Here is a 57671-nt window from a genome sequence, read left to right on the forward strand (position 1 = left end):
TTGATGTCTCAACGGATTTATTCCCTTGACAATGTGTGCTTTTCTTTCTTCCGATAAATTTTCTGGACACTTAGTCACAACAATGATATCAGCACGGTCAGCACCTTGTCTTGGCTCTCTCAAGTTTCCGGTAGGCAATAGGATATCTTTGGTATAAAGATCATCAAAAGCTGTCAATAAAATATTAAACCCAGCTTTGACCTTTCGATGTTGGTAAGCATCATCAAGCAAAATAATTTCAGGCGGATTTGATAAAGCCGTTAACTGACTGATGCCGTGAACTCTATTGGCATCAACACTAACAATGATATCCTCAAATTTTTGGTAAAACTGAAACGGTTCGTCACCAATAGAACTTGCAGATGCGTTCTCATCGGCAATTACAAATCCCTCTGTTTGCCTTTTATAGCCTCTACTGAGTGTAGCCAGATGATGCTCTGATTTCAATAATCGAATTAAATATTCAATCATTGGTGACTTCCCAGTGCCTCCAACACTCAAATTTCCGACACAGATTACAGGAAAATCATAAGATGTGGATTTTTTAACACCCCAATCATAGAGTTTATTCCGAAACCAGGTAACCAAATAGTAAATGGGAACAATTGGGAAAAGAAGATATCTTAATAATTTCATCATAAATACAGGTCGTAGGCGTCAGCAGGTCCAATTAGTCTTTAAAAAATCAATTTCGCCATTTAGCGTTCAACGCGTTTAGCTTTAGGCATATTCACAATTCCGCAACCATCTACCAATATATGGCCATCTTCTTTCACCAGTTGCATGGCTAATTTAAATTCATCCCAATCAATTCCTTTAACAATCACATAGCCTGTTGCTGCATTATGTTCATAAAGTTCAAAGCCATTAGCCGGATAATCCTGTGCATCAACCAATGGATCTGCCAGCAATCCAATTTTCGGGTTTTCTTCCCAAGCCAAAATGACGATATTTTCTAATTCTGATTTTAATTTCTCGGAAGCCAAAGGTGAATTTCTCACAAATTCAAGAATCTCAACCTCACCTATACTTTCGATATATGAGTTTATAAAATTGATTGCGGCCTGATAATTTTCTTCATCAGAAGAGGCTTCGCTTTCAAGAGGTTCGTATAAATCAGTGTTGGGAAGTTCCGGCTCTGAAGCCTCTGACGGATTTTTCTTTACGGATTGACAGGAGAAAAAACTTATAACGAACGTGAGAATCAGAAAATGTTTCATAATTACAAAAGGACATGTTTACAACGAAAATATAATATTTTATCTTTGCAAGTAACCTAAAATCTAAAAATAACATGATAATACAAGATGTCATCACCCATCTCGAAGAATTGGCTCCTTTAGCTTATGCTGAAGATTTTGACAATGTTGGTCTGTTGGTAGGAAATAAGAATACGCCGCTTACCGGAGTTCTGGTTACCTTAGATACTTTAGAAAGTATTGTGGATGAAGCCATCGATAGCAACTGTAACTTGATTGTCAGTTTTCACCCCATCATTTTCAAAGGACTAAAAAAGCTGAATGGTTCTAATTATGTTGAGCGTGCCGTCTTAAAAGCCATTAAGAATGACATTGCCATTTTCGCGATCCACACGGCATTGGACAATAGTTTGCAAGGCGTTAATGATATTATCTGTAATACTTTAGGCATCGGAAACAAGAAGATACTATTGCCTCAGCAAGGCACTATCAAAAAGTTGACCACCTTTGTTCCTCAAAAGAACGCCAATACCGTACGTCTTGCCTTATTCAATTCGGGAGCCGGCACCATCGGCAACTATGAAAATTGCAGTTTCAACACAGAAGGTACTGGCACATTTAAAGGCAATGAGGCTTCTGATCCGAAAGTTGGGGAACGCGGAGAATACCGTCAAGAGCAGGAAACTCAAATTTCAGTCACCTTTCAAAAGCATTTAGAACGTCAGATACTCAATGCGCTCTTTGAAAGTCACCCATATGAAGAAGTTGCATTTGAAATTACCACACTCGACAATTACAACCAGCACATTGGCATTGGGATGGTTGGCGACCTTCCAAATGAGATAAATGCTGAAGCATTTTTACAGTTTGTAAAACAGAAAATGAATGTTTCTTGTATAAGACATTCAAATTTAATTAAAGATAAGATAAAGCGCATTGCCGTACTTGGCGGCTCGGGCAGTTTTGCCATTGCCGCGGCAAGATCAGCAAAAGCTGATGTTTTCATTACAGCAGATTTAAAATATCACGACTTTTTTGCCGCCGAAAATCAAATAATTTTAGCAGATATTGGTCATTATGAAAGCGAACAGTTCACAAAAACCTTTTTAGCTAACTATCTCTCAAAAAAAATTACTAATTTTGCAGTCGTTTTATCAAAGATAAACACCAATCCTGTAAAGTATTTATAATTATGGCAAAAAAAGCTGAACTTTCTGTTGAAGACCGATTAAGAGCGTTGTATAATTTACAACTTATTGATTCAAGAGTTGACGAGATCAGAAATATTAGAGGTGAGCTTCCTTTGGAAGTAAGAGATTTAGAAGATGAAGTTGAAGGACTTAATACGAGACTTGAAAAATTAAACGGCGGATTAGCCCTAATTGATGATGACATCAAGTCTAAAAAGAATTTGATTGAGGAGGCTAAAGCTTTGATCAAGAAATATGCTGAGCAACAAAAGAATGTTAGAAATAACAGGGAGTTCAATTCCATCACCAAAGAAATCGAATACCAAGATTTAGAAATTGAATTGGCGGAAAAGCACATTAAAGAGTTCAAGGCACAGATAGAGCAGAAAAAAGAAATTGTAGCTGACACCAAAGAACGTTTAAAAGAGCGTCAGGCGCATTTGAAGCATAAGAAAAGTGAATTGAATGCTATTTTGGCTGAAACGGAAAAAGAAGAATCGGCACTGATTAAAAAATCGGAAGAATACCAAGAAACTATTGATAAACGCCTAGTAAGTGCTTACCAAAGAATTAGAGGAAGTGTGAAAAACGGATTGGCTGTTGTAGCGATTGAAAGAGGTGCTTCAGGAGGTTCTTTCTTTACCATTCCACCACAAGTGCAAGTTGAAATTGCTTCTCGTAAAAAAATAATCACAGACGAGCATAGTGGACGTATTTTGGTTGATGCCGAATTAGCCGAAGAACAGAAAGCAAAAATGGAAAAAATGTTTGCCAAATTAAGCTAAACATAATCTCAGATAGTTATAAAGCCTTTGCAATTTTGTGAAGGCTTTTTTATTTTAACATAACTTTCTTATTTACACATTAAGTTTTAAAACGATCAAACGACTACTCACAAAACAAAACTTATGAAATCTCTTATTTTATCCTTATCCCTTATGGTTTTATTTAGTTGTCAAAATAAGGCCCAAACCAACCCCAAACAGCTGGCTGTTCAAACGGCAGATCCGATTGAGGTCCCCATGAAGGATGGTAAGGCAAAAGCTTACTTTGCCAGTGGCTGTTTCTGGTGTGTCGAAAATATATATGAGCATGTTAAAGGTGTTGAAGAGGTCATCAGTGGCTATTCAGGTGGTCATACCAAAAATCCTACTTACGAATCGAGCAATACAGGTAAAACAGGACATGCTGAAGCTGTAGAGGTTATATATGACCCAAATGTCGTGAGTTTTGCCACTTTAGTAGATGTTTATTTTGGCTCACAGAATCCAACCCAAGTCAATGGTCAAGGTGGTGATAGAGGCTCACAATACCGATCCATCATCTTCTACCAGAATGAAGAGCAGAAAAAGATAATTGAAGAGAAAAAATCGAACTTGGCAAAAAAACTAAATGCAACTATAGCTGCGGAAGTTTATCCTTTTCAAAAATTCTGGATTGCGGAAGACTATCACCAAGATTACGAGAAAAAAAATCCTAATAATCCCTATATCCAAAATGTATCCATCCCACGATATGAACGCTTTAAGGCCAAGTTCCCAGAGTTGATCAAAGATTAAGATTGGATAAATAACAGAAATTTACTTTACCAAACCTTACAGGTTTTTGAAACCTGTGAGGTTTTTTCAATTAATCCTAGTTGCTTTCAACGTAAAAATTAACGGATAAAGTCTGTCTTTAGTCACGTACATTCCTGAATCTATTTCCACCAAGTCTGGCAACACGTTATACGGACTTTCATCATATTCTTTTAAATATTCAATATGCAATCCCGCTTCGGATAATGCAGAAACCACTTCGCCCAAACCATGGTTCCAACCATATTCCTTGCTTATCATTTTTGAATTGGTGTTGGCGTAAGTTCCTTCATATTCTTCATAAATGACTTCCTTCTGCATATAACCATATTTTAAATTTGGTTTGCCTTCCAAATAATCGAACATCCAGACCATAGGATGAAATTCAGCCATAAAAAAAGTGCCTCCCTTTTTTAAACGCTCTGCTATCATTTGGCCCCAGGGTTTTAAATCGGGCAACCAACCTATCACGCCATAACTGGTGAAAACAATATCAAAAGTTTCAGAAACCATTTCAGAAGTATCAAGCACATTGCAACAAACAAATTTAGCGTCCAGACCCAATTCTTCATTCAATTGTTGCGCTAAAGCAATCCCTTCATCACTAATATCAACACCTAAACATTGCGCTCCCATCCTACTCCAGCTCAAGGTGTCCTGTCCAAAATGACATTGCAGATGCAATAGACTTTTACCATTCACATTGCCAAGAGCCTGCAATTCATAAGACATTAAGGATGATTTTCCATTTCTGAAAGCGTCCATATCATACATTTTACTTTCAGCATGAACCTTAACCTTTTTGTTCCATGTCGATTTATTTATTTTAAAATAATCATCATTTTGATCCATAAGTTCCGATTTAGAATCTAAAATTAAAGCTTCTGAAACATTCTTCCGTATCTTTATAAAAAGATTTAAAATGAAAAAAACTCTAATTATTGTCACTGTATTCGTCTGTTTTTTTTCTTGTAAACAAAAAGTAGAAACAAAATCTAACGAAAAAGAATGGTCTACCGCCGAAAAAATAGCGAACGCCAACGGTTTTGAAAACTGGAAAGATGTATCTGAAATACAATTCACGTTCAACGTTGATAGAGATACTACCCATTTTGAGCGTTCTTGGACTTGGCATCCGAAATCAGATGATGTCATGATGGTTTTAGGTAAAGACACTGTAGCCTACAATCGTAAATCTATGGACAGCATCTCTCTAAATGCGGACAAGGCCTTTATCAACGATAAGTATTGGCTTTTGGCACCATTTCAATTGGTATGGGATACTTCTGCAAGCATTTCAGAGAGTTCAGTAGTCGAATCTCCAATCAGCAAAGCACAACTAAATAAAATAACGATTACCTATTCTGATGACGGTGGATATACGCCTGGTGATGCCTATGACCTATTTTTTGACGAGGATTTTATACTTAAAGAATGGGTCTATAGAAAAGGAAATTCTCAAGAGCCTTCCATGATGACCACATGGGAGAATTACGAAGATTTTAACGGTATTAAAATTGCTAAAACCCATAAACGACCAAATGAGGATTGGACACTCCATTTCACCGATATCAAAATTGTGAAATAAAAACCAAGTTTAATAGTGATGTCGTCATCCAAACTATTGCTATAGGACGTATATAAGATATACCGAAAGAGTATTCCGCAGTATGCGTCTATATATATTCAAAGAGCTTCCACTAATTAAAGTTGAAGCTCTTTTTTTTTAGTGAAACTACATTTTCAAAAGTCTTTTCTAAAGCAAATCCTAAACTTATAATTCTTATTTTTGTGTGAAACCCAAAATCAGTTCACCTTGTCAAATTATCAATTAGGATTAGAATACGCTAAGCAACAAGATCAAAATGATGTTTTGGCATCTTATAGAAATCGTTTCCATATTCCGAAAGACAATCAGGGTAAGGAGGTCATTTACATGACTGGAAATTCACTTGGACTCCAACCCAAATCAACAAGAGACTATATCCATCAAGAGTTGGAAGACTGGGCTAATTTAGGCGTTGAAGGTCATACTGATGCCAAACATCCTTGGCTCCATTACCACGAGTTCCTGACAGAGAACATGGCAAAAGTAGTTGGTGCGAAACCCATCGAAGTGGTGGTCATGAATACCTTGACGGCTAACCTTCATTTGATGATGGTCTCCTTCTATAAGCCGACTTCAAAACGCTATAAAATTCTGATTGAGGCCGATGCGTTTCCATCAGATAAATACGCTGTAGAATCGCAATTGCGCCATCATGGATTCGATCCAAAAGATGGTTTGGTGCTTTGGAAAGCTCGAAAAGGTGAAGAATTGGCTAATTATGACGATTTAGAGGCTATTTTGGAAACACAGGGAGATGAAATCGCTTTGGTGATGATTGGCGGTGTCAACTATTATACAGGGCAGTTTTTTGATTTGAAACGCATTACCCAACTTGGACATCGATATGGATGTATGGTCGGGTTTGACTGTGCCCATGGCGCTGGAAATGTCAAATTGGACCTTCACGATTCTGGGGCTGACTTTGCGGTTTGGTGCACCTATAAATATTTGAATTCTGGACCGGGAAGTTTAGGAGGCTGTTTTGTACATGAACGCCATGCACACAATAAAGACCTCAATCGGTTTGCAGGATGGTGGAGCCACAATAAGGAAACACGATTTAAAATGCGCGACGAATTTGACCAACTCCCTGGCGCTGAAGGTTGGCAATTGAGCAACCCTCCAATATTATCAATGGCAGCCATCAGAGCATCACTGGATATGTTTTCAGAAGTAGGCATGGAAAAGTTGACTGAAAAATCAAAACACCTGACAGGCTATTTTGAATTTCTCATCAAACAACTGAATAATAAAGATATCAAAATCATTACACCTTCAAATCCTAAAGAGCGTGGATGTCAACTTTCCATTCAGGTTAAAAATGCCGATAAAACATTGCACCATCAATTAACAGGAGCTGGCGTTATTAGCGATTGGCGTGAACCAGATGTGATTAGATGTGCACCGGTGCCCCTGTATAATTCGTATCAGGACGTTTATGAATTGGTGGAGCGATTGAAGCCCATCCTAACCTCCCCAAAGGGAAAGAAATGATAATTGAAATTTAACGAAACTATATGGTCAGATTAACCTGCAAGGTTTCCATCCCGAAGCTTCAGGACTTGTAGGTTTAATAATAATAATAATAACAAGATTCCCGTCTTCGCGGGAAGTGGCATGAAAAAACAACAAAACATACTTATCATCGGCGCCGGACTATGCGGAAGCTTACTTGCTTTACGCTTGGGACAACGCGGCTATAATGTCTCGCTTTACGAAATGCGTCCAGATATACGTACAGCCAATATTAGCGCAGGACGTTCCATCAATTTAGCACTTTCTGATCGGGGCATTAAAGCTATGAAACTGGCCGGTATTGAAGATAAAGTCCGCGAATTATGCATTCCCATGAATGGTCGAATGTTGCATGACATTGAAGGCAAAATGGTCATGGCGCCTTACAGCGGTCGTGAACATGAGTATATCAATTCCATCTCCAGAGGTCTTTTAAACGGTTTACTGTTGAATGAAGCTGAAAAGCACGACAACGTCAAAATTCATTTTAATAAGAAATGTAAATCGGTCGATTTCGAAAACACAACGGCTTTATTCAAAGATTATAAATCGAATACCGAATTTGTAGAAGATGCCGATGTTATAATCGCTACAGATGGTGCTGGCTCTGCATTGCGCAAGAGTTATTATTTAGGCAAAAAGTTTTTGTTTAGCTTTTCACAGGAATGGTTGTCTCATGGCTATAAAGAATTGAGTTTTCTACCCACTGAAAATGGAGGTTTTAAAACATATAAAAACGCCTTGCATATTTGGGGACGCGATAGTTTTATGCTGATTGCCTTACCAAATTTGGATGGCAGTTTTACGGTGACTCTGTTTTTAAGTTATGAGGATGGCGAATACAATTTTGGCAATTTAACAACTGAAGAAAAAGTTATTGAGTTTTTCCAAAAGTATTTTAAAGACGCTCTGGAATTGATGCCAAATCTTATTGAAGACTTTTTTACCAATCCCACATCACCATTAGGAACCGTAAAGTGTTCCCCATGGCACTACAAAGGAAATACTCTTTTAATGGGCGATGCCGCTCACGCCATTGTGCCATTTTATGGACAAGGGATGAACGCCTCTTTTGAAGATGTTACCGTATTTGACAAGGTTTTGGATGAAGGCCATGAAGATTGGGAAACTATTTTCAAAACGTACGAGAAGCATCGTAAACGAGATACCGATGCCATTGCAGACTTAGCTATCGATAATTTTCATGAAATGAAAGGCCATGTCAACAATGCCATTTTTAGGGAAAAGCGTAATTTGGAAATGGCATTGGAAAAAAATTTCCCAGATAACTACTCCTCAAAATATTCATTGGTTACCTTTAATGAGGACATCAGCTATCATGAAGCCATGTTGAAAGGTCGGGCGCAAGACAAGGCAATTTTGAATATGTTGGCGGACAAGGAACTCGACCTCAACGACGATTTAAAAACGAATTTAGAAAAAGTAAAAGCCGCCACACAAGAAATTTTGGATGAGGATCGGGTGGCGAAGGATTTTAAACATTAGACAGTAACCTGTAAGGTTTTGAAAACCTGTCAGGTTTAAAAAGAAAATACAAATTTATGACTAAAGAGAATAATGAGGTTCCTGCCACCCTGCCTGGCGGTCAGGCGGGCGCAGGAACTGGGGTAAAACCAAGAGGCACTTATCCACTCACCAGACGCGCTGGCGATTTTATATATGTTTCAGGAACCAGTTCCCGTCGTGCCGACAATACCATTGCCGGTGTTGACATTATTGACGATATGGGTACTAAACATTTAAATGCCGAAGTACAGACCCGGGAGGTCATTAAAAACATTGAAAAAAACCTCGCCACAGAAGGTGCTACGCTTAAAGACGTGGTGGATGTGACGTCATTTTTGGTAAATATGAACGATTTTGCTGGCTATAATAAAGCTTACGCAGAATTTTTTGATCAGAAAACCGGACCGACTAGAACCACTGTGGCCGTGCATCAATTACCAAATCCTGATTTGGTAGTAGAGATTAAAGTCGTCGCATACAAAAAACAATAAAACAGAAAACCTGACATCCTGAGAAGTTTCAGGAGTGGAAATATTCCTAAAATATTCGTGATCCCGCTAATTATCGGGACGTGGCAAATAAAACAATATGGGAATCCAGTCTGACTATCTACTCAACAAGATGGTGCAAGATTTTCTAATCGAACCTGACAGGTTTCAAAAAAATTCGTGAATTCGTGGTAAATAAGGAAATACAAGATGAGATTCCTGCCTTCGCAGGAATTAGGAACTACATCAACGGAGCATATATCAATCCAATTCAAGACTATTGGCTAGACAACTATTGTCCAGCCAATGGCGAAGTGTACGGTCAAATCCCAAACTCCACTAAGGAAGATGTGGAAAACGCCTATATCGCTGCAAAGTCTGCATTTCCCATTTGGTCGCAAACTTCTTTGGAAGATCGCAGTAGAATTCTCATTAAAATTTCAGAACTATTAGAAAATAATCTACAACGTTTTGCTGAAGCTGAAAGTAATGACAATGGGAAACCAATTTCTTTAGCAAAACAAGTTGATATTCCAAGAGCAGCAAGTAATTTTCGATTTTTTGGAAATGCCATCACACAATTTGCAAGTGAAAGTCACGAAAGTGTCGGCCAAGATGCCATTAACTTTACCTTACGCCAACCTATTGGTGTGGTGGGCTGTATTTCACCTTGGAACCTTCCACTCTATCTTTTTACTTGGAAAATAGCCCCTGCTATTGCTGCTGGAAACTGTGTGGTTGCCAAACCTAGTGAAATCACACCAATGACGGCTTACTTACTTGGCGAAATCTGCACAGAAGCTGGCTTGCCAAGAGGCGTTCTAAATATCGTTCACGGACTGGGCTCAACCGCAGGACAGGCCATTGTTGAACATCCAGACATCAAAGCCATTAGTTTTACGGGAGGCACTGCAACCGGCGCCCATATTGCAAAAGTAGCAGCACCTCTATTCAAAAAGCTATCTTTGGAATTGGGCGGAAAAAATCCAAACATCATTTTTGCTGATTGTGATTATGACGATATGCTTAAAACAACGGTACGTTCTTCATTTTCCAATCAAGGACAGATTTGTTTGTGTGGGAGCAGGATTTTTGTTGATGCCTCTATTTATGAGAAATTTAAAAAGGATTTTATTGCGAAAGTAAAAACACTTAAAGTTGGACATCCCTCAGAAGCATCGACTAATATTGGTGCTATGGTATCAAAACCGCATCTCGAAAAAGTGTTGGACTTTATCGAGACTGCCAAAACGGAAAACGGTACCATACTGTGTGGTGGCAATAAAGTGGTGGTTAAAAATTACGAACATGGTTATTATCTCGAACCGACAGTCATTGAAGTGGCATCGAACGACTGCCGAGTGAATCAAGAGGAAATTTTCGGCCCTGTAGTGTCTATCATGCCTTTTGAGAGTGAAGATGAAGTTTTAAAAATGGCCAACAACGTAAAATACGGATTGTCAGCAACCCTATGGACCAACAATCTAAAGCGTAGCATGCGAATGAGCAGCCAATTACAAGCTGGAATTATTTGGGTGAACACTTGGATGATGCGTGATTTAAGAACGCCATTTGGAGGCATAAAAGCTTCTGGCGTGGGTCGTGAGGGTGGTTTCGAAGCGCTACGATTTTTTACGGAGGCAAAGAATGTGTGTATAAAATATTAGAAAAGAAAAGAGAGAAGAGAAAATAGAAAATAGATAACCATGTCTTTTTTCTTTATTCTTTATTCTTTATTCTTTATTCTATTATCCAATAAAAATTAACCTTAAAAAGATCCCTGCCTTCGCAGGGTGTATATTATGGATTTAAAACTAAACAACAAATACGCATTAGTTTGCGGTAGTACAGCAGGCATAGGAAAAGCAACGGCAATAGCCTTGGCTTCAGAAGGCACTAAAATCACTTTGGTGGCGAGAAATGAGGATAAGCTGAGGGAGGTAATTAACAAACTTCCTAACTCAAAAAACCACAGTTATATAGTGGCGGATTTCTCAAATCCTGAAGAACTGGAGCATAAGGTTTCTAAGTTTATCAAAAATAATCATGGCTTCCATATATTGGTCAACAATACTGGAGGACCGGCCGCAGGTCCCGTTTTTTCGGCAAAGCTTGACGAATTTGATAAGGCATTTACGCAACATTTAAAATGCAATCATATTTTGGCCCAAACTGTTGTTCCTTTCATGAAGAATGAAGGTTATGGTCGCATTATTAATATCATTTCTACCTCAGTAAAACAACCATTGGATGGGCTTGGGGTTAGCAATACTATCAGAGGTGCCGTTGGCAATTGGAGCAAAACATTAGCCAATGAGCTTGGTCAATATGGCATCACCGTCAACAACGTATTACCCGGTGCTACAGCAACAGATAGACTAAATGATATTATCAAAAATAAATCCGCTAAAACTGGGAACAGTGAAGAGGAGTCTGCTAATGCCATGAAAAGCAATATTCCAGCAAAGCGTTTTGCTAAACCAGAGGAGCTAGCTTATGCGGTGACTTTTTTGGCCAGTGAATGTGCGAGTTACATCAATGGTATCAATCTGCCAGTTGATGGCGGACGGACCAAATCGTTATAAAAAGAACGAATTGAGATAAAAGTACCATGAGCAAGACTTTTCGTTCTGCAGTTTTATACTTAATTTTAAAGCACAATCTCGCGTTAAGGATGGAGGTCCCGATAGCTATCTGGATTGAAGCTCCTTTCTCGATTTACATCGGGAGAGAGCGACTGCCGACAACCTAAACTGTCCCGATAATTATCGGGAGGGAACGCCCAAAAAATCAAATAAAATGAACTTAGTATCTCCCATAAATTTCAAGGAATGGATTGAAGAAAATCGTCATTTATTAAAACCCCCTGTAGGAAATAAAGTGGTTTGGAAAGACGGCGATTTCATCGTGATGGTGGTTGGTGGTCCCAACAATCGGAAAGATTATCACTACAACGAAACCCCTGAGTTTTTCTATCAGGTTGAAGGTGACATCGTCTTGAAAATCATCGATAAAGGCACCCCAAAGGATGTACACATCAAGGAAGGTGATATTTATCTATTACCTCCAAAAGTACCGCATTCGCCGCAACGTGGCGCAAATACCGTCGGCTTGGTCATTGAATATAAACGTCCAGAAGGGATGCGAGATGCCTTACTTTGGTTTTGTGAAAACTGTACCACAAAATTATATGAAGAAGATTTTACGGTTGAAAATATCGAAACTGATATGCCAAAGATTTTCGATAAATATTATAACGATAAAGACAAAAGAAAATGTCCCAATTGCGGTGAATTGATGGAGCCACCCAAAAAAGTACAGATAGATTGATAAGTATCTCCTCTTTGTTAGAAGGAACCCGGTTTCATCCACAATAATTGAGATGAAAACAGGATTTAATTTTCAATTATAAACAACATTAAAAAACCATACCCAATTTGTTGGGAACTAACCATGACAAAACGTAAACTTCGTATCAACGGCCATTCACATCTCCTACCTTATCCGGAGGAAATTCCTCAGTTTATGAAGGATAAAGAAATCTTTTGGGTGGATAAAGATCGGAAATTCATGCTTCAAAAGGATTGGAGCCGACCAGTAACGGATTCGAGTTTCTTTTTGGATGACAAATTGCTGTGGATGGAGCGATTTAAAATTGATCATGCCGTTGTATTAAACCTTTCTCAATTATACGGCAATGGATTGCGTGTAGAAGAAATGAAACAAGCGCTACGTTTTCAAAACGATTTTAATGCCAAAATACAAAGGGAGAACCCGAGTAAATTTACTTGCGGATTTGTTGTCCATCCCGGATTTGTACGTGGTGCCTGTTGGGAAATTGAACGGTGTGTGGAAGAATTGGGCATGCAATTACTGTGCTTACCTACCCATTATATGGATACTATTGGTACCTGGCGCTGTATTTTTGACGAAGAAAATGAGCCTATTTTTGAAATGGCCAATAAATACAATCTAGCCGTTGAAATCCATCCTTATGATGGTGAAAAATTCATCAAATTAGAGAACACCTCTTGGCGATTCCACTTGATATGGATGTTGGCACAATGTGCTGATGCCTATCACTTTTTAACCTTAAATGGCTATCAAGAAAAATATCCGAATATGCGGACCTGTTTTGCCCATGGCGGACAATTGGCACAAATCAATTTAGGACGACGGATCCAAGGTTTTGACGGCCGTCCAGATTTATTTCAAGGAAAAACACATCCGAGAAGAGCTGTCGGTCACAAAAACATTTTCTTTGATACCTTGGTACACGATACTGGAGGTTTGCAATTATTGATCAAAAACCAAGGTTCAAAACAAGTGATAATGGGCTTGGATGACCCTTATCCATTGGGAGAAATGGAAAGCGCGCAACAATCGTCATATCCTGGAAAAATCTTGGATCTGGCCATAAAGCGTGAAATCATTACAGAAGAAGAGCGTGACGCCATTTGGGAAGATAATGTGATCAGGTGGTTGTGCGGTGATGATGAGGATGCAAAGCAAAAATTGGTCAATAGAATATTAGGCTAAGTGGCGGAAGGATGACGCGTTCATTATATCCTTCAAATTTTACAAAAAATCATTCCTGTCACCGCGATGGTTCAATGTATAATCAGATAGTGTTCCAAATAAAGCCAGCCCCTGAGGCAGTTAAACTCATGGAAACACCTACGACATTTAAACATCAAAATCCTGAGGGCATTAAAAATAACACTGGTGGAAATTAAATTGAAATAACAAGTCGATTACAATCGACCAAACAGAAAATCATGCATTTTATATCAGATCAATTAGAGGATTATATCGAAAATCATTCGGAAAACGAACCAGAATTATTACAACGATTGTCCAGGGAAACACACCAAAAAATATTACAACCACGTATGCTCAGCGGCCATTATCAAGGTCGGGTATTGAGTATGATTTCAAAATTAGTGAATCCCAAATACATACTGGAAATTGGCACCTATACAGGGTATTCGGCATTATGTATGGCTGAAGGACTTCAAAAAAATGGAGAACTTCACACGATAGACAGTAATGAAGAATTAGTGGATTTCCAGCGTCGGTATTTCGACGAATCCTTTTTTGGAAATCTAATTCATCAACATTTAGGCAATGCGTTGGACATCATTCCGCAATTAAAAACCAATTTTGACCTTGTTTTTATAGATGCCGATAAAGAAAATTACAGCAATTATTTTCATCTTATTATTGATAAGCTCAATCCCGGCGGGCTTATTCTGTCCGACAATGTCCTCTGGAGCGGAAAAGTACTTGAGTCTTTAAAAAAAGATGACATTGCAACAAAAGCCATTGTGGCTTACAATAAGCTGCTTAAAGATGATGATCGAATTGAAACCATTCTACTTCCTATCCGCGATGGCCTGACCATAAGTAGAAAAAAATGAAAACCAAATTGCACATTTTTAAAGTTGTGGCCGAGCAATTGAGTTTTACAAAAGCTTCGGAACGGCTGTTTATCTCACAACCGGCAGTTTCAAAAACTATAAAAAATTTAGAAGAAGCATATAAAAGCAATTTCTTTATCAGAAGACGAAATTCCATTGAACTCACTGAAGATGGTAAGTCATTTTTAATTTATGTAAATCGAATTCTTAAGATTTATGATGAAATGGACAATCAGTTTTTAAATTTGAAAACGACCTTGCCCGAACAGATTCAATTTGGAGCAAGCACAACTGTCGCAACATACATCATACCGAAAATATTAGCAAAAATTAAAACCCAATATCCTCAGGTCCATTTTGAGATTACGAGTGGCAATTCAGAAGAAATTGAAAGCCTAATTCTCAGTGAACAGCTCAATTTTGGCATTACTGAAGGAAAACACAACAACCAACAACTCCATTTTAAAAAGTTTATCAAAGATGAAATTGTGCTTGTTACGAACGCACAGAACAAATCCATCAAAAATAATACAATTGATAAATCAGCCTTACTCCAGTTGCCGATAGTAGAAAGAGAATTGGGTTCAGGAACCAAGGATGTGATTTATAGTATTTTGAAAGAGAACAACATCTCAAAACTCAATACCATCTTACATCTCAATAGCACGGAAGCTATTAAAAATTATCTCTATCATTCTGACAGCTATGCTTTGTTATCCATCAATGCACTCACCGACGACTTGATGAACAACAAGTTAAAAGTGATTGACATTAAAGATATGAGCATGGAACGTTGGTTTTATTTTGTCTCAAGAACGGGTTACAATTCGAAAGTCATGGAATATTTCGAAAAAACCGTACGATCCAGTTATAACTTTTAGTTATCAAGAACCAAATATTAATTTGCATAATAGTTATACTAAAGAATTAATTTTGTGTCAATAAATTAATGGCATGAAATTCATTTTATCAAAATTACTTTACATACTCCTAATTTTAATTGCCCTTTTGGGGGTTGTCAATAGTCCAGTTGCACTACTTTTAGGTTTTTTATTTACCCTTATTTTCGGTAATCCCTTTTTAAAACAAAGCCAAAAAGCCATTCACCTTTTGTTAAAGATAGCCGTTGTAGGATTGGGATTTGGGATGTTCATTAAAGAGACTTTTGAAACCAGCAAAGAAGGCCTGGGTCTAACCTTTTACTCCATTATTTTGACGGTAAGCATAGGATTGATTTTGACCAAATTATTAAAATTGGATCTAAAGTTGGGACATCTTATAACTTCAGGAACTTCCATCTGCGGCGGGAGTGCCATTGCCGCTATTTCACCCGTCATCAAAGCCGATGGAAAAACAATTAGCTTGGCTTTGGGAATTGTGTTTTTGCTCAACTCCATTGCACTTTTTGTATTTCCTGCAATAGGCCATTGGTTCAACTTAAGCCAAGATCAATTTGGTTTGTGGTGTGCCATTGCCATACATGACACCAGCTCTGTAGTAGGAGCTGCAATGGGCTTTGGTGATGAAGCTTTAAGGATTGCAACCACTGTTAAACTATCCAGAACCCTATGGATCGTTCCCTTGTCAATCTTCTCTATGTTTCTTTTTAAAACCAAAAATGAAAAAATTAAAATCCCCTATTTTATTGGTTTGTTCATTTTAGCTATTGTGATCAACAGTTATGGCGTTCTTCCTATTGCTATTACCGGTGACATCGTATTCATTTCCAAACGTTTATTGGTCGTTACCTTATTTTTGGTAGGATCAACAATTTCAATTAAAGATTTAAAACAGACTGGTGTTAAACCCATTGCGCTCGCGATTTCGCTGTGGATTTTCATTTCAGTTTTCTCCTTAGTTTATATTTGCTCCTAAAAGCCATCTGAAGCAACTAAAAAATCAAGAACCTCGGGAACCTTCCGATCGGAACAGGCGAGCAAGCCCACGAGACATAAATAAGGAATTGTCTTTTTGATCGAGGCGAGCCTCGGGGTATTAAAACCCACTGATGGGAAATAAATCACATATTTCTTAAGTATCGTTTAAAAATACTTGTGTAAAAACAATATTTGTAGTATTATATCGCTTCAAATAAAGCCTCCAAAATACATTTTATGCGATTAAAAACCCTCGTAACAGCGTTCACTCTTTTTTGTTTTACTCACTTATTTTATATCCCCACACTATATGCTCAGGATACAAAGGCATCATTTTCCATTACCGACGAGTTACGCGTAGGTGTTGCCGGTAATGAGCCTTTTGTATTTGCACAAAACTCGTCAACCAAAGGAATCGCCTTAGAAATTTGGGAAGACCTGGCAAATAAAAAATCTTGGGATTATATCTATAAAAGCTATGACACTGTTGAAGACGCCTTATATGATTTAAATAAAGGCAACTTGGATGTCGTGGTGGGCCCAATAAGCATCACCTCGCAACGTCTCGAATACATGAACTTTTCACAACCCTTTTACAATTCGAGTTTGGCAATTGTCTCTCGCGTTGACGATTTAACATTATGGCAAAGAATAAAGCCACTTTTTAGTATGAAATTATTAATTGCCGTTGGTATCTTCTTAATTATTTTAGCCATTGTAGGAACTTTGTTGTGGTTGGCCGAGCGCAAAAGATCGCCTGAACAATTTCCTTCAAAAATTGCTGATGGTATTGGCACAGGTATGTGGCTTGCCATTGTAACCATGAGCACGACTGGCTATGGCGACAAAGCACCTATTACGCTATGGGGACGGATTATTGCAGGAAGTTGGATGATCATTTCGATAATTTTTGCAACCTCAATGGTGGCAGGAATCGCCAGCACCCTCACATTGTCATCGTTGGGCAGCTCAACATTTGCCAATGTGGAACAATTATCGGGGCGAAAGGTGGCAACTATTTCCGCATCACCCTCAGAGGCCTTTCTAAAAGAATACAAAGCTAAAATCACCGGTGTTGACAACATCAATGAAGCCATGTCAAAATTGGTCAATAAAGAGGTAGATGCTGTAGTTTATGACCGTCCACAACTATTATATTATATGAAAAACCACAAGGATGAGGAACTGTTCATCGCCAAAGCCGAATACTATAAGCAAGGGTATGGTTTCGCATTTCCCGTGGATTCAAAGCTAATTTATGATGTGAACAGAACCTTGTTGGAACTCGCAGAAAGTCAGGAAGTCTTAAATATTGTCCATCATTACTTGGATAAAGACGAATAAAGGACTTTTAAGATCTATTTGAACAGCTTTATCAAATAGTATTTCATCAATAAACCGACATCGGAATGCTTGGCTAAAAGTATCATGTTTAATGTGGTGAATTGCTATTAGGCCTCTATAAAACGAAAAAGATTCTTCATTAACCGCCTAAAACAGAATGATTTAAACTTTAGTAAAACAATGGTGTTGACGAATCTAAAATAAGAAGTGCATTTTCAGAAAAAACACATTATAATTTGCGTTTCACTGAGCCAATGGTCTCTTCCAATTCATCTTTCACTTTTTTTACTTCATCAGTAAAAGCCTTGGTATGTTCTGTAGTATTGAGGCCATTCTTTTCAGTAGTCTTGGAAATTTCAGATTTCAGGTCATTGGTAGCATCCCTAAGTGTACGCATGCCCTTGCCCATACCTCGCGCAATGTCGGGAATTTTGTCTGCACCAAAAACCATGACTACTATAAATAGTATGAACATGACCTCTGTGGTGCCTATAAATAAGAATGTTGAATGTAGTATCACAATGCAAATATAGTGAGATGTTTTGAATCCAATAAAAAAGCCGACTGTTAAATTAATCAGCTCGTGATGTTAAAGTTGTTTTGAAGTTTACAATGAACAATTCAGAGATCCTTCTAGTCCTTCTGAGTTTGCAGAATGGCATTAAAAGATTCCAGTTTAGCTACCAAGAATTGCAAAGTAGCCATATCATTTTTTGATTTGCATAGATTTTCAAACTCCGGATCATCTTGACAATAATAGAAGAATTCTGCTCTTTTTTCGTCTTTCAGATCATAATTGTTAAATAAATCTGCAGAAAAGTCAGATTTCATTTTTTCGAGGCAAGTATTTAACTTCTCAAATTTCACATATTCTTTTAATCGTTTTGTCCGTCCCGTAATAGCATTAATGATTGGGAAAATTGGGATTAAACCTCCTCCTGAAGTAGCTTCTCGTAAACGTCTTTCTGTTTGGGTCATCAATTTGCCGGTATATCCTGGAATGCCTAAATCATAAAAATCGAGATCACGCTTTAAATCAGCATTGGTGATGTCAAAAAGCAAGTCGCCCGTAAGCACTTTTCCTACGACCACCTCATCCAAAGCGTTGACCAACTCTTCCAAATACACGGTAAACTCTTTGGATGCCATGATTAATTTGGTCACGATAACCTCTTTAGGCTGATAGGAAATTCCTGAAAAGAGAATTGTATCATTCAATTTTGCTTGGATAACAAATTCGCCATAACTATTGGAAATTGTGAATCTACTGGCGGTTTTATTGATAATATGAATGCCATCCACTTCGTGCGGTGCATTGATTTTGCCTTTCACATCCATAGATTGCGAATGAGAAGTTATCACAAAAAACCAGGTGAGAATGATAAAAATTAGATTGTTTCTCACTCTTCGTCCTTTAATTGCAAAATAGATTTAAAGCTCACCAGTTTTTCTTTCAGAAACTCGAATGTTTTAAAATCGTCCTTAATAATACACAAGGTTTCAAATTGTGCATCATCGGCACAGAAATAGAAAAATTGATTCCTATACCGCTCCTTTAAAGGATGTGCCGAAAATAACATTTGAGCAAGATTTGACTTTGCTCTATCAATACATTTATCCTTATTTTCAAGCTGTATCCTATGTTTCAATAATTTAGTTCTTCCAGAAATGGCATTCAAGATTGGATCTACTTCAAGAGAACCAGCTAATAAACCCAATAAATGTATAGGTTTGAAGTCGCCTGCCGTATACAATCGCCTCTCACTTTGGGTTTTAGGCTTCCCGGCATAACCAGGAATTCCCAAATCGAAGAAATTGATTCCACGTTCTATTCCTGAATTTCTTAGATCTGAATTTAAATCGCCCGTCAATATATGCCCCACCACCACTTCATCCAAAGTCGTTACTTTCTCCTCGAGATAGACAGTCAATAGTTTTGAATTGAATATATCTTGGCTTACCACTATTTCCTTTTTTATGTATGATACTCCTGAAAACGCCAAGGTGTCATTTAGTTGAACTGGTATGGTGAATTCACCTTTGCGGTTAGAAATGGTAAAAGTGCTGGACGTGTTATTAAGAATATGAATCCCTTCCACATCATCATTGGCAACAATTTGGCCTCTGAGATCAACAGTTTGTCCCAGCGTCAAGTGAATTCCGAAGATTATGAAAAAAGGAGTTAAACAACTAGTTCTTCTCACGTTCTTTGGCTAAAAATTCTTTACTTTTAATGCTGATAAACTCTAAAAACTGAAACTCATTTCCTGAATTCAAAAGCGAAAAATCAACCCCTTGATCTTCTACGTAAGCCACAAAGTCATTTACCTTATTTTCAGGAATATTGAAGTTTTCCACTAAAAACTTATTACTATATAGGTCTGTAAACGCCTGGTAGGAGTTTTCAGGCCCCATGACTTCAACATCTTTATTCTTTTTGGAATTAAAAATTGGTCTTAAGAACAGGTCTACAATGCCAATCACATCAAGCCCATAAGGGATTTGGTTTCCTGTGCCTGGCATAGCTACATTAACTACCTTGGATTTATAATCATCTGGAAATTCGTATTCATTCATATTTGCCAGTCCAAAATAAATGGCATCCAAATCGGGATTAAATGTTTTGACACTTTCAATATCTACAAGTAAATTTCCTGAAAGATCGTACGGCAGAATGACTACTTCGTCCAGTCTATTGATCTTCTCCACCAAAAACACCGTCATTTTTTTAGTTTTAATAATGTTTTCGTCAATGGTCACTGTAAAATCCTGAAACTGTAAGGCTCTAAATTCAACAATATCATTTAAGGCCACCTCAACTTTAAACAAACCGTTTTCATCAGTAAGCACCCCTTTCTTAGCGGATGTATTGTAAACCGTAATCCCCTCCAGATCATCACTATCCACCACAATTTTTCCAGAAACTTCTACACGATTGATATTTTGTGCAGTCACGAAATAGAAAGGTACAATGAGTAAGAAGTAAAGTAAAGCTGTTTTCATAAGATTAGATTTTTAGTTAGACTGATAAAGAAAGCATGAACTCTCTTAATTAAAGTCTAAAGGCTGATTAAACTTTTGTTAAATTGGCAGATTACTTAAATTTACAACAAAAATTTTGAGAAAACAGTTATAGCATACAAATTTCAGGATGTTTTCTATAGCCATCCGTCCTGTAGTATATCCATCAGAAAAAATATCTTTTTATGAAACAAATGATTATTGCCAGCACCTCAACTTTACACGGAAGTGGTTATCTGAACTACCTTTTGGAAGAATTGATGTTCTTTTATAAAGATACCGATAGTATTTTATTTATTCCTTATGCGCGTCCAGGTGGTATAAGTCATGATGAATACACCGAAAAAGCACAAGAAGCATTTTCAGAAATCGAAAAAAAAGTAAAGGGCATTCATGAGTTCGATAATCCTAAGGAGGCTCTAAAAAATGCCAAAGGAATCTTTGTTGGCGGCGGCAACACATTTGTTTTGGTCAATCAGCTCTATAAAAACGATTTGATCAGCACCATGCAAGAGGTTATCCATAGTGGAACGCCTTATTTGGGTACAAGTGCAGGGAGCAATATTTGCGGACTTACCATCAACACCACCAATGATATGCCAATTGTGTATCCACCAAGTTTTAAGACCTTGGGCATAGTACCATTTAATATCAATCCGCATTATTTAGATCCCGATCCCAGCAGCAAACATATGGGCGAAACCCGAGAAACTCGGATTCAAGAATTTCATGCGTTCAATTCGCAACCTGTTGTCGGACTTAGAGAAGGCAGCTGGCTGGAGGTTAATGGTGATCAGGTTTTTTTGGAAGGTGAATTGAATGCTCGTATTTTTGAATATAACAAAGCACCTTATGAAGTGGAAACAGGCACGAATTTAAGTGGGTTGAAGTAGTTCAGTCAGCAAAAGTCAGTCGGCAGTTCTGCTTCTCCTCTAAAGCAGAAGCAACTCCATCTTCAAAAGGAGTCGACTTTTAGTTTGGTGCTGACTTTTAAAATCCATCTAATACCTTGGGTCATGCCATTGCATTTAAATCTTCTGAAAATACATTAAAGTCTACGCGACCATTCAAGACATTTGTGCAATCCTTGTAATCCGTGCAATCCGTGCAATCCGTGCAATCCGTGCAATCCGTGCAATCCGTGTCTAAAAACCAAAAATTACATTAATCCTATCTAAAGTTTCTTCAAAAAATGATAACCCAAAATTTCAAAACCTTCATTCATATAAAACTTATGTGATGGATGATTTTGCACATAAGTATTCAATTCCACCGATTGAAAACCCTTTTGCGCCGCATAATCATAGATACATTTCATAAACTTTTTACCCAAGCCTTTCTTTCTGTAGCTATCTTCAATAATCACATGGTCCAATTCAACACTTCTACCGGAATAATGTCGGGTACAGAACCACATCCCTGCAATGCCAATGAGCTTATCTTGATCATATAAAGCGGCACACTCATAATTCTGAGTGACCATTTCCGCAAAGCGTTGCTTGAGTACCGCTTCAGATATTTTATGGTGGTTCAGTTTTAGCATCAAGGGAATGATCGTATTGATCTGTGAAGGTTCTATAATTTTAAACGAAATGGGCATACTCTAAATTTTAAGTAAAAATAAATAAATTAGTTCAGAAGTAAATTGGTTAAGTTTGATTGATGTAAAAATGTACCACGACCGCTTGCTTCGACTGCACAGCACAGGTCGCTAATAGTCCCGATAGCTATCAGGACAAGAACCAAGACTAAAAAGCATGAATCGAAAGGATTTTATAAAAACAATAGCGCTCAGTAGTGCTGCCATGGGCATATTGCCACAATTCGCATTTCAAAGTACCGACTTGAGTTATAAGGAACTCATAGGAAAGGGAAATCCTAGCCTATTTGGCGACGGATTTCAAATACGGACGGAAGCTTTTGATGCATTTACAAAAATGAGAAATGCCGCGTTAAAAGACAACATCTCCATTCAGGTCGTGTCGAGTTATCGAAATTTTGCCCATCAAAATCGGATTTGGGAACGCAAATACAAAAACTTTACACAACAGGGATTATCGCCAGTGAAAGCGATTCAAAAAATCATAGAATATTCTACAGTTCCGGGAACATCACGGCATCATTGGGGTACCGATATGGACATTATTGACGCCAATGTTGCCCAACCCAAAAACGTATTGAGTCCGAGTCATTTCGAAGGCAACGGAAGTTACGTCAAGCTAAAAAAATGGATGGACGCCAACTCCAAAGACTATGGCTTTTATATAGTTTACACCGATAAGCCCGGTCGGAAAGGTTTTAAATATGAACCCTGGCATTATAGCTACAGACCCTTGTCATGTGATTATCTCAGATCTTACCGAAAATTAAATTTGAAAGATATTCTAAAAAATGAATTACTAATGGGCCATCAACACCTCACCGATTCGTTTTTGGAGCGCTATTACGCGGAAAACATCTTGGATATTAATCCTGAGCTGTTGTAAATTCAATGTAAAATCAAAAACCTCTCGGCTTTTACAGCCATTTCCATTAGGTAGTCTGAGGAGGTGTGAACAGGAAATACTATTTCAAGCAATGCAAACCTCAGAACATTTAAAACCACTGTTAAATTCAAAAAGGACTGATTGCAACTTTGATTTTTCAAGATTGGGAAATGGGATGTTTCAAATGTTGTAGTGGCATTAGTGGGGTATATTGAAAGCACTAGTGCGATTGCGGAAATAATGATCGCTTTTTCATGATGAATGAATTTAGGTGATTATTTAAAAAGACGACTCTACACCATAGATGTTACAGTATTCACATAAAAATACTTGAAATTTAATATTTTACAAGAAATAAATCCAGCAAATCATGAATATCCTAATGATCATTTGTCGCCATTCTTAATTGATACTTTTATTTAAATTTATCAGTATTTTAAGACCTAATCATATGCTTTGGTTCTTTAAACTTTTATCTTTGAACCTCAAAACAAATCACCATGAATAAAAAAGTCATCCTTATGATTCTTGACGGATGGGGAAAATCTCCAGACCCGAAAGTTTCCGCCATAGATAATGCCCATACGCCATTTATTGATTCACTCTACACCAAATATCCCCATGCTTCTTTACGAACCGATGGACTCCATGTAGGCCTACCGGAAGGTCAAATGGGCAATAGCGAAGTGGGCCACATGAATTTAGGTGCTGGCAGAATTGTATATCAGGATTTGGCCAAAATCAATTTGGCGGTTCAGAACAATACGCTTGCTCAAGAACACGTGTTAAAGGATGCTTTTAAGTACGCTAAAGAGCACCGAAAGCCGGTTCATTTTTTAGGTCTGGTAAGCGATGGTGGTGTGCATTCGCATATCAATCACTTATTCGGACTATTGGATGTAGCCAAATCGTATGATCTTGATGACGTGTTTATCCACGCGTTTACGGATGGCCGTGATGTAGATCCAAAGTCTGGATTAGGATATATCGCACAACTGAAAAATCATATTAAGGACAGTTCTGCAGAATTAGCAAGTGTTACAGGACGTTACTACGCCATGGACCGAGATAAACGATGGGAGCGTGTCAAACTGGCTTATGATGCCTTAGTCAATGGAATTGGAGAACCTTCTACTGATGCGATTCAGACCATACAAAAAAGTTATGACAATGACATCACAGATGAATTCGTCAAACCTATTGTAATGACCGATCATCAAGGCACTCCTAAAGCTACCATTAAGGATGGTGATGTGGTTGTTTTCTTCAACTTTAGAACCGATCGTGGCAGACAATTGACGCAAGCCTTGTCACAATCCGATTTTCATGAGCAAAACATGCACAAACTCGATTTATATTTTGTGACCTTGACCAATTATGATGATGTTTTCAAAGGCATTAAAGTCGTTTTTGAAAAAGAAAATCTGACCGAAACTTTAGGTGAGGTTTTGGAAAAACACCATAAAAAGCAGATCCGTATTGCGGAGACTGAAAAATATCCGCATGTGACGTTTTTCTTTTCTGGCGGACGCGAGATTCCCTTTGATGGTGAGAAACGTATTTTGCGCAATTCACCAAAAGTTGCCACCTACGATTTAAAACCGGAAATGAGTGCTTTTGAACTCCGTGATGCATTAATTCCAGAATTGGAAAACGAAGAGGTTGATTTTGTTTGTCTCAATTTTGCCAATGGCGATATGGTTGGTCATACCGGCGTTATGGAGGCCGCAATTAAGGCTTGCGAAGCGGTTGACCTTGCCGTGAAAGATGTGGTCACTACCGCTCTGGAGCACGATTATACAACACTTTTGATTGCCGATCATGGCAATTGCGAAACCATGATCAATCCTGATGGTTCTCCAAACACGGCACACACAACCAATCCAGTGCCTATCATTTTAATCGATGACGATCTGAAACACATCAACGATGGTATTTTAGGCGATTTGGCACCAACCATTTTAAAATTGATGGGCGTTCCACAACCTAAAATCATGACCCAGCATCCGTTGATTTAATGACTTTAGGCAAGCCATTTATTTATTGTATTTTTGCACCCGAAAGCATAGAAAGATGAATTTTCAAAACAGACTCATTATCGCGGTAGATTTTGACGGCACCATTGTGGAAGATCGGTATCCTGGAATTGGAAAAGCACGCATTTTTGCTTTTGAAACATTGAAACGATTGCAGGAAGATGGCCATCGGTTGATTCTATGGACCTATAGATATGGGAAAACCCTTGATGAGGCCGTAGAATTCTGTGAGCAGAATGGCATTACCTTTTATGCGGTCAATAAAAGTTTTCCAGGAGAGGAATTTGACAATACCAAGAGTCGAAAAATAAACGCCGATCTTTTTATTGACGACCGAAATATTGGCGGTGTTCTCGGTTGGGGCGAAGTGTACCAAATAATTACCAAGGAAGAGCCCAAAATTCCAGAGAAAAAACGAGGATTCTTTTCATTTTTCAGATAAGCACTACCTACGCATCAAGTCATAAAATTGTCTATCAATAGTTTCTCTATGATCAGGATGTGCAATATTTACTAAGGCCTTAACTCGGTTTTTAATGGTTTTACCATACAATTCGGCAACCCCATATTCGGTAACCACATAATTTACATGCGCTCTTGTAGTGACCACCCCAGCACCTGGTTTTAAACTTGGCACAATTCTACTGATACCTGATTTGGTTTCAGATGGTAAAGCAATAATCGCCTTTCCTCCATCACTTAAAGAAGCGCCTCTGATAAAATCCATTTGTCCGCCTACACCTGAATATATTTTAGACCCAATGGAATCGGCACAAACCTGTCCAGTAAGATCAACTTCAATTGCAGAGTTGATAGCAACCATACGTGGATTTTGTTTGATTATGGATACATCATTGGTGTAATTTGAAGCCCGCATCTCAATAAACGGATTGTCATCGACATAATCATACAAACGTTTTGAACCCATCAAAAAGGTGGCCAATGCCCTGCCTCTATTAATGCTTTTGTAATTGCCATTGATCACATTACTCAAAATAAGATCAATCACACCATCACTGAACATTTCAGTGTGCAGTCCTAAATCCTTATGGTTGGTCAATCGGGTCAATACCGCATTAGGGATACTCCCTATTCCCATTTGCAAAGTACTTCTATCTTCAATTAAACCCGCCACAAAATCACCAATTTTTCCTTCTATAACCGTTGGTTCTGCCATTTCGTGAATTGGCAAGGGTTCATCACAATCTACAAAGGCATCAATTTCAGCTATATGAATAATCCCTGCACCGTGTGTTCTAGGCATTTGCTTATTAACTTGTGCTATCACATATTTAGCATTGTCGATAGCCGCCAAAGTCGCTTCAACAGAAACTCCAAGAGAACAATACCCATGTCTATCAGGAACGGAGACATGGATTAATGCTACATCCAATGGGATGATGCGACGTTTAAAAAGTAAAGGCAACTCACTTAAAAAAACCGGAGTATAAGAGCCATTTCCTGCTTTTATAGTATGTCTTACGTTTTTACCAATAAAAAAACAATTGACATGGAAACTATCTTTCAACTCAGGATCCGCATACGGCGCTACACCTTCAGTATGTAATTGGCATATTTCCACATTTCTCAGTTCTTCATGTCTATTGGCCAAAGCTTTAATCAACACTTGTGGAGCAGCCGCCGCCGCTTGTAGATAAACACGATCATTTGATTTTACTGCCTTTACGGCATCTTCTGCAGAAATTGCTTTGTACATAGTTCTTCTATTTAACTACAAAACTATATAACAAAATCCATTTAAAAACTGTTATATATCATGTTCGTGAACAATGTCCTCCCCATTTATTTTAATTATCTTTGCGCCATATTTTTTTTACGATGATTATACCAAAAACAAGAGAAGAAATTGAATTAATGCGCGAAAGTGCCTTAATAGTTTCCAAAACTTTGGGCATGTTGGCCAAAGAAATAAAACCAGGCGTGACCACCATGCAATTGGATAAAATGGCGGAAGAATTTATCCGCGAACAAGGGGCGGTTCCGGGATTTTTAGGACTTTACGATTGTCCGTCCACCTTACTTTGCAGCACCAACGAAGCCGTTGTTCATGGGTTGCCAACTAACGTTCCCTTAAAAGAAGGCGATGTGGTGGCGGTTGATTGTGGTGCCTTAAAAAATGAATTTTACGGGGACCATGCTTATACCTTTGAAATTGGTGAAGTAGCTCCGGAGGTGAAAAAACTCCTTCAAATCACCAAGGAGTCATTATACGTTGGGATAAGAGAGTTTAAAATTGGCAATCGCGTGGGTGATGTGGGTTATGCCATTCAGAATTATTGCGAAGCCGAAGGCTATGGTGTGGTGCGCGAATTGGTTGGACATGGCTTAGGCAAAAAAATGCACGAAGACCCAGAAATGCCGAACTACGGAAGACGTGGTCGCGGCAAAAAATTTATTGAAGGCATGGTCGTGGCTATCGAGCCTATGATCAATTTAGGAACGCACAGAATTAAACAACTGGAAGATGGCTGGACTATTGTGACTTTAGATGGAAAACCAAGTGCGCACTTTGAACACGATGTAGCTCTCGTGGATGGCAAACCTGAGATATTGTCAACCTTTGGGTATATTTATGAGGCTCTGGGGATTGTTTCTGATGAGGAGGATGAGTTTAGACAAAAAACTTTGGTGCTTTAACTATTTCACAGAGTTACACAGAGATTTCACAGAGACACACAGAGAACTATGGATGATAAATTGACTGAACGAATTATTGGAGCAGCGATTGAAGTTCACAAGGCCTTGGGACCAGGTTTGTTGGAGTCTGCTTATCAAAAGTGCTTATTTTATGAACTAAAATCTCAAGGTTTTGATGTGAAGCAAGAAATTCCTTTACCCATAACATATAAAGATATCGTCTTAGACCATGGTTATCGGATTGATTTGCTGGTCGAAAACGAAGTCGTCATTGAAATAAAAACTGTAGAGAAATTTACAGATGTCCATACCGCCCAAATATTGACCTACTTAAAATTAGGTCAATTCCAGAAAGGATTACTTATTAATTTTCACACAAAACTACTAACATCAGGCATCAAACGCTTTATCAACACACCTCAATAAATCTCTGTGTAACTCTGCGTTTTCTCTGCGAATCTCTGTGATACAACTTGAAAAAACTCTTCAAATACATCCTCAACACCATCCCAAGGCCAATCCTTATCAGGCTGAGCTACGTGGCACGCCCTGTTTTGGCTTTCTTTTTAAAAGGTAACGAATTCACGGACCCTATTGATGGTAAAAGTTTCAAATCCTTTTTACCTTACGGATATGGGAACCAGCGAAACAACGTATTATCTCCCTCGACTTTGAGTTTGGAACGCCACAGATTGCTTTGGTTATATCTAAAAAATGAAACCGATTTCTTTACAGCCCCCAGAAAAATCTTGCATTTTGCACCGGAACAGGCATTCTATAAACGCTTCCGTAAGATGAAGCATTTGGACTATGTCACTACCGATTTGAATTCGCCATTGGCCGACGTAAAAGCTGATATTTGCAATTTGCCTTTTCAGGATAACGAATTTGATATCATTTTATGTAATCATGTTCTCGAACATATTCCTGATGACACCAAAGCGATGCAGGAATTATATCGAATTATGAAACCTGGAGGCTATGGTATTTTTCAGATTCCGCAGGATCTTTCAAGAACAAAAACTTTTGAAGATGATAGCATAACTGATAGAAAGGAACGCGCCAAAATCTTTGGACAATATGATCATGTCCGGATTTATGGGCGGGATTATTTTGACAAACTTCGTTCTATTGGGTTTAGTGTGGAAGAGGTTGATTATACAACGAAATTATCTGATGTGGATGTCGCTCGTTTCTGTTTGGCTAAAGGCGAAATTATCCCTTTGGTAAGAAAGTGAGCGGTTATTTCGTAGAGATGTACGGAGAAAACACGGAGTTGCACAAAGTACCTGAAGCAACAATGGATTCTAATAGTTGTTTTATGAAGTTTTATTTAAAACACACATCACGTAGAAATAGACCGAAAAGCTCCGTGAAACTCTATTAAAACTCTGCGTAACTCTGTGTAAAAACAAGAGACCTCATTAAAAACTTAATCCTCAGGAAAGCCATTCAAAGCCAATGTTTCCAATTCTCTATCATCATTTTCAAAAATCAGAAAAACTTTTAATTCCGGATGGCTAGCCAAAAAGGTCTTTACCTTCTCAAGTCCCATAGCCTTAAATGCCGTTGCATAAGCATCGGCAGTCATACAATCTTTAGCAATAACAGAAATACTCAGCAGATTGGTTTTGCTCGGATAGCCTGTTTTAGGGTCCAAAATATGCGAGTAACGATTTCCTAAGCTGTCGGTTTTGAATTTACGATAGGTCCCAGAGGTAGCCATCGCTTCATCATTTAATGAGATGACATTTAAAACAGATTGCTCTGCATCAAAATGAGGCAGCTCCACTCCCACTGTCCAAGGCTTTTGTTTTTCATAATTCTGGCCCTTGCATCTAATTTCACCACCAATTTCCACCAAATAATTCTTAATATTCTGACGCTCCAAGAATTCGGCAATGACATCCACACCATAACCCTTCGCAATGGCATTAAAGTCGATGAAGGTGTTTGGGTTTTCCTTTGTAATCTTGCTGCCATCGAGTCTTACTTTATTCAATCCTACAGACAACATCAGACTATCAATTTTAAGACTATCTAAAGCAACAACTTTGCCCTCCGGACCAAAATCCCATGCATTGACCAAAACACCTATGGTTGGATCAAAAACACCATCGGTAGCTTTATAAATTGCTTTTGAAGCCTTAAATACATTTATAAAATGTTCATCAACCGCAAAAGTTTCATTTCGGTTAATCTTCGAAATATCAGAGTCCGTTTGATAAGTTGACATGGAGGTATTGATGATATCGAACAAACTGTCAAACTGTTGTTGGAAGCTTTCATTTCGTTCTGAATAATATTGGACGCCATAGGAGGTTCCGAACACTTCGCCGTACATTTTAGTGTTTGTAGGCTCCTGTTTGCATGAAAACACACAAAGCACAAGGAGAAGACCTAACAACGTCGCGAATACACGACTATTCATTGAAAAAACACAAGTAAATCTCTGTGACCCTCTGTGTCCCTCCGCGTAACTCTGTGTCATCATCCCTTTTTATTAATTCAAATTGGTTTCCACCATCTGAATGCCGTTGTACTCAATAAGATACTCTTCATTCAAATATACCGGCAAGTCCTCACCGTTAGGATTTCCTATCCCTACTCCGGCATATAATACTTTTGCATCGTTTTCTCGGGCGTGTTTCTTGAAGGTTTCCATCCAAATGACATCATAATTATTCGGATTCTCAGGAAGAATCACCGTCCTAACAATGACAAAGAAATATTGTTTCGTTTTATCAATGCACACAAATTGTGGATGTCTTTTAAGCTTACTATTAATTGCTATAAATTCAAATCCACGAGCTTCGAGATCCTTACCGACATGATTCATGCCGAGGTTGTGCATTTCTTGTTCTGTAAGTGCTTTTCTCATGTTACAAAAATACAATAATACCGATGATCAGGCTCTTAAGAAAATTGAAAAATATTTGAAACAAACAAAATTAAGAGCCATAACACCGTCTTTAAAATTCAGAAAATACCATAACGTCAAAAGTTTCAAGGTTTATGTTATGTTAAAACCTCTAAATTGCTTCATAATAATTATCAATCTTAGTATCTTAATAGTCATAAAACTCATGCTATGAAGACTTCACATCGATTAGAGCGAGCCATTCAAAAATTATATTCAGCATTTCATAATAATGAATTGCATCCCGAATGCTGTCAGCAATGTGCCGTCGGAAACATTTTAGACAACACCGATGCCTGGAAACACCTTTCCGATAGCCATGGCGCTTTACAATTGAATTATGTGGGACTGGTCCATCAGAATTTAGGTAGAAAGTTTAGCGGTTATTCACCTCACGAATTATTACAAATAGAAGCCAGCTTTCTTAAAGGATGTGGCTATTCCTTACCTTTGAATCGCAAAGGAAAAAAACCGAAAAACCCAAAAGACAAGAATGTGCTTTTTAACGGCCTATGCGAAACTGTGGCATTCTTATGCGCGCTGGAAGGTGTGGATAACGTCATGGATTATTCAAGACTTTTTGAATTTGAAAACGATCAGCCACGTTTCGAACTGAACGCAACCATAATTTAATTGGAAATTGGGGATTATAGATTATTAAAACCTTTCAGTCCCGATAGCTATGGCTATGGTGACTGAAAGGTTTGGTGATTAATCAATTAATTAAGCAAAAATTGTCAAAGCCTAAAAACATTTTCCCATAATCGGCAAATGGCAGATGGGAGTTTGTAACCATAATGTGATTGATGCCATTGGCAGGAAATGTCAAGGTGCTTGTATCAATAGAAATGTTTGTGGTAATCCATGTATTTGTCGTACTTGACGTAACAACGATTTCTCCTAAAAACACCGTATTGGACGCACCAAACAAATCGAGGTTAGAAGGTGTGGCAATTCCGGTTGGATTAGCAGGTAGAGGATCTGAGGTTGCGTGATAAACCCCATAAACACCAATTTTCACATCTCGAGAACTCGCACAGTTTTCGCTCATATTGGCGTAATCAAAAGACAAATTATAAACGCCCGTATTTTGATTTATTGTGCTGGTCAATTCATTAAACATACCCTCTCTATAGGTGGCATTACCGGCTGGATTGGTTGTATTTTCAATCCACATGCCCGCAAAAACACCAGATGTTGGTGTCGGGCCAACAAAACATCCTGTTCCATAATTAGTTGTGGTATCATTAAACAAATCAGCAAGACTACCAGACTGCCATAATGGTTTCCAATGTGTCGCTAAGTCAATATCTTGATCAACTGAAGCATTTGGGTCTCCGGTTATTATTTCAAAATCACCATTTTGTATAAATCCAGGGCAAGAGCTGATAATTGGATATTTTGGGATGCACTCACACACATCATTTACAGTGCCATCAGCATCACCATCGCCATTAGAATCGCAGGCATCGCCAATGTTAAGTTGTAGGTCCTGGCAATCCAGAATTTGGTTGTATTCGCATATATCATCACTGCTACACGAAAATTGCAGGAAAACAAAGACTAAGAACATCAGCTTTAAAAAGTTAGAACTCATCTTATGTGATTGGGTTTGGTTTATTATATATATTTTTTTCATGTTTTTCGTTTTAAAATTAAGTACCTCGGAAAAAGCTTATGAGGTAGGTATAAGGAATTGTCTTTTCATTCGAGGCAAGCCTCAGGGTATTAAACCCCACAAGTGAAAAATAAATCAAGGCAGCAACTAACGACTGCCTTGATTTGGAAATTGATTAATAGCAAACTAAATCAAATGGTGTTAAAAGCAGACAACTTTAAATTCAGTCCTACGGTTGATGCGGTGCTCATCATCTGTACATGGGACATTATTGGCACACTTCGTATTCTTAAGTTCAGATTCTCCAGCTCCTCGGGCAATTAAACGACTTTTGGATATTCCTTGACTGGCGATATATGCGACAGTTGCATCTGCACGACGTTGTGATAATTTTCTGTTATATTCATCCGATCCTTGACTGTCTGTATGAGATGACATTTCCACTTGAATATTCGGATTATCGTTCATTAACTTCACAATACGTTGCAGATCAGCAATAGCCTCCGGCAATATGTCTGCCTTGTCCAAATCAAAATTAATATTGTCCAATTTAATGGCCTTTCCGCAAGGGTCCACACACATTTCAAAATCTATAAACAAGGTATTGTCTCTGTTATATGAACTTGTAGAAATCTCAACGTCATTAGAATAGTACCCCTCCTTCTTACCGTTTAAGGTGTAATTGGAAGCCTGCTTGAGATGAAACATAAAGTCGCCTTTAGCATCAGACAGGGTGTGTTTCTCACCTGGATTGATATTGTCTTTAAGCAAGATATCGACACTTTGTATCCCTTCAGCACTATTACATTCTACAACATTTCCTTTTAGTATAAAGTTTTTATCGCCATAAAAAATAACTTTTTGAATTCCCGAACTTTCCTTTTGGCAGTTTTTAAACTCAGCTTTGGTGATACTCTCTTCTTCTAAACTGATATTATAAAGTTTTCCTTTAACGATATAATCACCTTCAATGACCTCGTTAAAAACAACCACGCCATATGAATTTGTAGTCCCACTTTGTACGATGTTTCCGTTAAGATCGGTCAGAACAACATCAGTATTAGGCAGTGTTTCTCCTGTAAATTTATCTCTCGCCGTCACGGTTACCCCACAGCCACAAGTTGCACAACAATGTGGGAAATGATCTTCTTCACAAACAGGACAGATATTTTCTTTTTTGCTTTTAGTGAACTTATAGGTGATGCCAGCAAATAAACCCACTGAAGATATATCACAATCGCATGGCTCTTCACGGAACATAGGCTCTCTATCCAATAAAGTCATTGGTCTATCGGCATTTTCGGTGTATGAAGTAAAAGGCTGATACATTGCAGACACTCCAGATTCATTCAATTCTTCAACATTAAAGTGTCTCATATAATAAGCGCCTAAATTAATACCCCAGTTTTTATTCAAGAGATAGGTAAAACGCAATTGTCCCTTTGCGGTGAGCACTTGCGAATCGTCATATCCTGCGTGGAAATTTAATGGATAGGTGTTGGGAGTTGCTGAACTGCCTTCCAAGTAGGTCCGACCTCCTTTTATTGAAGCGAGTCCAAAGCGCGTATTGAGTTCGGCTGTAAAAGTTCCCATTCTATTTCTATACTGGAAGTTTGGACCTATTCCATAGAAAAAACGTGTAATTTTATCTTCAGTTAAATCGAACGAATCGATCGGTGTCATCCAATCGGCTTCATAAAGATCTGCAGTAGGATAGGTGCTTTTCGGTTTGTTTTTTATGTAGTCTACATCTGCACCTACACCAAACCAATTCCAGTAATAATCTAAAGATAGACCTAAGTCCAGTCCGCCCTTATAATCTATATAAGGTGTATTGTTGTTATAAGTAGGAAAATCATAACCAACTCTTGGGGTGAGTTGGAAATAATTTCGATCTAAAGGCTCTTCTTGGGCCATAGCTGAGAATGTGCTCGCAAACACAACTAAAATTCCTAATAATTTCATTAAATTTTTCATCGTAAAAAATGTTTTAAATTATGTTACTCACCCTTATATAAAGATGGTTTCAAATTGTTACCCCCTATTTGGAAAAGTTTTGTGTATAAATGTCAAAATCCTTGTAGTATATACTAAACAGTACATCAGGGTTTCGTTAGAGAAGGCTATAGATCCGTATAGGTGTGTTTGTATAGATGTGGTGTTCCAAGAAAACCAATTGAATGAATTTATTTTAGACGCCAGCCTATATCCACATCTTATTAAGTCTAAAATGCAAAAGGTTTCAACATGTAAAGTGGCGCTATTTTAGTAAATTTGGACTCCTTTATAAAACTGTTTGTATTGGTTTATCAATTGGCACTTTTAAGTTAATTAGGTTGTCATAAAATCAATATGAGACATAAAATATAATCTTCAGAAGATTTGACTCATGGCACATCACAGCACCTATTTGAATCCAAAACACAAGATCATCCCACTTGATCAACTTCATCTCAATGAAGATATTAGGGAGCGTATCAACCAGTTGTTGGAAGAGTTCACCTATATCAATGCACTCAAGGATCTCAATATTCCTGTTGACAATAAAATATTACTGTATGGCCATACAGGATGTGGAAAAACCGCTACGGCCTATGCTATCGGACACGCCTTAAACAAGAAGGTCATTGCCATTAATTTAAGCGGATTTGTATCATCAAAATTAGGAGAGACAGCAAAAAACCTATCAGATCTATTCAAAAAAGCCATAAATGATGACGCCATTTTATTTATTGATGAATTTGACTTTATCGGTAAATTAAGAGATTATGATGAAAAAGATTCCGGCGAGATGAAGCGATTGGTGAATACTTTGCTGCAGCTCATAGATAATTTGCCAGATAACGCCCTATTGATTTGTGCTACGAACCATTTAGGGATTATTGACACGGCTTTGTTAAGACGATTTCAGATCAGATTGGGGTACACCTTACCTACCAAAGAAGATCTCAACAAATATTACGATAGTATTTTGTCAGGTTTTCCAAAACACCTCAACATTATAAAAAGGAGCTATGGTATATCTTATGCAGAAGCTAAGGATAGTATTCATCAACAGATTAAAGCCAATGTCATAGATTTTGAAAAACGAAGAAAACACTTATTGTTTTTTTATGATGGCTTTATATCACCAGATCTACAACTTCAGCATTATGGCAGAAAGCTCGATGGAATTGAAGGAACTTTATCAGGATACACATTAAAAGATTCAACAATTAATGGTGTTTCTATGCCTGAGCGTAGTCATACAAATAGGCCTCAAATTGCCCTAAAATCTAAAGAAAAGAGTGACACAATAAAAGGGATGGTGTTTGAAGTTACTGGGGAAGAACTCGTACAGACAGATAAAATATCAGCCCCAAATTCTAACAGAATTTTAGCAACAACCGACGCTGGAGCGGAAGTCTGGGTATATGTTGAAAATAAGTGATTTTAATATGGAAACCACAATTCAGAATAATATCGCATCTATTCTTGGCAGGATTGAAAACGCCTGTAAAAGAGCTAACCGAGATCCTGAAGACGTAAAACTGCTGTTGGCCACCAAAACCGTATCAGCAGAAAACATAAAGATTGCCTTTAACCATCATCAAAGCTTAATTGGCGAAAACAAAATTCAAGAGATCAAAGCAAAATATGAGAGCTTGAAGCCCTTCCCTCATCAAAAACACTTTATAGGCCATCTCCAAACCAATAAAGTCAAAGAACTCATAAGATATGATGTGGATTGCATTCAGTCTTTAGACCGGCTCAGATTGGCTGAGAAATTACAAAACCGACTCGAATATGAAGATAGGACTATGGATGCCTATCTACAATTTAATACCTCTTTTGAAGAAAGCAAATTTGGAATGCATCCTGACCAAGCCGTAAAATTTGCCTTGGAGGTTCAGCAGTTTGATCGCATCCGTATAAAAGGTCTAATGACCATCGGTTTATTTTCTGCAGAACATGAAAAAGTTCGGAAATGTTTTAAATTACTTAAAGGTATCCAACTCCAACTGTTAGACAAAGGCATTCCTGTCAATGAACTGTCAATGGGCATGAGCGGTGATTTGGAAATTGCCATTGAAGAAGGCGCAACTATGGTCAGGGTTGGCACCGCTGTATTTGGAAAACGTGAACATCCAGATAGCTACTATTGGAATGAAGGAAAGTAGGTTTGTGATAATTGGAACCAAGACTGCTTCGCTATTGATGTCAAGAATCAAGAGTTAAAATCTTTTCCATTTTATAGAGGTCAGTTGTCAATTACATGCTTCTTGTGACCATTTATAACATTTGTCAGGCTGAGCATTAAAAAATTCATAATACATTTTGAATGAAGTTAACCCGACCGGCACGAACGCACAAGCCCATGAGGTATGGATAAAGAATTGTCTTTTCGATCGAGGCAAATCTCGAAGAATTAAAACCCACTTGTGGAAATAAAAAAACCAGCACTTATTGAAAGTACTGGTTTTTTTATCTTTATTACTGACTGATTTTCGATATGGATTATCCTCCAAAGTCGTCAAATCTGATGTTTTCATCCGGAATTCCGAAATCCTCACCCATCTTTTGAACGGCTTGGTTCATCAACGGAGGTCCACAGAAATACAGTTCGATATCTTCTGGTGCATCATGGTGGTTCAAATAGTGATCAATCACACAATTGTGGATGAACCCAACAAAACCGTCACCTGGAGCATCAATGTTTTCTTTTACTTTCCAATTATCTTCTTCCATTGGTTCAGATAATGCCATATAGAACTTAAAGTTAGGAAAATCACGCTCTAACTCACGGAAGTGCTCAATATAGAACAGCTCACGTTTAGAACGACCACCATACCAATATGACACTTTACGACCTGTTTTTAAGGTTTTGAAGAGTTGGTATAGGTGAGAACGCATTGGCGCCATTCCAGCTCCACCACCAACGTACAACATTTCACTGTCGGACTCATTGATGAAGAATTCTCCGAAAGGTCCAGAAATAGTTACTTTGTCACCAGGTTTTTGAGCAAATATATAAGACGAGGCAATACCAGGATTAACATCCATCCAACCGTTCTTAGCACGATCAAAAGGTGGTGTTGCAATACGAACGTTCAACATAATTTCACGTCCTTCAGCTGGATAAGAAGCCATTGAATAGGCACGTTCAACAATTTCGTCATTCTTCATCACCAACGGCCAAAGTTTAAACTTGTCCCACTCCTCTTGAAACTTATCTGGCGTATCATGCTCTTCTGGATGCGCCGTGATATCCATATCTTCAAACTTTATTTCGCACTCTGGAATTTCAATTTGAATATAACCACCGGCTTTATAACCCATATCTTCAGGAACTTCTACAACAAACTCCTTAATAAATGAGGCAACGTTATAGTTTCTAACCACCGTAGCTTCCCATTTCTTAACTCCGAATATTTCTTCAGGAATGGTAATTTCCATATCCTGTTTAACTCTTACCTGACAAGATAAACGAATACCTTCTTGAATCTCTCTTCTACTAAAGTGAGGGGTCTCGGTAGGTAATGCTTCGCCTCCACCTGAAAGCACGTGGCACTCACATTGAATACACGTTCCACCACCACCACAGGCAGATGGTAAGAATATTTTTTCGGCTGATAAGGTATTTAATAATGTGCCTCCTGAACTTACTTCCAATTTACGTTCACCATTAATGGTAAGAGTTACCGGACCTGAAGGAGACAGTTTTTGTTTCACTACTAGTAAAAGCGTTACCAGTAATAAGGTAACCACTAAAAACGCGACAACCGTAGCAATGACTGTTCCTAATGTGCTTGCTGCTAATATCATAATCTTAATTATTTATTATCCGTATCGTTTATTTCTTCTATCACAAGATCAGTAATCTTATGTTCCTTTTGGGCTGTCACCATACCATCTACTGTTTCTACAGCATCGTCAGTTGCTTCATCGCCACCAGTAAGCATCCCACCAAAACTCATAAAGCCAATAGCCATCAAACCTGTAATGATAAAGGTTATTCCTAAACCTCTTAAAGGCGCAGGTACGTTACTATATCTTATTTTCTCTCTAATGGCAGCAATAGCAAGAATGGCTAAAAACCATCCGATTCCTGAACCAATTCCATAATTAAGTGCCAAGCCTAAAGTTTCAATTTCACGAGACTGCATGAATAATGACCCTCCTAAAATAGCACAGTTTACTGCAATCAACGGTAAAAATATACCCAATGAGTTATATAATCCAGGTGAGAATTTCTCAACCACAATCTCAACAAGTTGCACCATTGTAGCAATGGTAGCAATAAACATAATAAAGGATAAAAAGCTCAGATCAAAATCTGCATATTCCGGCCCCAACCAACTCAAAGCGCCTTCTTGCAATAGGTATTGATCCAACAACCAGTTTAAAGGCACTGTAATGGCCAAAACAAAAATTACTGCGGCACCAAGTCCCACAGCTGTCGCTACTTTTTTAGACACCGCCAAGTAAGAACACATACCCAAGAAGTATGCAAAAACCATGTTGTCTACAAATATCGATTTGAAAAATAATTCTATATGTTCCATTTTTTATAGTCTTCAGTCTTCAGTCCACAGTCGTCAGCAGCGTTCGGCTTACTGATCACTGCTTACTGCAGCCTATTTAAATTAGTCTTCTATTAATTCTTTGTTTCTACTACGCTGTACCCAAATAATAATCCCCACTACAATCAATGCCATTGGAGGTAATACCATAAAACCATTGTTTTCGTAGCCCAAAGCATAGAGACCTGTTCTTTCTACAGGGTCACCCAACACTTTAAATCCAAACAGGGTTCCTGATCCTAGAAGTTCTCTAAAGAAACCAACAATAATCAGGATGACGCCATAACCTAAGGCGTTTCCAACACCATCCAAAAAAGATCGCCAAGGTCCGTTTGCCAAAGCAAAAGCCTCAAATCGTCCCATAATGATACAGTTGGTAATAATTAATCCGATAAAAACCGAAAGTTCTTTACTCAAACTATAAGCATAGGCTTTCAATACCTGGTCCACAATAATTACCAAGGTTGCAACCACTACAAGTTGCACAATAATCCTGATTTTAGAAGGAATGATATTCCGCATCAATGAAATAACCACGTTACCTACTGCCATAACAAAGATTACTGAAACGGCCATAACTATAGATGGCTTCAACTGTGCGGTAATTGCCAAGGCCGAACAAATTCCTAAAACTTGAATAGTAATAGGGTTGTTATCCGCCAAAGGATCCATAATTAATTTACTATCTTTTTTTGATAAAAGTCTCATACAATTTTATTTTAATGTCTTGAAATAAGGCACGTACATTCTTAAATCCTTTTTAATCATTGCGGTCACGCCGTCTCCAGTAATGGTGGCTCCTGCAATAGCATCAACAGCATTATCGGTTTTTCTTTCATTTCTAGGGTCTGCATTACCTTTGGCTACAGTTATCCCTTCAAAAGCACCGGATTCATTGAAAAGATGTTCCCCTTCAAAATCATCCATAAAATAACGTTGTTTAATTTCACTACCTAAACCTGGTGTTTCACCAGCGTGATCAAAAAATACGCCCTGTACAACCATATCTTTATCTAAAGCTACAAAACCCCAAATGGCATCCCATAAACCTTTTCCTCTGATCGGGATGACATAGATAGGTTTTCCGTCCTTCACACCTTCAAACAGCGGTAATTTACGTACATAATTTGGATCTTTGGCCAGTGCTTCTTCCTTTTTAATATCAAGCAAATAGGCTTCCGGATCTTCAGTAACCTGATCACCTTCAATTATATATTGATTTGTAATGGTGCTATTAAACACATCCTCTACTTTGTCTGTAGAAATAAATTCAACATCACTTGGCCCTTCATTGGCATTAATGCCCATGGCGTACAATATGTTTTGTTGTTTTTCAAATCGCTCATTAGCTTTTACCAAAGGTTTTAAGCCTTGGGCCAGTCCTGCAAGTATAGAACCAACCAAAATAACCATAACAATGGCAAAAATAACGGTATAACTATTTTTATCTGTATCGATCGCCATAACTTAAGCTGTTTTTAATTTTCCTCGTTTTAATCTCTTCTTCACATTGCCCTGAACCACATAGTGATCAATAGTTGGCGCAAATACATTCATTAACAATATAGCTAACATCACCCCTTCTGGATACGCTGGGTTGAATACGCGAATCATTATGGATATAAACCCAATTAAGAAACCGTATATCCACTTTCCTTTATTGGTTTGAGAACCAGTAACCGGGTCTGTTGCCATATATACAATACCGAAGGCCATTCCACCAATAATCAAATGATGCCAGAACTCCGTACTCATCAATCCATAAAACTTACTAGATTCGGTTACCCATCCTGCGTCAACAACAAAATTAAAGATATACCCCATAACTAAGGCACCAAGTGTTGCGCTTAGCATAATTCTCCAGCTTCCTATTTTTGTGAAGATAAGGAATAACCCTCCTAAAAGAATCAAAAGCGTAGAGGTCTCACCGACTGATCCCGGGATAAATCCAAAAAACATATCCATGACGGAATAATCAATGGGATGAGATTGCGCTAAGCTTCCCAAAATGGTTTCGCCAGAGATAGCATCGGCATTAGAACCACTTGCAATTTCCTTAGCTCTTTCTACAGCACCTTCAACCCAAACTTTATCGCCACTCATCCAAGTAGGATAAGCAAAGAATAAAAAGGCTCTAATGGTCAATGCAGGGTTAAGAATATTCATTCCCGTACCACCAAATACTTCTTTTCCAATAACAACGCCAAAAGCTACAGCTACAATTAGCATCCACCAAGGGATATCAATTGGCACTATTAAAGGCACAAGCATCCCGGTTACCAAATAACCTTCCTCTACTTCATGTCCTTTTAGTACAGCAAATAAAAACTCAATCCCCAGTCCTACACCATAAGAGATGATGACCAAAGGCAGAATTTTCCAAAAGCCCAAAATAAAGTTTTGCAAGTTCCAGAATTCACTGCTAAAAAAGCCGTTTGAAACAGCCTGAATTTCCCCTACCGCTAAATAATGCTGATACCCAGCATTAAACATTCCGAAAATCAAACATGGAATCAAGGCCATAATGACCGTGTTCATGGTTCGCTTTAAATCGTCTGCCACCTTAATGTGCGTACCACCTTGTGCAGTATAGTTAGGCGTATATAAAAAAGTATGCAAGGCGTTAAAGGCAGGTGCCATTTTGGTCCCTTTATACTTCTCTCTTAAATTATGTAAGTTTTGTTTTAAACCCATTGTCTCTATTTTAACCGATTTCTTCTATCATTAAATCCAAACCTGCTCTAATAATTTGCTGATGTGGTTGTTTAGACACACATATAAATTCTGTCAAGGCAAAATCTTCTGGAGCTACTTCATACATCCCTAAGGCTTCCATTTCGTCCAAGTCCTCATACAAACATGATTTCAGAATTTGCAAAGGATATATATCCAATGGAAAAACCTCCTCGTAATTGCCAGTAAGGACAAAGTTACGGTGTTCGCCATTCATATTAGTATCTAAATCATAGGTCTTATTTGGCGTCAACCACGAAAAGGTCAAAGCTCGTGAATTAGAGATTTTATCAAAAACGGGCTTATTCCAACCAAAAAACTCATAGTCATCACCTTCAGGAATAATTGAGATCAGATTACTATAATATCCTAAATAGCCATCAGGACCAACTTGTTTTCCACTCAATACGTTACCAGATATGATACGATCGTTTCCGTTTTGCTCAACCCCATTGTCATAAACCATGGTAGCGACTTCGCTTGCTATTTTAGTCTTAAAGTAACGTGGTTTCTTAACAGAAGAACCAACGAGAGCAACAATACGCTCAGCATTGAACCTACCCGTTAGCAATAGCTCACCAATAATCACCAAATCCTGCGGATTAACGGTCCATACCGTCTCGCCTTTATTGACAGGATCAATTTTATTGATTTGAGTACCAACATTACCACAAGGGTGTGGCCCTGATACTTTATGCAAGGTGATACCGGAAAGCCCGGCCAAAGGTGAGTTTGAATTTGCCCCCACACTGACATGCACTTTACCTTCAGTTAATTTACCCAAGGCTGTAATGGCTGCCTGTAATTCTGACTCCTTTCCCTGAAGCACATAATCAAGATCAGCCGCCAATGGCGCACTATCATAACCAGAAATAAAAATTGCTTTTGGTGATTGGTCAGGTTTGGCAATAATATCATAAGGGCGTTGTTTGATAAACGTCCAGCAGCCAGAGGCCAATAAGCGGGCCTTTATCGTATCAGCATCTACAGCGTTAACATCCAACTTACCGTAATCTTGGTAGGTCTGCTCTTTATCCGCCTGAATCTTAATGCCAACAATACGTCTTTTTGCACCACGTTCAATCTCAATGATCTCTCCTGAAACTGGTGAAACAAATTTCACAGCCTCATTGGTTTTGTCATGAAAGATGGGTTCGCCAGCTTTCACTTTCGCACCTTCTTTATAAATTAACCTTGGAGTAACAGCGTGGAAGTCATCTGGTCTTAATACATAAAAGTTGCTTAGTACCGCCTTTTCAGTGGTTTTTTCAGCATCACCCTTAAGTTTAATATCCAGACCTTTTTTAATCTTAATGTCGTTTGACATATTATAAGTCTATTGGTTAATAGTTACAATGATGTGATTTTACACAGTAAAAATCGGTGCAAATTTACGAATTAATTATGCAGTTTACATAATTATTCCGATAAAATTTATACGTTAACGATTGCGTAAAATTTAAGGTATAATTTTTGTTTATCTTTACCTTTCAAACTGCATGTAGATGACTTCACTTTTTAAATATTTTCTCTGCTTATTTTTCTTTACGGCTTTTGGATTTTCGCAAATTGAAGAAGTCAATCCGGCCAGCTATATTAAGACTATCGGTTTTAAAGGCAGTACCAACGAAAGCCAATTGCCCATCTTGAAATTAGGCGAACCGTTGCTCTTGGAATTTGATGCGCTTACCGGAACTGAACCTGACTTTTATTATGTGATTGAGCATTTTAATTATGACTGGACACCTTCCAATTTGGTAAAATCAGAATACTTGAGAGGTTTTGACAACCAACGCATTCAGAACTATAAAAACTCATTCAATACGTATCAGATTTATTCACATTATATGCTACGAATCCCCAATGAGCAAACCAGAGGCCTATTGGTGACGGGCAACTACCTAATGAGCATATTCAATGACGATGACGAATTGGTCTTTTCCAGGAAATTTATGATCTATGAAGACCTGGTCAATGTTGGGGTTGCCATAAAACGCTCAAGGGATGTTAAGGATATCGATAAGAAGCAATCTGTAGACATTGTCATCAATAGCAGAAACATCAACTTCAACAATCCTTTAGAAAATGTCAAAAGCTTGATCATCCAGAACAACAATCTCAATACGGCAATTTCCAACATCAAGCCACAATATACTTTAGGTAATCAGCTAATTTACAAATACACTTCAGAAACCAGTTTTTGGGGTGGTAACGAATACCTCTATTTTGAGAATAAGGATGTACGCGCCGCCAATGTTGGCGTACAGTATATAGATTTGAAAGACATTTATCACAATTATCTGTTTGTGAACACCTCACGAGCCAACCAACTTTACACCTACAACCCAGATATTAATGGTAATTTTTTAATCACCGCCATTGACGCAAATGACGTGTCCATTGAAGCCGATTATACCATGATTCATTTTGCTCTTCAACATCCTGAACTGACTGATGGCAGCTCTATTTATGTTTATGGAAATTATAACAATTACGCATTGGAACCGGACAACGAACTTCATTTTAATTCGGAAACTGGCCTATATGAATGTGCGTTTCGTTTAAAGCAAGGATTTTACAATTACAAATATGTAATCACCGATAAGAATGGCATTTTAAACGAAGGTGCCATTAGTGGCGATTTCTACCAAACAGAAAACAATTACAAGGTATTGGTATACTATAGAGATTTGGGCGCCCGCTATGACAGATTAATTGGTATGGGGGAAGGATCTTCAGTCAATATTTCGAATTAATGGTACAATCTCCTGAAAATAGCGTCTTGAAAACCACTTTAAAAAGTGACGTTTAATTGCCATTTCAAAAGACAACCACCTAATTTTCTGTTAAATAAGTGTAAAAACAGGGATAACGCTACATCTTGAATCAAATAAATTATTAAAATCTTTTTAATTGTGCTATTTTAGCATATATCTAATCATTCTAATATTATGGTCCAGCAAGTTACAAGTGGTATAAAAATAAGTGTACAGACCACTTTTGAGGGTACTTTTTATAAAAATTACAAAGTCCATTTTGCCTTTGGTTATAAAATAACTATCGAAAACCAAAGCAAAGGTGCTGTACAGTTAAATTCTCGTCATTGGAGAATTTACGATGCTTTAAATCATGTAGAAATCATTGAAGGCGAAGGGGTAATTGGCAAGAAACCGGTTTTAAAACCAGGAGAGTCACACACCTACACATCGGGATGCTTGTTGTCATCTCCATTTGGAGCAATGCACGGGCATTACAATATGGTCAACTTCACCAACACCAATAAATTTAAGGTGTACATTCCGTCGTTTAAATTAAGCGCACCGTTTGCACTGAATTAAATCAGATCAGAAAACGCTTGCCACAAAGATGGATTCCGATACATATTGCTCTCGCTTTTCTGCCAGATATTGAACTGCCCGAATGGACATGGTTCAAATTTCTTCAGTAATTGTTTTAAATACAAGGATTACTTTTTAAAGACCCCTGCTTTCTTGACCCCTTCTGAAGGCCAATTATTGGTATTGGCTTGATAAACGCAAACTCAGATTCTCCATCTGAATTAGCCCAACGTCTATTCAAGACCCAACACCTACTACCTTTAATGTTCAACTGCGATTGATCGCTAAGGTTTTACAGAAAAACAATCCTGACATTTAACGAGGTTTTAGGACATTATCACGCGAAAAAGGATTCAAAATTTCGTATCTTCGCATCTTAAAATTTTAAACATTCAAAATAAAAACAATCATGGGAAAAGGATTTTTCAAGGTACCTGTTGCCGTTAATGAACCTGTCAAAACTTACGCTCCAGGATCTCCAGAACGCGAGGCTGTGATAGCGGAATATTCAAAAATGTACAGAAGTCAAGTTGATGTGCCGCTGTATATCAATGGCAAATATGTCACAACTAAAAACACCAAGACCATGTCTCCGCCCCATGATCATCAGCATTTGGTTGGAACCTATCACTTGGCGGATAAAAGTCATGTTGAGGACGCTATTGCTACCGCACTTGAAGCAAGAAAGGCCTGGGCTCAAATGCCTTGGGAACATCGTGCTGGTATTTTTCTTAAAGCAGCCGAATTAATTGCGGGCCCATACCGAGCCAAAATCAACGCCGCAACCATGATTGCGCAATCAAAAACCATCCATCAAGCTGAAATTGATTCGGCTTGTGAACTGATCGATTTCTTGAGATTCAACGTTCAGTTTATGACTGAAATATATCACGACCAACCAGAAAGCACGAGTGATGCCTGGAATCGTGTTGAATACAGACCTTTAGAAGGTTTTACCTATGCCGTTACACCATTCAATTTTACCGCCATTGCTGGCAATTTGCCGTCATGTATGGCTTTAATGGGAAATGTGGTGATTTGGAAGCCAAGTAATCATCAAATCTATTCTGCTAAAGTGATTATGGATGTTTTTGAAGAAGCTGGAGTTCCGGCCGGAGTAATCAATGTTGTTTTTGGTGACCCTGCTATGATTACGGATACAATTATGGCAAGTCCTGATTTCTCTGGATTACATTATACAGGATCAACTTCCGTTTTTCAGAATCTATGGAAAAAGATTGGAAATAATATCACAAATTATAAAACCTACCCACGAATTGTAGGCGAAACTGGCGGGAAAGACTTTATCGTGGCGCACAAAACGGCTGATGCACGGCAAGTGGCCACCGCAATTGTTAGAGGCGCATTTGAGTTTCAAGGTCAAAAATGTAGTGCTGCTTCTAGAGGGTATATTGCAAAAAGCATCTGGAGCGATGTTAAAAAGTATGTCATTGAAGATCTGAAAACGGTCAAAATGGGATCGCCCGAAGACATGGATAATTTTGTTACTGCGGTCATCCATGAAGCGTCATTTGATAAATTGGCCGGTTATATCGACCAAGCTAAAAAAGATAAGAATGCGACAATTATTGCAGGTGGAAATTACGATAAGAGCAAAGGTTATTTCATCGAACCAACGGTTATAGAAACGACCGATCCAAAATACCCAACCATGTATACAGAACTATTTGGTCCTGTCATGACGGTTTATGTATACGACGATAAGGTTTTTAGCGAAACCTTAAAATTAGTGGATACAACGAGTGAATATGCTTTAACCGGTGCCATTATGGCAACCGATAGATATGCGATAGACGAAGCGACCAAAGCGCTTCAAAACTCGGCCGGAAACTTCTATATCAACGACAAACCAACAGGCGCCGTAGTAGGCCAACAGCCTTTTGGTGGCGCAAGAGCTTCCGGAACAAACGATAAAGCGGGCAGTCTTCAAAACCTTTTACGTTGGATTTCTCCAAGATTGGTTAAAGAAACTTTTGTCACACCAACAGATTACCGTTATCCTTTTCTAGGATAAAACCTGTTTAGATCTAAAAAAATCCTCAAACTGTCGTTTGGGGATTTTTTTGTTTAAACCAATAGGCGCAGAAGTAAATTGAAGATGCATGAATTAGGAGCCTGGGATAAATAATTTCACTACTTAGTCTCAGAAAGTCAAAACTTTGTATATTTAAGTCAACTATAAAACAGATTTTAAATGAAACAAAACTACTTTCTTCTATTATTATTAACCAATGCTTTCCTATTCGGCCAGACGCCTGGCAGTGAAAGCCCTGTTATGACCGTTGACGCAACCATTCCTTATCAGGGATATGACGAACCCTCTCCTCTATTGGGATCTGCCCAATATAAAATTTACTATGACAATGTTGATGGCGTATTGGACAAACCCATATTTCTGATTGATGGCTTTGACCCCAACGATTCTCGAGACATCCCTGCGGTGTATGCCCTATTGAATTACGGTAATACCGGATTGAATTTAGGCGATTTAGTAAGGGATGAAGGTTATGACCTAGTGGTTCTTAATCTTGAAGCGTCTTACGCAAGTCCCACAGATGGCACAATGCTTATGGGAGGGGCTGATTATATTCAGCGGAACGCCTTTACTTTTATAGAACTTATAAATACCATAAATAGCATGAAAGTGGGCGCTGAACAAAATGTGGTCATCGGACCAAGCATGGGCGGACTTATTTCCAGATATGCCCTGCGCTACATGGAACAGAACATGATGGATCACGACACACGCTTGCATATTTCATTTGATGCGCCACACCGAGGATCAAATGTGCCAATCGGGATGCAGTATCTCTTTAATTATCTCGTCAATGGCACACCCAATATAACCGAGGCTGAACCCTTGGTAAACGGACTTTTAAACAGCCCCGCAGCCAAACAAATGCTAATTGACCATTATTTGGGTCATGTAGGCGCCAATGGCGTTAACCAAGATAACTCGGTCCATACACCTAAAGGTGCTCCAAATTTCCGGGATGCGTTTCAGAATGAACTCGATGCCATGGGCTTCCCTCAGAACACGAGGAATGTGGCCATAACTAACGGCAGTGGTGTTGGTCAAATGACTGGCACTCCAGGAATGGAGCTCATCAACCATACCTTTGATATGGGGACAATCGAAGTTGGCGGCGTAAGCGTTTACTCTCAAATAAATACAGTTGTGAATTTTGCACCAGCCGCAAATGAAACAAGTGAAGTGTCAAATTTTATAGGACAGATACGATTATTTTCTTTTCTGCCTTGGACCACCGTCCTCGAATTTGATGCATCGGCACAATCAACCGCATCGTCGGATGGATTAGATAGCGCTCCTGGAGGTCAATTTGATTTATATGCTTTTGATGACGGTTCCAATCCTCTAATTGCCGATTTTTTCAACAATTTAAATTCGCAATATTTCAGCTTTATTCCAACGCTCAGCGGCTTGGCAATAGACAACCAGCCCAATTGGTATGCAAATCCGGACCTCAGCAATTCGCCATTTGCCAACACTTATCTCCCAACGGATAATGAACCGCACATGACTTTGACCCCTGGGAATGCTATGTTTGCAATGGACGAAATTCTCCAGGGCACCCTTGGAACAATGGATTACTTAAAGGCCCACACCATCAAACTCCAAAAAAACCCTGTTCACAATTCTATGACCTTGTTAAGCAGTACTGATTTTACGGAGGCAAAAATATCAATTGTTGACCTTACGGGTAAATTGGTTTTAAATACCCAGACATCGCTTTCAAAAAGCACAACAATTCCTATCAACCTGGAGACGGGCTTATATTTAGTAAACATTCAAACCGAAAATGGTTTTGTTTACAATACAAAACTTATGGTAAAATAAATACCAATTACAAACTGCAATCGGTCTGTAAAATTTCGGTATAATTTATAAACACTAAAGGCTGAATTTTAATTCAGCCTTTATACTTTAAGGGGAGGTGGACCAATTTCTTTGTTTCAAAGAAGTCCTCTTTATAATACTCCGAAAGCGCATAAACTTTAGCTTTTGGAAAATCCTGAAGTTCTTCAGCCAGGTCACCACCTTTTAAATAAATGATGCCATTTTTAAGTTCATGTTGTTGCTTTTTGGCTATCTTTCCTTTTACCCAACGCACAAAGGTTGGCATTGCTGCTACAGCTCTACTTACAATAAAATCGTAGGTACCATTGAGCTCTTCCACGCGGCTGTGGGACGTTTTTACATTAGTCAATTGGAGCCCCTCAACCACCTCATCAACCACTTTTAATTTTTTGGCAATACTATCTACCAGGTGAAAATTGGTTTCCGGAAACATGATAGCCAAAGGAATTCCAGGAAAACCACCACCCGTACCCACATCCATCACTTCCGATCCTGGTTTAAACGAAATCAGTTTTGCGATGGCAAGCGAATGGAGCACATGTCGTAAATATAATTCGTCAATATCCTTCCGAGATACCACATTTATTTTAAGGTTCCAATCTTTATAAAGTGTTTCTAACTGTTCAAACTGCTGCAATTGGATTTCAGATAAATCTGGAAAATAATTTCTTATAAGTTGCATTATCTTTAAATTTCCCGCAAAATTAATCATTTTTATACAGATAAATTTACCATATTCGCATCATGAACAAAACATTAATTGATTATCTTTGCACCATTAATATGATGGCGTAATTTTTGTCGTTATCATAGTAAAATATAATGCCATGACACAACAAACCCTTTCCTTTTCTAGAAACGATTCCACAAAATTTTTCAGAACACTCAATAAACGCGTCAATGATTATTTCAAGGACAACAACATAAAAAGAACCGGTAACTGGAAAATTTGGGTAAAAACAGTGGTAATGTTTACCTTATTCTTAACTCCCTATTTTTTGATTCTCACTCTTGATTTACCAGGCTGGGCAATGTTATTATTGACTGTTGTCATGGGCATTGGAATGGCAGGAGTTGGTATGAATGTAATGCATGACGGCAATCACGGCACGTTTTCAAATAAAGACTGGATCAACCGTTTAATGGGAAGCAGCATCTACATTTTGGCTGGAAATGTTTATAACTGGAAGGTTCAGCACAATGTTCTGCATCATACCTACACCAACATCCACGGGCATGATGAAGATTTGGAAGCGGGACGAATCTTACGCTTTTCAAAACACGCCAAATGGCATAAACATCATAGATTTCAACATTATTATTCTGTCCTACTTTATGGTCTATTGACTATAAACTGGGCCATTACAACCGATTTCCTTCAAATGAAACGCTATATGAAGCGTAAATTGTCCTATGGAAAATTCCCCAATCCTGCGACAGAATGGAGTAAATTAGTAATTTCAAAAATTATTTATGTATCCATCTGGATTGTACTGCCATTGGTATTAACAGATTTAGCCTGGTGGAAAGTATTGCTCGGATTTTTTGTGATGCACTACGTGGCCGGACTTATTTTAAGTGTGGTCTTTCAACTGGCACACGTTATGGAAGATGCTGAAATGCCATTGCCGGCAGAAAATGGCACTATGAAAAACACTTGGGCCATCCATCAATTGTTGACTACGGTCAATTTCGGAACCAATAATAAAATTGTAAATTGGTTTACCGGCGGATTAAACCATCAGGTAGAACATCATATTTTTCCTAATATCAGCCATGTCCACTATTCTAAAATTTCAAAAATAGTCAAATCCACGGCGCTTGAATTTAATTTACCTTACAAAGAGTACGATACCACCCGAAAAGCAATAATAGCACATTTCAGACACCTTAAAGAAATGGGGCTAAAACCAGCAATACAAGCTTAATCATTATTTTTACATGAACTTACTTTCAGATAGAATTTTAAACATGTCTACCTCTGCCACCTTAGAAATGGCAGCCAAGGCCAGAGAACTAAGGGCCGAAGGAAAAGACATTATTGGTTTAAGCTTAGGCGAACCAGACTTCAATACGCCCGATTATATCAAGGAGGCCGCCATACAGGCAATCAATGACAATTATAGCTCTTACACTCCCGTAGATGGCTATGTTGAACTCAAAGATGCCATCATCAAAAAGTTCAAACGCGACAATAATTTGACTTATAATCGAAATCAAATTGTCGTGTCTACAGGCGCCAAGCAATCGCTTGCCAATTTAGCTGGAGTGATTATCAACAAAGGTGACGAGGTCATTATCCCTTGTCCGTACTGGGTGAGCTACTCCGATTTGGTAAAACTCAATGACGGGATTCCCGTAGAAGTACCTACCACCATTGCCACCGACTTTAAAATGACACCGGAACAATTGGAGGCCGCCATTACACCAAAGACAAAAATGCTTTGGTACAGTTCGCCCTGTAACCCAAGTGGCTCTGTTTACAGCAAAGAAGAATTGCGCGGATTAGCAGATGTGCTAAAGAAGCATCCGAATATTATTGTGGTTTCTGACGAAATTTATGAGCATATTAATTTTGAAGGAAAACACGCAAGTATGGCTCAATTTGATGACATGTACAATCGCACGGTGACCATTAACGGCGTTTCAAAAGCTTTTGCCATGACGGGTTGGCGCATTGGCTATATTGGAGGTCCCGAAAAAATTGCACGTGCCTGCAACAAAATGCAAGGACAAATAACCAGTGGTGCCAATTGTATTGCCCAACGTGCCGTTATTACCGCTTTGGAAGAATCGCCATCAAGAGTTCAATTTATGATTGACGAATTTAAAGTGCGCCGTGATTTGGTGCTCGATCTACTCCAGGACATTGAAGGTTTTAAAACCAACGTCCCAGAAGGCGCCTTTTATGTTTTTCCAAACATTTCCTACTATTTCGGAAAGACCCTGAGAGGAAAAACGATTAATAACGCTGCCGATTTCTCATTATATTTACTTGAAGAGGCCCTGGTTGCAACAGTTGATGGCGGAGCTTTTGGAAGTCCAGAGTGCATTAGACTTTCTTACGCAGCTTCCCAAGATCAAATAAAAGAAGCCTTGTCACGCATTAAGGCTGCGGTTAATTAAGAGAAAGACTACACATAAGACACGAAAGCCACTTAAACAAGTGGCTTTCTTTGCCTTAACACCTATCGTCAGCACCAGCAAGAAAGCTACCATCAAATCACCCAATCCTTCTGTTGTTCAACACCACCCTCCTTTTACGCTACCATAAGGCCATCTATTTCATAACTTTTTTAGATTATACAACAACTAAGGCCACAAGCATCCATTCCGATGAGAAATCGTTTGCAATGGAGTTTTTCACCCCAAAGCTCTTCTTAAGCATTAAGCTTTAAGCCTCTTTTAGTCATTAATCCAAAAAAGGCTTCTCTGATCTTTTTACTGAAGCCTCGTACTCTCAATTTTATAGAATCACTATTTTACGTCTCCTATAAAACAAACAGGTGACACCTGCCGTCAATAGGTCAACAACATTTACAATTAAGCCTAAGATCTCAAAATTGAAGCTTCTTATTAGTTGACATGGACAATCAACTCTTGCGATAATTTCAAATATTAAAATAAGGGCGGCACCAACAATACATATGCAACGATCAATAGTTGTTAAATCAAAATTCTACTCTTTATGACAATGCAAACTCAAAAATTAACAACTCCGAAATTATGTTAAATTTCGAACAACCACAAATCACAAACACCTTACTATCAGATATTTACATTACAAAACACATACTTAAAACTAAAAATTTTATTATTTTTTAACACTTTTTTTAAAATATTTATAATTATTTAACACACCCTATTGCTTTATATGTAATTATTCGTTTCATTTGCTGCCATAATTCTAACCATTTTATAAATGAAAACAAAATTCAGTCTAATTCTAACACTTTGTTTAGTGTTGGTTGCACAAATCACATTTGCGCAACAAAAATCCGTATCAGGAACAGTTTCTGATGAATCTGGTTTACCATTGCCTGGAGTAAATATCTTGGTCAAAGGAACAAGCACTGGAACACAAACCGATTTTGACGGTAAATATTCCATAAATGCAAAAGCGGGTGATATTCTTTCATTCACTTACGTAGGGCTAAAGGCTCAAGAAATAACAGTAGGAGCATCAAACACCGTGAATGTGACTTTGATGGAAGACGCATCTGTATTGGATGAAGTAATCGTCGTAGGTTACGGTGTCCAAAAGAAATCCGAAGTTACCGGTGCCATTTCCAGTGTTTCAGGTGCCGATTTGCAAGGCTTGGTTACCCCAAGTTTTGAATCACAACTAGCTGGTAGAGCCCCGGGGGTCCAGGTTACCTCCAATAACGGTATTATTGGTGAGGCTCCAAGAGTCAGAATCAGAGGTATTGCTTCTATCGGTTCTGGCACCTTCCCACTGATTGTTGTTGACGGGATGCCAATTTATTCGGGTGATATTGGAGGTTATGCCTCAACAAACGGCTTAGCGGATATCAACCCAAATGATATTGAGTCTTATGAAATCTTAAAAGATGGAGCAGCTACTGCCATCTACGGCTCACGCGCTGCAAATGGTGTTATTTTGATCACCACAAAAAGAGGTAAAAGAGGCGGAATGAAAGTTAGCTATAACAATGTTACTGGTTTTGCTTCTGCTATTAAAACTTTTGACTTATTAGAGACTCCTGAGTTTTTAATCATTGCAAATGAAAAACGTACCAATCGAGGCCAGGCTCCATGGGCCATAGGAAATGAGTTTAATACGGATTGGCAAGATGCAGTTCTAAACTCAAGGGCTCTTCAAACAGATCACAACCTATCCTTGAACGGTGGCTCCGAATCCACTAAGTACTTTTTCTCTATGGGTTACGCTAATCAAAAAGGCGTGGCTAAAGCCAACAGTATGGCTCGATATAATATGAGATCAAACTTAGAACATAAGATAAATAAGTGGTTAACTGTTGGAGGTAGCCTTGCCGTTACCAGAACAGAATACGATGGTCTCAATACGGGATTGAATTCTCTATCTGGAAACATCTTTAATGCAACAAGACAATTACCAAACACCCCTATATACAATGCTGACCATCCAACAGGCTATAACCTTTCAGCTGACAATAGTGTTGTTGGACAAGGCACCAATACTGATCCTGTAGGAGACAACATTTCAAACATTGCCTATGTTTTGGCAAAGAACAAGTATGAATCTAAAGTAAATAGAACACTTGCCAATGCATTTCTTTCCGCAGACCTATTTGAAGGTTTAAACTATAGATTTCAAGCAAGTTCCGACAATGTATTAACCTCTGGATTCTTATTTTGGGATCCAACTCATGGTGATGGAAGAGGCTCTAATGGACGATTACAAAACAACAGTGCCGATTTGTTGACTTGGAACATGCAAAACATTCTGTCTTATAACAAGTCATTTAATGATGCCCATAATTTAGGTGTGACCTTGGTATCAGAATATCAAAAGGCCAAAAACCAATCCTTTTTTGGAACAGGAACTGATATTTTAGATGAATTCTACAATCAAAATCTTGTGACAAACGCTTACGGTACGCAAACTTCAGGAGGTAGTATAACTGAAAACGGAATTATTTCTTATGTTGGACGTGTAAACTACAACTACAAGCAAAAATATTTCCTTCAAGGCTCTATAAGACGTGATGGAATTTCAAAGTTGAGCGAAGCAAATCGTTGGAATAACTTTACAGGATATTCTGCCGGTTGGAATATTGCAAACGAGGAATTCTTTGGCAATCTTAAAAATACTATCAACGAATTCAAATTAAGAGGCTCGTACTCTGAAGTGGGCAATACAGAAATTGGAAGTTACCCTTACTTGGGTTTAACCTCTGCAGCTAAATATGGTACTCTTAATGGCCTTACTTTTAGCCAATTTGGTAATGATCAATTACTGTGGGAAACCAGTAAAAAGACTGATTTTGGATTGGACGCTGCCTTATGGAACAACAAGCTAAGATTAACGTTTGACTACTACAAAAATGATATTGACGGTTTAATTCTAGACGTTCCTGTTCCAGCATCATTAGGTGTTCCTGGAGGTAGAATCAAAAAGAATATTGGCGCAATGGTCAACGAGGGCTTGGAGTTTGGTATTGACTACAGAGCTATCTCAAATGAAAATTTCAGCTGGAACATTACAGCCAACTTAACCCTTGATAGAAACGAAGTTTTAAGTATTCCTGAAGGTCAGGATATCCCTGGTGGCACATTTAGTGATGTGAACATCAATCAAAACTTAATTATTAGAGAAGGTGAGTCAATTAACTCTCTGTACGGTTTTAAATATTGGGGTGTAAACCCAGCCAATGGGAATCCTGTATATTACAAAGCTGACGGCTCTTTGGTACAAGGCAATATAAGCACCACAAGTTATGCTGTTTTTGACCCTAGCAACCCTGCAGATGTTTCTCAAGCATCGTCGTTAAGTGCTAACTCTGACAAAGTCATTTTAGGCAGTTCATTACCAAAATATTACGGCGCACTTATTAACAAAATGACTTATAAAAACTTTGATTTAACGTTCATGTTCCGTTTTAGTGGTGGCAACAAAATTTTCAACTCCACAAGAAGAGATCTCGTTACCCAAAACTTAAATAACAACAGCACTGAAATTTTAGGCAGATGGCAAAGTCCAGAAAATCCTGGAGATGGCATCACGCCAAGATTGTGGGCAAGCAGTAATACATTTACTAACTTGACTGGTAGTACCACTACAAGATTTATAGAGGACGGTGACTTTATCAGTTTGGATAATATCACATTAGGCTATCAAATACCTAAGTCGTTTACAGACAGAGTTAAGGTTGACAACATTAGATTATTTATTCAAGGACAAAACTTATTGATCATTTCTGATTACAAAGGATTAAATCCTGAAATGGAAACCGGAGGAGTGGATTTGAATGGAACTCCTAGAGCCAAAATCATATCTTTTGGTTTAAATGTTAATTTATAATATTAAATAAAATGAAAAATATATTCAAATTTTTATCAATAGCACTTATTGGAATCGGAATGGTTTCATGCTCAGAGGAAGATCTTTTAGACCTCAGTCCTGTCAATAATATTTCTCTTGATGATGCCTTTTCTTCACCTTCATTAATTGAAAGCTCTCTAAATGGTATGTATAATGCTGCCGCAATAGGTGAGTATACAGGTACTGGAAGAGGTTATATATGGGGTGCAGCATTTGTGCAACAAGGTGATAACAGAGGTGAAGATGTTGTTAATACAGCAACTTTTTATCAACTGACCTACACAGCAACTTATGATGCTACTACAGCAAACAATGTGTATTACTGGGTTGATGGTTATAGACTAATTAACAGAACCAACTTAGTGATAGAGGGTGTTACCAATGCCATCGAAAAGGGAGTCATATCAGCAGAGGTAGGAAATGATTACATAGGACAAGCTAAGTTCTTAAGAGCTATTACTCATTTTGAACTCCTTATGTATTTTGCGAGACCATATAATTATACTGCAGATGCATCTCACCTTGGAGTTCCTTACAGAGAAGTAGGCATTGACACACAAGCTGAAATTGACTCCGAAATTGTTAAAGGTAGAAATACAGTTGCTGAAGTATATGCGAAAGTTTTGACTGATTTAAATGATGCGGAAAACACGATTACCAACACACAGCTTACAAAGGCATCTAAGGGTGCAGCCATCGCATTTAAAACACGCGTTTACCTTCACATGAGAGATTGGAACAACGTGATTGTAGAAGGCAACAAGCTTAATGGTGTATACACATTAACTGATGAGCCTATTGGAGTGTTTGATAACAACTACGGCAATAGTGAGTCTATTTTCTCAACGCTTCAGGCCTCTACAAACAACCCAGGCGTAAATGCTGCTTTGGCTTCTCAATACAACAGAAGACGTTTAGTAGCTATCAGCCCTATTATCTGGAGAGACCCAAGCTGGTTAGTAGATGACAAACGTAGAGTAGAAATAGGAGATACTGCATCTCCTGAAGGTATGGTATTCACGGTAGATGGCAGAAAGTATACTGCCAAATATAGAGATGGTGTGAACTATACAGATGCGGCTCCAGTCATTAGATACGCTGAAGTTTTGTTAAACATGGCAGAAGCCCACGCAAGAAAAGCCACACCAGATTTAGCTCAGTCACTGACCTTACTAAACATGGTTAGAAACAGAGCTCTAGCCAATCCAGCCACACAAGCCTATACTTCATCATCCTTTACAACACCTGCAACAATGGTAGGTGCGATCATAAAAGAACGCAGAATTGAGTTCTTAATGGAAGGCAGACGCTGGTCTGACATTCACAGATTACAAGGTGATGACTTACAGCCAATGGATGGTATTCCGATGAAGGTAGCTAATGGAAACCCTCCTGCTACTGCTTACGTATTAGGCACTCCTTACACTGGACCTTATGGGGTCAATGCCATCCCAGGATCAGACAGTAGATTTTTATGGCCAATACCTCAAATGGAAGTCGATGCAAACCCTACTTTAGCGGCACAACAAAATCCAGGATGGGAATAAATAATTTATGTTAGTCTATAAATAATAGCTACACAAAAAAGAAAGTGTAGCAATAA

53 protein-coding genes (1 of these 53 only partly in view) are annotated in these 57671 nt (G+C 38.3%); 33 read left to right on the forward strand and 20 right to left on the reverse strand.

Translation table 11 applies throughout. The features are described from left to right. A protein-coding gene (gene lpxK, locus H3Z82_RS11255) for a tetraacyldisaccharide 4'-kinase (protein ID WP_317172451.1) crosses the window boundary here: on the reverse strand, positions 1–639 show its 5' portion. 369 nt of this gene lie to the left of the window's left edge; only the first 639 of its 1008 coding nucleotides appear in the window; its start codon is at positions 637–639; the stop codon falls past the left edge of the window. A 59-nt stretch (positions 640–698) separates the two neighbouring features. Then, positions 699–1220, reverse strand: coding sequence for a hypothetical protein (locus tag H3Z82_RS11260; protein ID WP_182205607.1), 522 nt, complete (start codon positions 1218–1220; stop codon positions 699–701). Between the two features lie 74 nt (positions 1221–1294). Here H3Z82_RS11260 and H3Z82_RS11265 point away from each other — a divergent pair, with 74 nt between their 5' ends. The 3 genes from H3Z82_RS11265 to msrA all read left to right on the forward strand — a co-directional run bounded on the left by H3Z82_RS11265 (position 1295) and on the right by msrA (position 3948). Then, positions 1295–2389: a Nif3-like dinuclear metal center hexameric protein gene (locus tag H3Z82_RS11265; RefSeq protein WP_182205608.1), complete on the forward strand. Its 1095-nt coding sequence runs from the start codon at positions 1295–1297 to the stop codon at positions 2387–2389. Positions 2390–2391: 2 nt separating this feature from the next. Next, entirely contained in the window at positions 2392–3174 is a 783-nt protein-coding gene (locus H3Z82_RS11270; RefSeq protein WP_182205609.1) for a zinc ribbon domain-containing protein, read from the forward strand. Between the two features lie 123 nt (positions 3175–3297). Next, positions 3298–3948: a peptide-methionine (S)-S-oxide reductase MsrA gene (gene msrA / locus H3Z82_RS11275; RefSeq protein ID WP_182205610.1), complete on the forward strand. Its 651-nt coding sequence runs from the start codon at positions 3298–3300 to the stop codon at positions 3946–3948. A gap of 66 nt (positions 3949–4014) precedes the next feature. Here the strand turns inward: msrA and H3Z82_RS11280 are convergent, their stop codons facing one another. Next, positions 4015–4818 (reverse strand): class I SAM-dependent methyltransferase, encoded by an 804-nt coding sequence (locus H3Z82_RS11280; RefSeq protein ID WP_182205611.1) that lies wholly within the window; start codon positions 4816–4818, stop codon positions 4015–4017. 70 nt (positions 4819–4888) lie between these two features. Between H3Z82_RS11280 and H3Z82_RS11285 the strand changes: the two genes are divergently transcribed. The 12 genes from H3Z82_RS11285 (at position 4889) to H3Z82_RS11340 (ending at position 17746) form a co-directional block, all read left to right on the forward strand. Continuing rightward, positions 4889–5554 carry a hypothetical protein gene (locus tag H3Z82_RS11285; protein ID WP_182205612.1) on the forward strand — a complete coding sequence of 222 codons (666 nt, stop codon included), beginning with the start codon at positions 4889–4891 and terminating at the stop codon, positions 5552–5554. A 228-nt stretch (positions 5555–5782) separates the two neighbouring features. After that, positions 5783–7069, forward strand: coding sequence for a kynureninase (kynU, locus tag H3Z82_RS11290; protein WP_182205613.1), 1287 nt, complete (start codon positions 5783–5785; stop codon positions 7067–7069). Positions 7070–7192: 123 nt separating this feature from the next. Beyond that, the gene (locus H3Z82_RS11295) at positions 7193–8596 is read left to right on the forward strand and encodes an FAD-dependent oxidoreductase (protein WP_182205614.1); all 1404 of its coding nucleotides are present in this window, start codon (positions 7193–7195) and stop codon (positions 8594–8596) included. A gap of 56 nt (positions 8597–8652) precedes the next feature. Next, complete coding sequence (locus tag H3Z82_RS11300; RefSeq protein WP_182205615.1) at positions 8653–9108, forward strand: RidA family protein; 456 nt, start codon at positions 8653–8655, stop codon at positions 9106–9108. 185 nt (positions 9109–9293) lie between these two features. Next, positions 9294–10772, forward strand: coding sequence for an aldehyde dehydrogenase (locus tag H3Z82_RS11305; RefSeq protein ID WP_317172452.1), 1479 nt, complete (start codon positions 9294–9296; stop codon positions 10770–10772). 135 nt (positions 10773–10907) lie between these two features. Further along, positions 10908–11690 (forward strand): SDR family oxidoreductase, encoded by a 783-nt coding sequence (locus H3Z82_RS11310; RefSeq protein WP_182205616.1) that lies wholly within the window; start codon positions 10908–10910, stop codon positions 11688–11690. 214 nt (positions 11691–11904) lie between these two features. Beyond that, entirely contained in the window at positions 11905–12435 is a 531-nt protein-coding gene (locus H3Z82_RS11315) for a 3-hydroxyanthranilate 3,4-dioxygenase (RefSeq protein ID WP_182205617.1), read from the forward strand. A gap of 123 nt (positions 12436–12558) precedes the next feature. Beyond that, on the forward strand, positions 12559–13644 hold the full coding sequence (locus H3Z82_RS11320) for an amidohydrolase family protein (RefSeq protein WP_182205618.1): 1086 nt from the start codon (positions 12559–12561) through the stop codon (positions 13642–13644). A gap of 239 nt (positions 13645–13883) precedes the next feature. Then, positions 13884–14525 (forward strand): O-methyltransferase, encoded by a 642-nt coding sequence (locus tag H3Z82_RS11325; RefSeq protein WP_182205619.1) that lies wholly within the window; start codon positions 13884–13886, stop codon positions 14523–14525. After that, entirely contained in the window at positions 14522–15406 is an 885-nt protein-coding gene (locus H3Z82_RS11330) for a LysR substrate-binding domain-containing protein (protein ID WP_182205620.1), read from the forward strand. The genes H3Z82_RS11325 and H3Z82_RS11330 overlap by 4 nt, the downstream gene beginning before the upstream one ends. A 73-nt stretch (positions 15407–15479) precedes the next feature. Further along, the gene (locus tag H3Z82_RS11335) at positions 15480–16400 is read left to right on the forward strand and encodes a YeiH family protein (RefSeq protein WP_182205621.1); all 921 of its coding nucleotides are present in this window, start codon (positions 15480–15482) and stop codon (positions 16398–16400) included. A 239-nt stretch (positions 16401–16639) separates the two neighbouring features. After that, positions 16640–17746, forward strand: a complete 1107-nt coding sequence (locus H3Z82_RS11340) for a transporter substrate-binding domain-containing protein (protein ID WP_182205622.1) — start codon at positions 16640–16642, stop codon at positions 17744–17746. A gap of 229 nt (positions 17747–17975) precedes the next feature. On the opposite strand, the gene H3Z82_RS11345 is transcribed toward H3Z82_RS11340, so the two are convergent. From H3Z82_RS11345 to H3Z82_RS11360, 4 genes are all read right to left on the reverse strand, one after another. Next, positions 17976–18266 carry a Sec-independent protein translocase subunit TatA/TatB gene (locus tag H3Z82_RS11345; RefSeq protein WP_182205623.1) on the reverse strand — a complete coding sequence of 97 codons (291 nt, stop codon included), beginning with the start codon at positions 18264–18266 and terminating at the stop codon, positions 17976–17978. Positions 18267–18379: 113 nt separating this feature from the next. After that, the gene (locus tag H3Z82_RS11350; RefSeq protein ID WP_182205624.1) at positions 18380–19150 is read right to left on the reverse strand and encodes a hypothetical protein; all 771 of its coding nucleotides are present in this window, start codon (positions 19148–19150) and stop codon (positions 18380–18382) included. After that, a complete protein-coding gene (locus H3Z82_RS11355; protein ID WP_182205625.1) occupies positions 19147–19899 on the reverse strand; it encodes a hypothetical protein in 753 nt (250 codons plus the stop codon). The genes H3Z82_RS11350 and H3Z82_RS11355 overlap by 4 nt, the downstream gene beginning before the upstream one ends. Positions 19900–19936: 37 nt before the next feature. After that, complete coding sequence (locus H3Z82_RS11360) at positions 19937–20749, reverse strand: peptidase associated/transthyretin-like domain-containing protein (RefSeq protein WP_182205626.1); 813 nt, start codon at positions 20747–20749, stop codon at positions 19937–19939. Positions 20750–20952: 203 nt separating this feature from the next. Here H3Z82_RS11360 and pepE point away from each other — a divergent pair, with 203 nt between their 5' ends. Beyond that, positions 20953–21660 carry a dipeptidase PepE gene (gene pepE, locus H3Z82_RS11365; protein ID WP_182205627.1) on the forward strand — a complete coding sequence of 236 codons (708 nt, stop codon included), beginning with the start codon at positions 20953–20955 and terminating at the stop codon, positions 21658–21660. Between the two features lie 281 nt (positions 21661–21941). Here the strand turns inward: pepE and H3Z82_RS11370 are convergent, their stop codons facing one another. After that, complete coding sequence (locus H3Z82_RS11370; protein WP_182205628.1) at positions 21942–22367, reverse strand: GNAT family N-acetyltransferase; 426 nt, start codon at positions 22365–22367, stop codon at positions 21942–21944. 157 nt (positions 22368–22524) lie between these two features. On the opposite strand from H3Z82_RS11370, the gene H3Z82_RS11375 reads away from it, so the two are divergent. The 3 genes from H3Z82_RS11375 to H3Z82_RS11385 all read left to right on the forward strand — a co-directional run bounded on the left by H3Z82_RS11375 (position 22525) and on the right by H3Z82_RS11385 (position 25731). Further along, positions 22525–23253, forward strand: coding sequence for a M15 family metallopeptidase (locus H3Z82_RS11375; RefSeq protein WP_182205629.1), 729 nt, complete (start codon positions 22525–22527; stop codon positions 23251–23253). A 500-nt stretch (positions 23254–23753) separates the two neighbouring features. Continuing rightward, positions 23754–25271: a 2,3-bisphosphoglycerate-independent phosphoglycerate mutase gene (gene gpmI / locus H3Z82_RS11380; protein WP_182205630.1), complete on the forward strand. Its 1518-nt coding sequence runs from the start codon at positions 23754–23756 to the stop codon at positions 25269–25271. 55 nt (positions 25272–25326) lie between these two features. Next, on the forward strand, positions 25327–25731 hold the full coding sequence (locus H3Z82_RS11385) for a BT0820 family HAD-type phosphatase (RefSeq protein WP_182205631.1): 405 nt from the start codon (positions 25327–25329) through the stop codon (positions 25729–25731). A gap of 3 nt (positions 25732–25734) precedes the next feature. On the opposite strand, the gene H3Z82_RS11390 is transcribed toward H3Z82_RS11385, so the two are convergent. Next, positions 25735–27006 (reverse strand): acetyl-CoA hydrolase/transferase family protein, encoded by a 1272-nt coding sequence (locus tag H3Z82_RS11390; protein ID WP_182205632.1) that lies wholly within the window; start codon positions 27004–27006, stop codon positions 25735–25737. Between the two features lie 122 nt (positions 27007–27128). On the opposite strand from H3Z82_RS11390, the gene map reads away from it, so the two are divergent. From map to H3Z82_RS11405, 3 genes are read left to right on the forward strand one after another with little or no spacing between them, the layout of a single operon-like run. Beyond that, entirely contained in the window at positions 27129–27947 is an 819-nt protein-coding gene (gene map / locus H3Z82_RS11395; RefSeq protein WP_182205633.1) for a type I methionyl aminopeptidase, read from the forward strand. Positions 27948–27995: 48 nt separating this feature from the next. After that, positions 27996–28373 (forward strand): GxxExxY protein, encoded by a 378-nt coding sequence (locus H3Z82_RS11400; protein ID WP_182205634.1) that lies wholly within the window; start codon positions 27996–27998, stop codon positions 28371–28373. Between the two features lie 47 nt (positions 28374–28420). After that, a complete protein-coding gene (locus H3Z82_RS11405; RefSeq protein ID WP_182205635.1) occupies positions 28421–29185 on the forward strand; it encodes a class I SAM-dependent methyltransferase in 765 nt (254 codons plus the stop codon). Positions 29186–29379: 194 nt separating this feature from the next. Here H3Z82_RS11405 and H3Z82_RS11410 read toward each other — a convergent pair whose 3' ends face one another. Together H3Z82_RS11410 and H3Z82_RS11415 are read right to left on the reverse strand one after the other, a co-directional pair. Beyond that, a complete protein-coding gene (locus H3Z82_RS11410) occupies positions 29380–30291 on the reverse strand; it encodes an FAD:protein FMN transferase (protein ID WP_235982440.1) in 912 nt (303 codons plus the stop codon). Between the two features lie 159 nt (positions 30292–30450). Beyond that, entirely contained in the window at positions 30451–30828 is a 378-nt protein-coding gene (locus tag H3Z82_RS11415) for a Na(+)-translocating NADH-quinone reductase subunit F (protein WP_182205636.1), read from the reverse strand. Positions 30829–31038: 210 nt separating this feature from the next. Between H3Z82_RS11415 and H3Z82_RS11420 the strand changes: the two genes are divergently transcribed. Then, positions 31039–31500: a Na(+)-translocating NADH-quinone reductase subunit F gene (locus H3Z82_RS11420; protein WP_182205637.1), complete on the forward strand. Its 462-nt coding sequence runs from the start codon at positions 31039–31041 to the stop codon at positions 31498–31500. A gap of 82 nt (positions 31501–31582) precedes the next feature. Here the strand turns inward: H3Z82_RS11420 and H3Z82_RS11425 are convergent, their stop codons facing one another. Together H3Z82_RS11425 and H3Z82_RS11430 are read right to left on the reverse strand one after the other, a co-directional pair. Next, positions 31583–32506, reverse strand: coding sequence for a hypothetical protein (locus H3Z82_RS11425; RefSeq protein WP_182205638.1), 924 nt, complete (start codon positions 32504–32506; stop codon positions 31583–31585). Positions 32507–32686: 180 nt separating this feature from the next. Then, positions 32687–34462: an OmpA family protein gene (locus H3Z82_RS11430; RefSeq protein ID WP_182205639.1), complete on the reverse strand. Its 1776-nt coding sequence runs from the start codon at positions 34460–34462 to the stop codon at positions 32687–32689. A gap of 412 nt (positions 34463–34874) precedes the next feature. On the opposite strand from H3Z82_RS11430, the gene H3Z82_RS11435 reads away from it, so the two are divergent. Together H3Z82_RS11435 and H3Z82_RS11440 are read left to right on the forward strand one after the other, a co-directional pair. Further along, positions 34875–35915 (forward strand): AAA family ATPase, encoded by a 1041-nt coding sequence (locus H3Z82_RS11435; RefSeq protein ID WP_182205640.1) that lies wholly within the window; start codon positions 34875–34877, stop codon positions 35913–35915. Between the two features lie 7 nt (positions 35916–35922). Next, positions 35923–36645, forward strand: coding sequence for a YggS family pyridoxal phosphate-dependent enzyme (locus H3Z82_RS11440; protein WP_182205641.1), 723 nt, complete (start codon positions 35923–35925; stop codon positions 36643–36645). A gap of 337 nt (positions 36646–36982) precedes the next feature. On the opposite strand, the gene nqrF is transcribed toward H3Z82_RS11440, so the two are convergent. The 6 genes from nqrF to H3Z82_RS11470 all read right to left on the reverse strand — a co-directional run bounded on the left by nqrF (position 36983) and on the right by H3Z82_RS11470 (position 43108). Continuing rightward, entirely contained in the window at positions 36983–38290 is a 1308-nt protein-coding gene (nqrF, locus tag H3Z82_RS11445) for an NADH:ubiquinone reductase (Na(+)-transporting) subunit F (RefSeq protein WP_182205642.1), read from the reverse strand. Between the two features lie 8 nt (positions 38291–38298). Next, positions 38299–39030, reverse strand: coding sequence for an NADH:ubiquinone reductase (Na(+)-transporting) subunit E (nqrE, locus tag H3Z82_RS11450; RefSeq protein ID WP_182205643.1), 732 nt, complete (start codon positions 39028–39030; stop codon positions 38299–38301). An 81-nt stretch (positions 39031–39111) separates the two neighbouring features. Then, complete coding sequence (locus tag H3Z82_RS11455) at positions 39112–39756, reverse strand: NADH:ubiquinone reductase (Na(+)-transporting) subunit D (RefSeq protein ID WP_182205644.1); 645 nt, start codon at positions 39754–39756, stop codon at positions 39112–39114. A 6-nt stretch (positions 39757–39762) separates the two neighbouring features. Further along, complete coding sequence (locus tag H3Z82_RS11460) at positions 39763–40512, reverse strand: Na(+)-translocating NADH-quinone reductase subunit C (protein WP_182205645.1); 750 nt, start codon at positions 40510–40512, stop codon at positions 39763–39765. Positions 40513–40515: 3 nt separating this feature from the next. Beyond that, positions 40516–41742: an NADH:ubiquinone reductase (Na(+)-transporting) subunit B gene (locus H3Z82_RS11465; RefSeq protein WP_182205646.1), complete on the reverse strand. Its 1227-nt coding sequence runs from the start codon at positions 41740–41742 to the stop codon at positions 40516–40518. A gap of 10 nt (positions 41743–41752) precedes the next feature. Next, entirely contained in the window at positions 41753–43108 is a 1356-nt protein-coding gene (locus H3Z82_RS11470) for a Na(+)-translocating NADH-quinone reductase subunit A (protein ID WP_182205647.1), read from the reverse strand. A gap of 178 nt (positions 43109–43286) precedes the next feature. On the opposite strand from H3Z82_RS11470, the gene H3Z82_RS11475 reads away from it, so the two are divergent. The 4 genes from H3Z82_RS11475 to H3Z82_RS11490 all read left to right on the forward strand — a co-directional run bounded on the left by H3Z82_RS11475 (position 43287) and on the right by H3Z82_RS11490 (position 48999). Beyond that, on the forward strand, positions 43287–44537 hold the full coding sequence (locus H3Z82_RS11475) for a type IX secretion system plug protein (protein ID WP_182205648.1): 1251 nt from the start codon (positions 43287–43289) through the stop codon (positions 44535–44537). 195 nt (positions 44538–44732) lie between these two features. Further along, positions 44733–45119 carry a Co2+/Mg2+ efflux protein ApaG gene (gene apaG, locus H3Z82_RS11480; RefSeq protein WP_182205649.1) on the forward strand — a complete coding sequence of 129 codons (387 nt, stop codon included), beginning with the start codon at positions 44733–44735 and terminating at the stop codon, positions 45117–45119. A 409-nt stretch (positions 45120–45528) separates the two neighbouring features. Further along, the gene (pruA, locus tag H3Z82_RS11485) at positions 45529–47154 is read left to right on the forward strand and encodes an L-glutamate gamma-semialdehyde dehydrogenase (protein ID WP_182205650.1); all 1626 of its coding nucleotides are present in this window, start codon (positions 45529–45531) and stop codon (positions 47152–47154) included. 180 nt (positions 47155–47334) lie between these two features. Beyond that, a complete protein-coding gene (locus H3Z82_RS11490; protein WP_182205651.1) occupies positions 47335–48999 on the forward strand; it encodes a T9SS type A sorting domain-containing protein in 1665 nt (554 codons plus the stop codon). 73 nt (positions 49000–49072) lie between these two features. Here the strand turns inward: H3Z82_RS11490 and rsmG are convergent, their stop codons facing one another. Then, entirely contained in the window at positions 49073–49702 is a 630-nt protein-coding gene (rsmG, locus tag H3Z82_RS11495) for a 16S rRNA (guanine(527)-N(7))-methyltransferase RsmG (protein WP_182205652.1), read from the reverse strand. Between the two features lie 145 nt (positions 49703–49847). Here rsmG and H3Z82_RS11500 point away from each other — a divergent pair, with 145 nt between their 5' ends. From H3Z82_RS11500 to H3Z82_RS11515, 4 genes are all read left to right on the forward strand, one after another. Then, positions 49848–50948 (forward strand): fatty acid desaturase family protein, encoded by a 1101-nt coding sequence (locus tag H3Z82_RS11500; protein ID WP_182205653.1) that lies wholly within the window; start codon positions 49848–49850, stop codon positions 50946–50948. Between the two features lie 13 nt (positions 50949–50961). Then, on the forward strand, positions 50962–52146 hold the full coding sequence (locus H3Z82_RS11505; protein ID WP_182205654.1) for a pyridoxal phosphate-dependent aminotransferase: 1185 nt from the start codon (positions 50962–50964) through the stop codon (positions 52144–52146). A 796-nt stretch (positions 52147–52942) separates the two neighbouring features. Then, positions 52943–56047, forward strand: a complete 3105-nt coding sequence (locus tag H3Z82_RS11510; protein WP_182205655.1) for a SusC/RagA family TonB-linked outer membrane protein — start codon at positions 52943–52945, stop codon at positions 56045–56047. Between the two features lie 11 nt (positions 56048–56058). Next, the gene (locus H3Z82_RS11515; protein WP_182205656.1) at positions 56059–57615 is read left to right on the forward strand and encodes a RagB/SusD family nutrient uptake outer membrane protein; all 1557 of its coding nucleotides are present in this window, start codon (positions 56059–56061) and stop codon (positions 57613–57615) included. The last annotated feature ends 56 nt before the right edge of the window (positions 57616–57671 follow it).

Source organism: Gelidibacter maritimus (genome assembly GCF_014062315.1).
GTDB classification, from domain to species: domain Bacteria; phylum Bacteroidota; class Bacteroidia; order Flavobacteriales; family Flavobacteriaceae; genus Gelidibacter; species Gelidibacter maritimus.

What these genes read in the sequence shown, in the direction of transcription:
- H3Z82_RS11490 (WP_182205651.1), top strand. Translation starts at nt 47,335, where the DNA reads ATGAAACAAAACTACTTTCTTCTATTATTATTAACCAATGCTTTCCTA.
- H3Z82_RS11515 (WP_182205656.1), top strand. Translation starts at nt 56,059, where the DNA reads ATGAAAAATATATTCAAATTTTTATCAATAGCACTTATTGGAATCGGA.
- H3Z82_RS11460 (WP_182205645.1), bottom strand. Translation starts at nt 40,512, where the DNA reads ATGGCGATCGATACAGATAAAAATAGTTATACCGTTATTTTTGCCATT.
- H3Z82_RS11510 (WP_182205655.1), top strand. Translation starts at nt 52,943, where the DNA reads ATGAAAACAAAATTCAGTCTAATTCTAACACTTTGTTTAGTGTTGGTT.
- H3Z82_RS11390 (WP_182205632.1), bottom strand. Translation starts at nt 27,006, where the DNA reads ATGTACAAAGCAATTTCTGCAGAAGATGCCGTAAAGGCAGTAAAATCA.
- nqrF (WP_182205642.1), bottom strand. Translation starts at nt 38,290, where the DNA reads ATGATATTAGCAGCAAGCACATTAGGAACAGTCATTGCTACGGTTGTC.
- H3Z82_RS11270 (WP_182205609.1), top strand. Translation starts at nt 2,392, where the DNA reads ATGGCAAAAAAAGCTGAACTTTCTGTTGAAGACCGATTAAGAGCGTTG.
- H3Z82_RS11300 (WP_182205615.1), top strand. Translation starts at nt 8,653, where the DNA reads ATGACTAAAGAGAATAATGAGGTTCCTGCCACCCTGCCTGGCGGTCAG.
- H3Z82_RS11470 (WP_182205647.1), bottom strand. Translation starts at nt 43,108, where the DNA reads ATGTCAAACGACATTAAGATTAAAAAAGGTCTGGATATTAAACTTAAG.
- H3Z82_RS11265 (WP_182205608.1), top strand. Translation starts at nt 1,295, where the DNA reads ATGATAATACAAGATGTCATCACCCATCTCGAAGAATTGGCTCCTTTA.
- H3Z82_RS11310 (WP_182205616.1), top strand. Translation starts at nt 10,908, where the DNA reads ATGGATTTAAAACTAAACAACAAATACGCATTAGTTTGCGGTAGTACA.
- H3Z82_RS11320 (WP_182205618.1), top strand. Translation starts at nt 12,559, where the DNA reads ATGACAAAACGTAAACTTCGTATCAACGGCCATTCACATCTCCTACCT.
- H3Z82_RS11465 (WP_182205646.1), bottom strand. Translation starts at nt 41,742, where the DNA reads ATGGGTTTAAAACAAAACTTACATAATTTAAGAGAGAAGTATAAAGGG.
- H3Z82_RS11500 (WP_182205653.1), top strand. Translation starts at nt 49,848, where the DNA reads ATGACACAACAAACCCTTTCCTTTTCTAGAAACGATTCCACAAAATTT.
- H3Z82_RS11330 (WP_182205620.1), top strand. Translation starts at nt 14,522, where the DNA reads ATGAAAACCAAATTGCACATTTTTAAAGTTGTGGCCGAGCAATTGAGT.
- H3Z82_RS11360 (WP_182205626.1), bottom strand. Translation starts at nt 20,749, where the DNA reads ATGAAAACAGCTTTACTTTACTTCTTACTCATTGTACCTTTCTATTTC.
- pepE (WP_182205627.1), top strand. Translation starts at nt 20,953, where the DNA reads ATGAAACAAATGATTATTGCCAGCACCTCAACTTTACACGGAAGTGGT.
- H3Z82_RS11435 (WP_182205640.1), top strand. Translation starts at nt 34,875, where the DNA reads ATGGCACATCACAGCACCTATTTGAATCCAAAACACAAGATCATCCCA.
- H3Z82_RS11375 (WP_182205629.1), top strand. Translation starts at nt 22,525, where the DNA reads ATGAATCGAAAGGATTTTATAAAAACAATAGCGCTCAGTAGTGCTGCC.
- H3Z82_RS11415 (WP_182205636.1), bottom strand. Translation starts at nt 30,828, where the DNA reads ATGAGAAAAGCACTTACAGAACAAGAAATGCACAACCTCGGCATGAAT.
- H3Z82_RS11425 (WP_182205638.1), bottom strand. Translation starts at nt 32,506, where the DNA reads ATGAAAAAAATATATATAATAAACCAAACCCAATCACATAAGATGAGT.
- H3Z82_RS11455 (WP_182205644.1), bottom strand. Translation starts at nt 39,756, where the DNA reads ATGAGACTTTTATCAAAAAAAGATAGTAAATTAATTATGGATCCTTTG.
- H3Z82_RS11315 (WP_182205617.1), top strand. Translation starts at nt 11,905, where the DNA reads ATGAACTTAGTATCTCCCATAAATTTCAAGGAATGGATTGAAGAAAAT.
- H3Z82_RS11385 (WP_182205631.1), top strand. Translation starts at nt 25,327, where the DNA reads ATGAATTTTCAAAACAGACTCATTATCGCGGTAGATTTTGACGGCACC.
- H3Z82_RS11475 (WP_182205648.1), top strand. Translation starts at nt 43,287, where the DNA reads ATGACTTCACTTTTTAAATATTTTCTCTGCTTATTTTTCTTTACGGCT.
- H3Z82_RS11420 (WP_182205637.1), top strand. Translation starts at nt 31,039, where the DNA reads ATGAAGACTTCACATCGATTAGAGCGAGCCATTCAAAAATTATATTCA.
- H3Z82_RS11370 (WP_182205628.1), bottom strand. Translation starts at nt 22,367, where the DNA reads ATGCCCATTTCGTTTAAAATTATAGAACCTTCACAGATCAATACGATC.
- gpmI (WP_182205630.1), top strand. Translation starts at nt 23,754, where the DNA reads ATGAATAAAAAAGTCATCCTTATGATTCTTGACGGATGGGGAAAATCT.
- nqrE (WP_182205643.1), bottom strand. Translation starts at nt 39,030, where the DNA reads ATGGAACATATAGAATTATTTTTCAAATCGATATTTGTAGACAACATG.
- H3Z82_RS11410 (WP_235982440.1), bottom strand. Translation starts at nt 30,291, where the DNA reads ATGTACGGCGAAGTGTTCGGAACCTCCTATGGCGTCCAATATTATTCA.
- H3Z82_RS11325 (WP_182205619.1), top strand. Translation starts at nt 13,884, where the DNA reads ATGCATTTTATATCAGATCAATTAGAGGATTATATCGAAAATCATTCG.
- rsmG (WP_182205652.1), bottom strand. Translation starts at nt 49,702, where the DNA reads ATGCAACTTATAAGAAATTATTTTCCAGATTTATCTGAAATCCAATTG.
- map (WP_182205633.1), top strand. Translation starts at nt 27,129, where the DNA reads ATGATTATACCAAAAACAAGAGAAGAAATTGAATTAATGCGCGAAAGT.
- apaG (WP_182205649.1), top strand. Translation starts at nt 44,733, where the DNA reads ATGGTCCAGCAAGTTACAAGTGGTATAAAAATAAGTGTACAGACCACT.
- H3Z82_RS11335 (WP_182205621.1), top strand. Translation starts at nt 15,480, where the DNA reads ATGAAATTCATTTTATCAAAATTACTTTACATACTCCTAATTTTAATT.
- H3Z82_RS11285 (WP_182205612.1), top strand. Translation starts at nt 4,889, where the DNA reads ATGAAAAAAACTCTAATTATTGTCACTGTATTCGTCTGTTTTTTTTCT.
- H3Z82_RS11260 (WP_182205607.1), bottom strand. Translation starts at nt 1,220, where the DNA reads ATGAAACATTTTCTGATTCTCACGTTCGTTATAAGTTTTTTCTCCTGT.
- H3Z82_RS11505 (WP_182205654.1), top strand. Translation starts at nt 50,962, where the DNA reads ATGAACTTACTTTCAGATAGAATTTTAAACATGTCTACCTCTGCCACC.
- H3Z82_RS11440 (WP_182205641.1), top strand. Translation starts at nt 35,923, where the DNA reads ATGGAAACCACAATTCAGAATAATATCGCATCTATTCTTGGCAGGATT.
- pruA (WP_182205650.1), top strand. Translation starts at nt 45,529, where the DNA reads ATGGGAAAAGGATTTTTCAAGGTACCTGTTGCCGTTAATGAACCTGTC.
- H3Z82_RS11295 (WP_182205614.1), top strand. Translation starts at nt 7,193, where the DNA reads ATGAAAAAACAACAAAACATACTTATCATCGGCGCCGGACTATGCGGA.
- H3Z82_RS11340 (WP_182205622.1), top strand. Translation starts at nt 16,640, where the DNA reads ATGCGATTAAAAACCCTCGTAACAGCGTTCACTCTTTTTTGTTTTACT.
- H3Z82_RS11400 (WP_182205634.1), top strand. Translation starts at nt 27,996, where the DNA reads ATGGATGATAAATTGACTGAACGAATTATTGGAGCAGCGATTGAAGTT.
- H3Z82_RS11430 (WP_182205639.1), bottom strand. Translation starts at nt 34,462, where the DNA reads ATGAAAAATTTAATGAAATTATTAGGAATTTTAGTTGTGTTTGCGAGC.
- H3Z82_RS11280 (WP_182205611.1), bottom strand. Translation starts at nt 4,818, where the DNA reads ATGGATCAAAATGATGATTATTTTAAAATAAATAAATCGACATGGAAC.
- msrA (WP_182205610.1), top strand. Translation starts at nt 3,298, where the DNA reads ATGAAATCTCTTATTTTATCCTTATCCCTTATGGTTTTATTTAGTTGT.